Origin of the sequence: Streptomyces sp. NPDC007905, assembly GCF_042959345.1 — a bacterium.
Taxonomy (GTDB): domain Bacteria; phylum Actinomycetota; class Actinomycetes; order Streptomycetales; family Streptomycetaceae; genus Streptomyces.
On record NZ_JBIBKS010000003.1, the window covers coordinates 113,941 to 170,917 of the forward strand.

Consider the following 56,977-nt stretch of genomic DNA (forward strand, 5'->3'; position numbering starts at 1 on the left):
CCTACCGGCGCGGCGGGCTGCGGCTGCCCGTCGGCCCGGGAGCGGTGCGGATCCGGGCGGCGACCGTGCCCCGGGTGGCCGGGGCCGTCGTGGTGGTGCCCGACGCGGCCGAGGCGCTGCTGCCGCCGGACGCGGCCATACGGTACCAACTGGTCCGCCCGCAGCGGCGGTTCCTCGGCCGGGGGCGCGCCCTGCTGCGGGTCAGCCTCGCCGCGCCGGGCACGCTCGGGGAGGTACCGGAGTTCGTGTGCGTGGCACGCGGCGGCACGCTCCGCCCGCGCAGCGCCGCCGACGGCACGACCGTGCTGCGCATACCCGGGCCCGACCTGGCGCGGCACGGGACCGTCGAACAGGAGCTGCCGGCCTCCCCCTGCCCGGCCCCCTACACGCTGCGCGGCTTCCTGCTCGGGGAGCACGCGGCCTCGGTGCGACTGGAAGAACCCTCTCTCGCGAGCCTGGTGGTGCGCTGAGCCATGACGACCGTGATCTGCCCCTACTGCTTCGCCCGCGCGGCGGCGGCCAAGCTGCCGTACCGCTGTCTGATGACCCCGAGCGGGGTGCGCGGCGGCGCGCCCTGTGGTCCCGAACGTGACGACGTGTGGGCCGGGTTCATGGGTCCCGGGGTGCCTGCGGCGGCCCGGATGCGCGGACCCGTGTTCACCGCGGCGCGCCGGCTCGCCGGGTTCGGCGGCGGTGGCAGCAGCGTGCCCTGTCCGCAGTGCGGGGTGCCCACGCCGGTGCGGGTGTGCGGATCCTGCCACAGCGATCTGCCCAGCGACTACTGCGACCAGGACAGTCGGATCATCGCGCTGGTCGGCGCGAAGGCCTCCGGCAAGAGCACCTATGTGTCCGTGCTGGTCAACGAGTTGAACCACCGGGTCGGGCAGGCCTATCACGCCTCGCTCGCGGCGATGGGGCACAGCACCCAGCGGCGGGACAAGGAGATGGCCGAGGACCTGTACGAGCGGCTGCGGCTGCCGGACGCCACCCGGCCGGCCGCCCTCGGCTTCAACGACCCGCTGCTGTACCGGCTGAGCCTGCCCCGCAAGGGTCTGCTGGGCACCTCCGGGACCCGGCACACCACGCTCGTCTTCTTCGACGCGGCCGGTGAGGACCTGGCGGGAGCCGAGGCGATGGACCGCTACACCCGCTACCTGAGTGCCGCCGACGGGATCATCCTGCTGGTCGATCCGTTGCAACTCGGTTCGGTGCGGGACCTGTTGCCGGTGCACGAGGGGCCGCCGCTGCCCGTGGTGGAGACCTCGCCGCAGCAGATCGCGGCCGACCTCGCGGCCCAGCTGCGCGCGCACGGCAAGGGAAAGGTGCGGGGGCGGGTGTCCACGCCGATGGCGGTCGCCGTCACCAAGACGGACATGCTCGGACCCCTGCTGGATCCGCACTCCCCGCTGCTGCGCAACGCCCCCCACCGTGCAGGTACCTACGACGGCGAGGACCGGCTCGCCGTGCACGAGGAACTCCGGTCCCTGCTGACGGACTGGGACTCCGGCGCGCTGCTGCGGCAGCTGGAGCTGGACTTCGCCGAGTTGTCCCTGTTCGGGTTGTCCGCGCTAGGGGCACCGCCGCCCGCGGACGCCCCGGCGGACGTGCCGAAGTCGGGTCCGCAGCCGGTGCGGGTGGAAGATCCGCTGCTGTGGCTGCTGTCCCGGCAGGGACTGCTGCCCGTGCACACCGCGGGGAAGGGACGCGCCCAGTGAGTCTCGCCCAGCTGCACTACACCTCGGCGCCGCCCGGACCGGACGGCTCGGGTTTCCGGTTCACCGCGGTCAGCCCCGGCGTGCCGCCGACGCTGCTGCGCGAGGCGGAGCAGCTCATCGGGTACGAGCCCCCGCGCGACCTGCCCGCCCGGCCGGACACGGAAGAGCTGAAGCGCTTTCCGAAGGCCTTCAGCTTCAGTGAACTGTCCGACGGTGGCACTTTGTTGAGCCGGTCGGTGTACACCGGCGCGGACTACAGCGGGCGTTGGGGCAACTTCCACGCCCATGCCCTCCATCTGCCGCCCGGGGCACGCCTGCCCGACGGGGCGCTGCCCATCACGGCCTGGGAGTCGCCGCGCTGGGCCGACGCCACTCCCCCGGACGGGCGGCCCCGGCCGGTCGACCGGTTCGAGCCGTCGGGGCTGCTGCGCAGGGACGGCCTGGTGGCCTTCGCCCGCTCCCGCGCGGACCGGCTCGCCGCGTTCTTCGCGGACCTGCGCGCCCTGGCCGAGGAGACGGACACCCGGCAGATCGTGGTCGTGGAGCACGACAGCGCCGACGTGGCGCAGTGGATCGCGCTGGCCTGCGCCGTCCTTCCCCGTGAGCGGGCGCACCGGCTGACCTTCACCACCTACACCCGGCGTCCGCGGCAGGCCCGCCAGCAGATCGTCGGGGCCCTGCCGTCCTCCGAGCCGGTCGGCCACGACCACCGGTTCCGGGTGCACGACTGCACCGCACGTGCGGACGCCGAGCCCGTGACGGACGCCTGGGCCGAGGTGTGCGCGCGGGTCTGGACGGCCGGCCGGCCCGAGTTGTTCCATGACAGCTCCGGCGACCTCGGCCCGCTCGCGGTGGCCGCGCTCGTCGACGGCATCGCGCTGCGCGCCGACGGCCGCGCGGCGGCGGCCCGCTGGGCCGCGGACCACGCCCTCGCGCCGGCCGAGGAGACACTGACCCCGCTGATCGCCGCGCTGGCGGGCGGGAGCAGTGGAGACACGGGCCCGGACGACCCGCGGTACAGCCCCACGGGCACCCCCCTGGACGACGAACCTGCCGCGCTGGCCGCCCTGTTGGCGCGGCTGGACGGACAGGTGCCCACCGCCGTCTCCGCGCCGCTCGCCGCCCGCGTCCTGGACTCGGCGGTTCGGGGCCGGGGCCCGTTGCCCCCGCTGGGCGCGGGCTCGCTGACTCCGCCGCTCCGTCTCGAACTGGCCCGGGACCTCGCCCCGGCCCTGCGGCACGGCATCGCCGACCCGACCGAACCGGCCGCCGGCCGGCCCCTCGACCTGCTGCGCGTCGCCGACCTGCTCGACGTGGACTGCACGGACGCGCTCCCGGAATTCGCCGGGCGCATCGCCCGGGACCTGGTGAGCGGGCGGCCGTCGGACCGGGACGCTGCGGTCGGCACCTCGCCATCGGGCCACGGCCCGGAGCACGTACCGCCCGGCCCGGCCGACCCGGGCGGCACCGCACGCCCCGGTCAGCGGCCCGCCCCTGGTGCCGCCGCGTACGTCGTGGGCGCGCCGGCGGTCTGCTCCCCGGCCCTCCTCGACGCCGTCCACGGCCATCCCGCCCTGCGCACCGCCCTGTTCGGCGCGCTGGACGCGCTCGCCGCCGCCAACCCGCCCGGGGTCGCCGGGCGGCTCGCGGGGTCCGGGCTGCCGGTCTCGCTCGCACCCGGCTTTCCGCATCTGCGGATGTGCGTCGCGGCCGGCGGGGCACGGACCGGCGGCGACCGGTACGGGGGGGTCCACGAGGTGCTGCGCACCGCCGGCGTCTCGCCGCACGCCGACCCGGGCGTCCTGCGCACCGCGTTCCACCTGGTGTGGCCGGACGGCCTGCCCACCGGCGAGGAGGCGAGCCTGCTGCTGAGCGAGCTGGGCTCGGACGCGCACCGGCTGGCCGGCACCCGGGACCTGCTGGTCGAGGCCGCACTCGCGGCCGCCGCCGACGACCCGGCGGCCCCGGTCCTCGCCGCCGACCTGCTGCGCTGCTTCACCGCCGAACTGCCCCCCGCGCACCGGGCGCCGCTGCTCCTGCTGGAGTACGCGGGACTGCTGGACACCGACCAGGACGTCGAAGGCTGGGTGCGGCACGTGCTGAGCCTGCGGGACGGCGCGGCCGGGCCCGTGCCCGGGCCGGTGACGCAGCGGGTGTACGACGCCCTCGCGCGGCGGCTGCTGGCCGTTGCGGCGCCGGAGAGCGCGTCCTACGCGCCGCCCCGGCCGCCGGCGCCCGAGAGCGAGCTGTACGCGCTGGCCCGCTCGGGCGATCCGGGGCTGCTGGCGGCCTACGAGCGGGTGGGGCGCGGGGACCGGGTGGGCGAGCGGCTGCGCACCGTGCCGTCGTACGTCGCCGCCTGCTTCTGCGACTGGAGCGCGTACCCGCAGACGCACGCCGCCTGGGAGGCGACCCGCACGACCCTGCTGTCCAAGGTGCTGCGACCCGTCGTACGGACCCTTCCGGCCGAGGACCGGAGCGAGGTCGAGGAGGCGCTGCGCCGCATCGGCCGGGGCCGGCTGGACGCCTATCGCGCCTGGAACCGGCCCGGCGCCCTGGGCCGGCTCGCGGACCGGCTGACCGGACGCGGGCAGCGCGGGGACCGGCAGGCGACCTGGTACGGGGATGTGGAGCCGCCCGGTGAGGGAGGCCGCCGATGAACGCGGGCGCGGGAGGAGGCGGCATCGAGGTGCTGGTGCTGCTGGTCCTGTTCGGCTGGGCCGGGATGGTCGCCGCCGCGGTGTGCGGGTTCCGCACGCTGTGGGAGTTCCTGGGGCGCGGCGTACGGGCCGTCTGGCACGGGCTCGGGCCGTGGCAGCCGGGCCGCACCGACCCGCGCCTGACCGGGGCGGGAAGCGGTGAGCCCGCGCACCTCGCCTACTGGTGGCGGCAGTCGTGGGCGGACGCGCTGTCCGCGGGGCGCGCCGGACTGCGGGCCGTCTGGTCCGCGTTCACCGACCCCTGGCTGCACCGGATCACGCGGAACCTGTTCCACGGACGCCGGGCCTCGGGCCGACGCGCCACCGCGCCGCTGTACCGGATGCTGCTTGCCGCGCTCATCGCACCCGGCACCGCCGCGGGCGCGCTGGTCGGCGCCGTACTGGCCACACTGCTTCTCGGCGCGGTGCTGATGCTGTTCGCGCTGCTGCTGGCCGTGGTGTGGCTGGGCTGGGCCGCCGGGGTGCCGGGCTTGCGCGGGCTGGAGCGGGGCCGGCTGCTGCTGCGGGGCATTCGCGTCAAGTGCCCGCACCCCGGCTGTTACGCGCCCGTCCCGCTGGCCGTGCACCGCTGCCCGAACTGCCGTGCACGGCATGGTGAGTTGCGGCCCGGACGGTACGGCGTGCTGTGGCACGTGTGCCGCTGCGGGCACCGGCTGCCCGCCTCCCGGCTGCTGGGACGCGGGAAGCTCACGGCCCTGTGCCCGCGCTGTGAGCAGTTCCTGCCCGGGGCGGCGGGCACCATGCGGGTCGTGCACACTCCGCTGGTCGGCGGCACCTCGTCGGGCAAGACGATGCTGATGGCGGCCATGGTCGAGGGGCTGCACGCCTGGTCCCGGCAGGGCGAACTGCGGGTCAAGTACGCCACCGTCGACGACCAGCGCACCCAGACCGGGATCAGCCAGGAACTGAACCGGACCGGTTGGGCGCACGCCACGACCGGCGGTCAGCCGCGCGCCCTGATGCTGACCGTGGCCCGGGGCCGCAGGCGGCGGCTGCTGTATCTGTACGACCCGATGGGCGAGTCGGTGAGCGACGCCGAACGGGTGCGTGCGCAGCAGTATCTGGCGCACGCGGACGGGGTGGTCCTGGTCGCCGACGCCCTGGCCGATCCCAAGGTGCGCGGCCGGCTGGGGCCCGCGGACACCGACCGGGCCGACCGGGCCCGTCCGTCGGCGCAGGGGCCGTGGGAGACGTACCAGCGGCTGACCGGGGAACTGTCGGCGCTCACCGGCCGGCGGTCCCGGATGCCCGTGGCCACCGTGGTCACCAAACGGGACGTGCTGGACCAGCTGACCTCGCTGCCGGTGCCGGGCGCGCGCATCGAGGACTGGCTCACCGAGGTGGGCCTCGGCACGCTGGTCCGTGCCCTCGGCCATGACTTCCACGCGGCCCGCTACTGGGCCGTCAGCGCCCACGCGGCCACCGGCACCGGGCCGCTCGAGAGCGAGCAGCGCCGGGCCGCCGAGCCGGTGCTGTGGCTGCTCGCGGCCTCGGGGCTGCGCACCGGCCCGCTCACCGGGTCCGGCGGCAGCACCGGCGGCCGACTCGTCAGGCCCCGGCGGCGGCCCGACGAGGCCGAGGAAGGCCACGCGGGGAGGTACAGCCCGGCATGAGCCAGGTCACCCCTTCCGTCTCCCGGGCCCGGCGGGCACTCGCGGGCCTGTTCGTCACCGCCCTGGTCCTGGCGGTGGCCGCCCTCGGCTGCGCCGCACGGCTGCTGCTGTCCTGAGCCCGGCCCCCATCACCCACCCATGGAAAGGAATCACGGCGTGAGCGACATTCCCGGCGGGCCCATGGCCAACCGGCCGGTCCACTTCATCTGGCTGCTCGACTGCTCGTACTCGATGCAGGGCGAGAAGATCGCGAAGCTCAACTACGCGATCAGGGAGGCCATTCCGGAGATGCGGACGGTGGCCCACGACAACCCCGCGGCCCAACTGCTGCTGCGTACCGTCACCTTCTCCACCACCGCCCGGTGGCACCACCGGACCCCGGTCCCGGTCGACGACTTCACCTGGCAGGACGTGCAGGTCGACGGCATGACCAACCTCGGCGAGGCGCTGCACCTGGTGGCGCGGGAGCTGCAGACGCCGCCCATGCCGCAGCGGGCACTGAAGCCGGTGCTGGCGCTGGTGTCGGACGGGGTGCCCACCGACGACTGGAAGGCGGGCCTGAAGGCCGTCGACGCCACCCCGTGGGGCCGCAAGGCGGTGCGGGTCGCCATCGCGATCGGCACGGACGCGGACCGCGGGGTGCTCCAGGAGTTCCTCGGCAACCCCGAACTGCAGCCGCTGGACGCCAACAGTCCCAAGCAGCTGGCCGCCGCCATCCGGTGGGCGTCCACCGCGGCCGTGAAGGCGGCCTCCCAGCCGGTCGCGGGCGACACCTCCGGTACGGCCGTGACCATGGCGAAGCAGCCGTACGCGCCGCCGGTGCTGGACGACGACGATGACGACGACGTGTGGTGACGCTCGGGGTGAGACGGTGGGAGACGCTGGCCGACAGCGTCCAGGGGGTCAACAAGCGGCGCAACCAGGACTGGTACGAGTGCCGGGGCACCGGAACCGCTGAGGATCCGCTGGTCCTCGCCGTGGCCGATGGGCACGGTTCGGCGGTGCACGCGCGCAGCGAGCTGGGCGCACGGTTCGCCGTGGACCGGTTCGTGGGGCTCGCCGCCCACTTCGGCCGGGCGGCGCACGACTGCCACGAGCCGGGCCGGCTGGCCCGGCTGATGACGTATGCCCGGGACGACTTCCCGCGCGCCCTGGTGCACGAGTGGAGGCAGGCGGCGCTGGGGCACTGGGACCGCAACCGTCCGGTCGTGGAGGAGGCGTCCCGGGAGCCGGGGCCCGAGGAGAAACTCGTGCTGTACGGCACGACGCTGATCGGGGCCGTGCTCACGCCGTGGCTGTTCGTGGCCTGGCAGATCGGCGACGGGGACCTCGCGGTGGTGGAGCACGACGGCACGCTGAGCCGGCCGCTGGCGCCCGCCGAGGAGGATCTGGGCGACGAGACGGAGTCGCTGTGCGGGCGCGAGGCCTGGCGGTCGATGCGGATGCACTGGGCGCCGGTCTTCGAACAGGCGCGCACCCCACGCCTGGTGGTGCTGTCCACGGACGGGCTGTCGAAGAGCTTCGCGTCGGCCGACGGGTACCGGGAGTTCGTCGAAGGGCTGGCCGGGCGGCTGGCCGAGGGGGGTGGCGCGGGCGTCCGGAAGGTGCTGCCGCAGTGGCTGGCCCAGGCCGCCCGCTACTCGGGCGACGACACGACGCTGGCGGCGGCCCTGCGCTCGGTGCAGAGCGCTCCGGAGCCGGCCGGGGCGACCGTGAACGAAGAGTCCTCGGCGGTGACGGCCGGTGCCGCGGAGACGGAAGAACGGAAGACGGAGACGTAGATGAGCGGCATGCTCGATGGCGGGACGCGCCTCGCGGCGGAGAACGGTGACGAGGTCGAGATCGTCGACCTCCTCGGCGCGGGTGGCCAGGGCGAGGTGTACCGGGTCCGCACACCGGACGGGGAGCGGGCGCTGAAGTGGTACTACCCGACCTGTGCGACCGGCGAACAGGAGGCGATCGTCAAAGAGTTGGTCGCCCGCGACTTCGCCGACGACCGGTTCCTGTGGCCCCAGGCGTACGTGCCCGAGCACCGCGGGTCGTTCGGCTATCTGATGGGACTGCGCCCGGAGCGTTACAAGGGGCTGCCGGCGCTGTTCCGCAGGCAGTTGCGCACCAGCCCGCGTGCGCTGCTGACGGCCTGCCTGTACACGGTGGAGGCGTACCAGGCGCTGCACTCGCGGGGCATCGCCTACCGGGACATCTCCTGGGGCAACATCTTCTTCGACCCGGCCACCGGTGACGTGCTGGTCTGCGACAACGACAACGCGGTGGTGGAGGGGGATGTCAGCGGGATCTCGGGGACCATGGAGTTCATGGCGCCGGAGCTGGTGCGCGGCGAGCCGGGCGCGCGACCCGGCACCCAGTCCGACCTGCACTCGCTCGCCGTCCTGCTGTTCATGTTCCTGATGAACCATCACCCACTCAAGGGAAAGCGGGAGTTGGGCATCCACTGCCTGGACGAGGCGGCCGAGCGCAAGCTGTACGGCAGGAGCCCGCTGTTCGTGTTCGACCCGGCCGACGACTCCAACGCGCCGGACCCGATGGAGCACGCGACCGTGCTGGCCACCTGGGACGCGGCGGCCGGGACGCTGCAGGAGCTGTTCCGGCGCTCCTTCACCGTCGGGCTGCACGATCCGGCGGCCCGGGTGCGGGAGACCGAGTGGCGCAACGCGCTGCGGGCGGTGCTGGACTCGGTGGCCGAGTGCGCGTCCTGCGGGCGGCAGAACATGACCGAGCCGGGCGAGAACCCGCCGCCGCGCCCCTGCTGGGGCTGCGGGGCGCTGCTGGTGCTGCCGCCGCGGCTGACGGTGACCACTCCCCCGCCGCGCACCGAGCACCACATCCGGCTGCGCCGGGGTGCCCGGGTGCAGGCCCACCATCTGCTGCCGGAACCGGCACGGCACGACTGTTCGGACGCCGCGCTGGTGGCGGAGCTGGTCGAAAACCCCAAGAAGCCGGGCCGGTTCGGCATCGCCAACCGGTCGCGGCAGACCTGGACGGGCACCCGCTCCGACGGCACCGCGCAGAAGATCGAGCCCGGCCAGACCGTGCCGCTCAGGTCGGGTCTGGAACTGGACCTCGGTGCCGGGGTACGGGCGGTGGTACGGGCCAAGTGAGCCTGTGCTGGGGTCCCGTGGCGGCGGGGCCCCAGCGGCTCACAGACCCAGCACGTGCATCAGCTGCTGGGTGAAGGCGAGGCTGCCGGTGCCTGCCGCGGCGCCGATGCTGATGGTCTCCAGTGCCGAGCGGATCCGGCCACGGTTGGGCGGATCGCCGTCCTCGACGGACTCCAGCAGCGCACCCCGGATGACCTCCCCGTGGCCCACGAGCCCCGGGTACTCGGCGCGCAGCACCTCGATCAGCCCGTCCGAGAGCCGGACGAGGGCCTCGGTGGCCGGCTCGTGGTGGTTGATCTCGATACGGCCGTGGTCGCCCATGTTGGCGGGACCGCTGATGTTCCCGTGGAAGTTGTACGTACTCATTGTCCTGTCCTGACTCCTGGTCCGAGGGGGCCGTCGCGACTGGGGCTAGGGCCCTTCTGGTGGATCTCCGTGGGGGAAGGAGGACGCCGCGACGCCGCGGAGATCCATCAGAAGGGCCCTAAGGCGGGGGCGGGCCGGATCCCGGGCCGCCCTGGGGTCCTGGACCGCCGTGGGGGCCGGGACCCTGCTGACCGCCCATGGCGATCGTGCCGTCGTTGCCGAAGATGCTGGGGCCGCTGACGTTACCGATGTTGTACGTCTGTGTGCTGATGACCTGTACGGCCTTGTCGTACGAGCTGGTGTCGACATGGTGGTCCTCGAGGAACCGTTCCGTGGCGATGAGCACGCCCTGCTGGAGCCGGAACAGGAAGTCCTGCGCGTCGGTCCGCTCGGCGTAGCCCGCCGCGTCCCAGGCGCCCAGGTCCTCGCGCAGGCTGCCCTTGGCGCCGTAGTCGTACAGGACGTGCTGCTTGCCGATCGCCTTGCGTTCCCGAGTCAGCCGGCGGTCGTGGTCGCGCAGCCAGCGGCGCCGGGCGCTCAGCCGGCCGAGGGCGCCGCGCAGGTCCCGACCGGTGTGCGAGGTGGCGTACTTGACGAGATCCCACCAGCGTTCGCGGGGGGCCACCGGGAGCCGGTCCACCCGGTGGAAACGGCCGTCCAGCGGGGGTATCGCGTACGCGGCGACCTCCCAGGTCAGGCTGGGCGGCTGCAGGATCGCCCGCAGGTACATGGAGACGATCATCCGTCCGCCCTCGCCGATGCGCTCCAGACAGAGGTGGGTGCGCATGCCCGCGCCCGGGTTCTGCAGGCCCGCCTGCACCAGCTGCTTGGGTATCCGGGCGTGCGGTCTTCGGGTGCGGTCGGGCACCAGCTCGGGCAGGAAGCAGGCGTTGCTCCCGAGGACGTAGAGCCGGTTCTGCGCCCTGAGGCCCGGCAGTCCCGAGATGCTCTCCAGGTGGCGGGCCACGAACGTGTGCAGGTCGATGGCGTCGAAGGGCAGCAGCGGCAGTTTGCCACCGCCGGGGGCGTCGGCGGGTCTGCTGATGTCGATGGGCTGCCAGACCACCTCCTTGAGCTTGTCGCCGCTGCCGACGAACGGCTTGGTCTGGGCGGCCGCGTCCGCGTAGGGCAGGACGTTGGCGCGTTTCATCTCGTTCAGCCAGACCTCCGCCTCGGGCTCCACGGGCGGTGCCGTCCGTTCGGGCCTCTCGGCGGAGTGGAAGACCTCGCGCGCCGTGTCACGCCCCACGGACTCCTTGTGGTGGACCAGCGTCCAGGCGGCCGCGTACGCGCCGAGAGGGCCGAAAATCGCCACCCATCCGAGGGACCCGTGTCCGTTGATCAGGCCCCCCACTCCCGTCAGTACGGAGAGGGGCACGACCACCGCCAGGTACGCCAGCCGACGGTCGAGGGCCTCGCGGCGGCGGGTGGCCACGCGTGCGTGCCGGGCGAGGGCGACGAAGTTGATGCCCAGGCTGAGGCCCAGGGCGTCCAGCCGGTCCCCGGTGAGCGCCCGGTCCACGTAGAGGGCGAAGGTGTCGTCGAGGTGCGCCGAGGCGCACAGGCGCCGTGTCACCGAGTCCTTGCGGTACTGCGGCAACGTCGGTAATGGTCGCCCCGTCACAGTCATCCGTCCCCCTCGGCCTTTCCACGCGCGCTTCACCCTAGGGACAACGTGAGGGGTTTGTCGCGCGGTTCCGGTGAGCCGGTCCGCACGGGGCCGTCGGCCGCCGCGGTCCGGCGCTCCCCTGTGACGTCGGACCGCGGACGGCTCTTGGTTCTGCGTCTGTTCCCGCGGATGTGTCACCGGCAAGGGGAGTCCGGCACGCCGGAGGGATCGTTATCGGCCAAAGTCGCCTGGTCACCCGGAAGTTGGCTGCAGGGCGGTCCCGCCGACGGTGACCGCGGGACCGGTGCCGGCCAGGGGGCCGGTGATCAGGTGTTCCGTACGGACAGAGATGTGTGGAAGTCGCCGCGCCGTCAGGTCGATTCACCGGATCAGTCGAAGCGAAGCGCTCCCGTGCGGGTGCGCTTGAGCTCGAAGAAGTCGCGATGGCGGGCCAGCACCCTGAAGCTGTCGAAGAGTTCCGCCGCCTCGGCGCCCCGCGGGACCGCTCGCAGGACCGGACCGAACCACACCGTGCCGTCGACGTGGAGCGTGGGGGTACCCACGTAACGTCCCGACTCCGGCTCGGCGCCCGCCTCATGGCCGCGGCGCACCGCGTCGTCGTACGACGGATCGTGGGCGGCGGCGGACAGGGCGGCGGGGAGCCCGAGTTCGGCGAGCGACTCGGCGACCACCACGTCGAAGTCCTTGATCCCCCGTTCGTGGATCCGGGTGCCGAGCGCGGTGTACAGGTCGCGCAGCACCTCTTCGCCGTGCCGTTCGGCCGCGGCCACGGCGACCCGTACCGGGCCGATCGACCGGTCCACCAAGTCCCGGTACCAGTCCGGGAGTTCGTTTCCGATGTTGTGCAGGTACAGGCTCATGACGCGGAAGCGGAGGTCGAGCGGACGCTCGCGCTCGACCTCCAGCAGCCAGCGGGAGGTGATCCAGGCGAAGGGGCAGGCGGGGTCGAAAAGGAAGTCGACCCGGGCCGGGCCGGGCGGGGCGGTTGTGCGACGGTGATCGGCGGGTGTCATGGCGGTGACGCTAGTCCGCCAGTGGTGCAGAATCCCGACCCAATCCCTCCCTGTGTCACTGGCCCATTTCGGGGCTCCGCCGCTCCGGCGAGCCCGATCTCGATCTTCCGCAGGTGTTCCGGCTCCGCGACGGCCTCGATCCGCGCGATCCGGCCGTCGCCGTCGAACGTGAAGGCCACGGCCGTGAGATGCGGCCGGTCTGCCTCGAAGCGTGCCGCGAGCCGTGCGATGTCCCCCGCGATGCCGTCCACGCTGCCCCCGTCTCCTCGTCGACGCGCGGGCGCGAGAGCCGCGCGGCCCTTCTGCACGGCAGAGCCGCGCACACGGGTGGCCGGCCTGCGCCGTCAGCCGAGCGGAGTGGTCAACTCGACCAGTTTGAGGACGGTGTTCCAGTTCCGGCTGGTGGCGATCACGCCCTTGGTGCTCCGCCGGGACAGGACCTCGGCGAGCTTGGAGCGGCCAAGGCCCTGCGGGGCGTACAGGTACAGGCAGCGGTCGCCGAGGCGGAACTCCTCGGGGAGATGCGCGTCGGGGTCGATCCCCGCGAAGCGCTCCGGGGTGACCGGTGCGGAGAAGTAGGTGAGGTGCAGCTGCCTGGCCTCGAGTTCGGCGGCCGGGAACGGGCAGGCCTCGGCCACCGCGCGCAGATAGGCGTGATCACGCACGATCACGTCGACCGGGAAGCCGAACCGTTCCTCGATCGCCCGGGCCAACTCGGCGGCCAGGGACTCCTCGTCACCGTGGTCGGTGGTGAACACGGCCTGCCCGCTCTGCAGATGGGTCCGTACGCCGTCGTGGCCCAGGCCGGTCATGAGCGTGCGCAGATCGGCCATCGGGAGCTTCTTGCTGCCGCCGACGTTGATTCCGCGCAGGAGCGCCGCATAGGTCGTCATCCGGTCACCTTAAAGCGGCCGTCGTGCCCCGTGGGGGTGGGCACGACGGCCGTGCCCGTGCACGTGCCGGGCTGCGCGAAACTCTGGCCGATGGAAAGGGTGCAGATCAACTCCTACACGTAGCTGTGACTTGTTCAACAACCTTTCGTCATCACAAAGTGGATCTCTGTCGACGGATCGGACACCCCGAGGCCCAACCCCGAGATCGGGCAATAGATGTAAGGGGTCTCCGTCCTCCCCAGCGGTGAGCCGGGCCGCTCTCACCTCACCGGGCAGCACGACGAGACGGCCTTGTCCGGCCCATACCGTCGAAGCGGAGCGAACGAAGATGCGACGGCAGGGGGCCGTCACCGCACACGAGGGGGACATCCCGTCATGGGGAACACGGACATGCGCGTGCGGGGCCTGGCCGCCCGCGCCGGCGGCTGGAGCGCCCGGCATCGCTGGGCCGCCGTCGGCATATGGGTGTTGTTCGTCGTCCTGGCCATGGGACTCGGCTCGGCGGCGGGCCGGGTCGACGTCGACGAGAGCGACCAGCTCAAGGGCGAGACACACACCGCCGCACAGATCATCGACGCGGCGGGCATCGAACAGCCGGCCGGGGAGACCGTCCTGGTCCAGTCCAAGGACGGCGGCGTGAAGGCCACGAGCGGCGAGTTCCGGGCCGCCGTCACCGACGTCGTCAAGGCCGTCGGCACCACCGGCAGGGTGACCCACGTGACCTCGCCGTACGACACCCGCACCATCTCCCGGGACGGCCGCAGCGCGCTGGTGCAGTTCGACATGCGCGGCGACGCGGACACCGCCGCCGAGCGGGTCGAGCCGGTGCTGGACGCCGTGGCCCGGGTGCAGAAGGACCACGGCTCGCTGCGGATCGAGGAGATCGGCGGCGCCAGCATGAAGAAGCAGTACGACGACGCCTTCGGGAACGACTTCCAGCAGGCCGAGTACTCCGCGGTGCCGGTGGCCCTCGGCATCCTGCTGATCGCCTTCGGTGCGCTGGTGGCCGCGCTGCTGCCGGTGGCGCTGGCGATCACCGCGATCATGGCGACGATGGGGCTCATGGGCCTCGTCAGCCATCTGCAGCCGATGAGCGACACCGCCAACTCCGTGATGCTGCTGGTCGGCATGGCCGTCGGCGTCGACTACTGCCTGTTCTACCTGCGCCGGGAGCGCGAGGAGCGGGAGGCCGGCCGGGACGCGGGCACCGCGCTCCGGATCGCCGCCGCCACCAGTGGCCGGGCGGTCATCGTCTCCGGTGTCACGGTCTGCGTGGCGATGGCGGGCATGCTGTTCACCGGTCTCGCCACCTTCGAGGCGATGGGCCTGGCCTCGCTGATGGTGGTGGCCGTCGCCATGGTCGGCTCGGTGACGGTGCTGCCCGCGCTGCTGTCGCTGCTGGGCGGACGGGTCGAGAAGGGGCGGATCCCGTTCCTGAGCCGCCGCCGCAAGCACGGGACGAACGGGGACAGCAGGTTCTGGACCGCCGTGCTGCGGGGCGTGCTGGCCAAGCCGCTGGTCTCCGTGCTCGTGGCGGCCGGCGCGCTGCTGGCGGTGGCCGCGCCCGCGCTGGGCATGAAGACCCAGCAGCTCACGCTGGACCAGGAGTTCGGCGACTCGCTGCCGATCGTGCAGACCTACAACCGCATCAACGACGCGTTCCCGGGCGGCTCCGAGCCCGCTCAGGTGGTCGTCAGGGCGAAGGACATCGACGCACCCGAGGTGCGGCAGGCGCTGGCCGAGTTCAAGAAGCAGGCGATCTCCTCGGGTGCCTCGCGCGGCCCGGTCGACATCAAGCTGCACCAGGCACAGCACGTCGCCCTGGTCTCCGTACCGCTGGTCGGCGGATCCGACATGGACCAGGCCGTCAAGAGCCTCGACAAGCTGCGCGACCAGGTCCGGCCCGCCACCCTCGGCAGGGTCCAGGGTGTCCAGGCGCCGGTCACCGGGCAGGTCGCGGGCAACAAGGACTTCAACGACCAGCTGATCGGCTCCGTCGTCCCGGTCTTCGCGTTCGTGGTCGTCTTCGCCTTCCTGCTGATGCTGCTGTCGTTCCGCTCGCTGACCGTCGCGATCACGTCGATCGTGCTCAACCTGCTGTCGGTGGGCGCCGCCTACGGCATCCTGGTCGCCGTCTTCCAGCACGGCTGGGGTGCCTCACTGGTGGGCGCGCAGGGCGTCGGCGCGGTCGTCAGCTGGCTGCCGCTGTTCCTCTTCGTGATCCTGTTCGGGCTCTCCATGGACTACCACGTGTTCGTGGTCTCCCGGATCCGCGAGGCGCGGATGCGTGGCCGTACCACGAAGGAGGCGATCCAGCACGGCGTGGTCACCACGGCCGGGGTCGTCACCAGCGCCGCCGTCATCATGGTCGCGGTGTTCGCGATCTTCGGCACCCTGTCGATGCAGTCCATGAAGCAGATGGGCGTGGGCCTGGCCGCCGCCGTCCTCATCGACGCGACGATCATCCGGGGGGTGCTGCTGCCAGCCGTGATGGCGCTGCTCGGCGAGCGCAACTGGTATCTGCCCAAGTGGCTGCACCGGCTGCCGGACCTCACCCACGACGAGTCGCCGGAGCCGGTCGCGGTGGCCCCGGTGCGCGGTGAGGATGAGCGGCTGAGTGTCTGACTCCGCCCGCTGACGCAAGGGCCCGTCGGTTCCCGGGGGAGCCGACGGGCCGCTGTCGTCCCTCTGGTCGACCGGGCCCTCGGGGAAGACCCGTCCCCTCCGAGGAGGGGCGGTCGTCCACGCGGCGCGCCTTGCCACCGCCGCCCACGTCGAACGACGGCACCCTCGGTCAGCGCTGGTAGCGGGCGAGCACCGGATTGCCGTCCTTCTCCAGGCGTCCGCGCAGGTCGTCCAGGCCGATCGAGCCGCTGTAGTACTCCTGGAAGGCCGGGGTGGCCACCTTGTCCTTCCACTCCGGGTAGCCGCGCACGGACTGGGCGGGCGCCGGCCGGAGGTGGGCCGCCAGGGCGGTGCCGGTGGCCCAGCCGTTCTTCGCGGTGTGCAGGGCCGGGTCCTTCAGGGCCCGGGTGCCGGTGGGCAGCATCCAGTCGCCGAGGGCGAGGCGGACCATGTTCTTCGGCCGCAGCAGGAAGTCGATGAACGCGGCGGCCTCCTTCTTGTGCGGGCAACCGGCGGCGATGGACAGGGTCTGCGGACTGACGCCCTGGGCGAGCCCGCCCGCGCCCGCGGGAGCGGGCAGCACCTCCCAGTGGAAGCCCTTCGGGGCCTGCTGGACGATCTGCTGACGGTAGGAGAAGCCCAGCGGGACCATCGCGTACCGGCCGCCGAAGAAACCGGGCAGGGTGTCGGATCCGCCGCTGCCGAGCGTCGAGGCGGGCGCGCTGTGGTCGGTGGTGACCTGGTCGTGGACGGTCCGGGGCACGACGGCGTCACCGGGCCCGAACCGGACGGTCACCTTGCCGTCGGCGCCCCGGTGGAAGAGCCGGCCGCCCGCCGAGAGGGAGAGGTTGAGCGTGGCGCTGACAGGCTCCTTCAGCGGCCAGGCGACGCCGTACTTTCCGTCGCCGCTGAGCCGCTTGGTGACCTGCCGGAACTCGCCCCAGCTCCATGGATGTCCAGGGGTGGGAACACGTACCCCCGCCGTGCGCAGCCAGGTGGAGTTGGCGATCAGCACCCGGGGTTCCTGGAGGAACGGCACGCCGTAGACCCCCTCACCGAAGGTCGCGGTCTCCCAACTGCGCCGCGGTATGTCGGCCTCCAGCCCGGCGGGCAGCAGATCGGTGAGGTCGGCGAGGTAGCCGCCATGGGCGAAGTCGGCGAGGTCGTCGGAGGCGTCGTGGATGACGTCCGGGGCCTCGCCGCCCTCGAAGGAGGTGAGCAGCTGGTCATGGACCGTGTCCCAACTTCCCTGGACGTACTTGACCTTGACCTCCCGGTGGGTGGCGTTCCACTCCTGGACCAGTTCCTTGTTGGCGGCGACGGACTCCTGCTGCCAGGCCAGGGACTGGAAGCGCAGGGTGATCGGGCCGCCGTCGCCATGGCCTCGCGAGGAGCAGCCCGCGAGGAGCAGCAGGAGTACGACGAGCGCCGTCGCGCTTGTGGTCCGCATCAGCTCTTCACCGCCCCCGCGAGCAGGCCGCCCGTGATCCGGCGCTGGATGAGGGCGAAGACGGCCGGCGAGGGCAGCGTGGCGAGGAACGCCGCCGCGGCGAGCGGGCCGAGGTCCGCGACCCCCTCTGCGCCGATGAAGTGCGTGAGGACCACCGGGAGGGTCTGCTTCCCGGGGCTCTTCAGCAGCACCAGCGCGAAGAAGAACTCGTTCCACGCCGTGACGAACGCGAACAGCGCCGTCGCCGCGAGCCCGGGCGCGAGCAGCGGCGCCGTCACCGAGACCAGAGTTCTGAGCCGCCCGGCCCCGTCGACGGCCGCGGCCTCCTCCAGCTCGGCAGGCACGGCTCTGACGTAGCCGACGAGCATCCACAGCGCGAACGGCAGCGCCCACACCACGTACACGAGCGCCAGCCCGGGCAGCGAGTCGATCAGCCGCAGGCGCTTCAGCACCAGGAACAGCGGGATGATCACCAGCACGAACGGGAACGCCTGGCTGACCACCACCCATCCGGTCGCCGCGCGGGACAGCGGGGACCGGTGCCGCGCCATGACGTACGCCATCGGCGTCGCGATCAGTACGGCGACGGCGGCGGCACTCGCCGCCACGAACAGCGAGTTGACGGCGGCGTGCAGCAGGGGCTGCTCGTCGAAGGCCCGCCGGAAGTTGTCCAGGGTGGGGTGGCGCGGGATCCAGGTGGGGTGCAGGCTGCCCAGTTCGCGGGGTGACTTGAAGGCGGTGGACAGCAGCCACAGGAGGGGAAGGGCCAGGAAGACGAGGTAGGCGAGCAGGGCGGCGTACTGACCGGCGCGGGCCGCGGGGCGGGTCCTCATGCGTCCTCACCGCCCCGCAGCCGGCCGGCCAGGAACACCGCGAGCAGGATCGAGATCACCGCGACCATCACGCATCCCATCGCCGCCGCGTAGCCGAACTGGCCGTAGCGGAAGGCCTCTTCGTAGGCGAACAGCATGGGCAGCCGGGTCTTTCCGCCGGGGCCGCCGTTCGTGAGCACGTACACCAGGGCGAAGGAGTTGAAGTTCCAGATCAGGTTGAGCGCGCTGATCGCCAGGGCCACCGGTCGCAGCGCGGGCCAGGTCACCGTGCGGAAGCGGCGCCAGGGGCCGGCGCCGTCCACGGCCGCCGCCTCGTGCAGTTCGCGCGGGGTGTTCTGCAGCCCGGCGAGCAGGGCGACCGTGGTCTGCGGCATGCCCGCCCAGACGCCGACGACGATGACGGCGGGCAGCGCGGTGGCGAGGCCGCTCAGCCAGTCCCTGCCGTCACCGAGACCCAGGTCGCGCAGGGTCTCGTTGAGGACGCCCGCGTCCGGGTTGTAGACGAGCCGCCACATGATGCCGACGACGACCTCGGGCATGGCCCACGGGACGATCGCGAGGGCGCGGGCGAGCCAGCGCAGGCGTAACTCCTGGTGGAGTAACAGGGCCAGACCGAGGGCCAGCAGGAACTGGGGCACGGTCACGCCGACCGCCCACACCAGCCCGATCCGGAAGGAGTCCCAGAACAGGGTGTCGTGCAGCAGGTCCCGGAAGTTGAGGCCGCCGATCCACCGGGTGGCCGCGGTCCGGCCGGACTGGGCGTCGGTGAACGCCAGCAGGATGCCGTACAGCAGTGGGCCCACGCTCAGGACGAGGATCGGGATCAGGGCCGGCAGGACCAGGAACCAGGCGCCGTGACCCGTGGCCCGTCCGGGCGGCCGTCTCGCCCCGGCCGCTGATGACGCCACGGATGTCGCCGCCGATGTCGCCGCTGACGTCACGGAATCAGCCCCTTTGCCTGCTCCGGTTGGCGTGTTCATGGTCGTGAAGGCGTGGAACCTCGTCAAGGGACCGCGCACATGGTCCGACCTGTGCGAATGCGAGACTGGCGGCAGACCGGACAGGCACGGCACGGGAAGACGGCACGGAGGCGGACGATGGACGAGGCACGGGCGCGGGACCTACTGGCCGCCGCGAAGGTGTTGCCGGGCCCGGTTCGGCACGCGCGGCTCCTCGCCCTCGGCGAGAACGCGGTGTTCGCCGCCGGCGACCTGGTGGTGAAGGTGGGCCGCGACGCCGAGCTGCTCGACCGGGCCCGCCGCGAGCTGGACACCGCCGGCTGGCTGGCCGAGGCGGACGTCCCCGCGGTGCGGGCGGCCGAGCCCGAGCCGCTGCTGGTGGAAGGGCACCCGGTGACGGTGTGGCACCGGCTGCCCGACCCGGTCCGACCGGCCGAACCCCGCGATCTGGCCCGGCTGCTGCGGATCGTGCACGCACTCCCCTCACCTCCCTTCGCCCTGCCGTCCCGCGATCTGCTGGACGGCGTGGAACGCTGGCTGCGGCTCGCGGGGGCGGCGATCGCCCCCGAGGACGCGGCCTACCTGCGTGAGCGCCGGGACGCATTCGCCGCGGCGGCGGCCGCGCTGACGCCCCGTCTGACGCCGGGGCCGATCCACGGCGACGCGCTGCCCCGCAACGTCCACGTCGGCCCCGACGGCCCTGTTCTCGTCGACCTGGAGACCTTCTCCGCCGACCTGCGCGAGCACGACCTGGTGGTCATGGCCCTCTCCCGGGACCGCTACGGCCTGCCCGCCGAGGCGTACGACTCCTTCACCGGTGCCTACGGCTGGGACGTGCGGGAGTGGGAGGGCTGCTCGGTGCTGCGCGGCGCACGCGAGACGGCCAGCTGTGCGTGGGTGGCCCAGCATGCGCCGGGCAGTCCCAAGGCGTTGGCCGAGTTCGGGCGCCGGGTGGCGTCACTGCGGGACGGGGACGAGACGGTGCGGTGGTATCCGTTCTGAACCGGTGATGCCGAGGTCGGCCGGCCTCAGACCCTCTCGTCGGCCAACTCCCGCAGCGGCCAGGTGCCGTCGACCACCGCGCCCGCATCGCCCTTGCGGCGCAGGAATGCCTGAAAGTCCGCCGCCCACTCGGCGTACCACTCGATCTGGCGGTGGTGCAGTTCCGCCGGGCCCAGGGAAGCGATCTTCGGGTGACGGGTGGCTATCGCGGAGGCGAGGCGGGCCGCGGCGAGGGCGTCGGCCGAGGCGTTGTGGGCCGCGTCGAGGACTATGCCGTACTCGGCGCAGACCGCCTCCAGGTTCCGTTTGCCACGGCGGTAGCGGTCGGCCCAGCGGTCGATGGTGTAGGGATCGACGACCGGTGCCGGGGCGAGGCCGCCGAGCCGGTCGGAGAGCGACGGCAGGCCGTGCCGGCGCAGTTCGGCGGAGAGCAGGGTGAGGTCGAAGGCCGCGTTGTAGGCGACGACCGGCACACCCGTCTTCCAGTACGCGACGAGTACCTCCGCGATGGCGTCGGCGACCTGGTCGGCCGGCCGGCCCTCGGCGGCCGCGCGTTCGTTGCTGATGCCGTGCACGGCCACCGCCTCGGCCGGGATCTCCAGGCCCGGATCCGCCAGCCATTCCCGGCGCCCCATGGGCTCACCGGCCCTGACCTCGATCACCGCGCCGGTGACGATGCGCGCCTCGCGCGGATCGGTCCCGGTCGTCTCCAGGTCGAAGCCGATCAGCAGCTCCCGGTGCCAGCCCATGGGCGGCCCCCCTTCGTGTGGTGCTTTCCCCCAGTGGCCTCCACCCTCGCACGCGGCACTGACAATCCGAGGACCGCGTTCCGCTTGCCCTGGTGGACAGTTCAGGACACCGGGCGCGAATCCGCCCAGGCCAGCTCGAATTCCTCACGGTATGTCGGGAGGATCCCGGCTTCGCCCACGTCGTCCGACTTGACCAGCCGGCTGCCGTTGCGCAGCACCAGCACCGGCGATTCCATACCGCGCGCCCCGCGCAGATAGGACTGCACCACCGCTATGCCGTCGGCGCCGTCCCCGTCCACCAGGTATGCGGTGAAGCGGGGCGTCTCGTCGTAGACCTGGATCTCGAAGGCGCCGGGGTCACGCAGCCGGGACCGCACCCGCCGCATGTGCAGGATGTTCATCTCCACGGACCGGCCCAGTTCGCCCCGCTTCATCCCGAGTTCCCGCTCACGGCGCTTCACCGCGCTGGAGGCCGGGTTGAGGAAGAGCAGCCGCACCCGGCAGCCGGACTCGGCGAGCCGGACCAGCCGGCGTCCGGAGAAGTTCTGCACGAGCAGGTTGAGGCCGATGCCGATCGCGTCGAGCCGGCGGGCGCCCCCGAAGAGGTCCTCGGCCGGGAACTGGCGCATCAGCCGCACCCGGTCCGCATGGACGGCCACGACATCCGCGTACCGGTCGCCGACCAGGTCCTCGACCGCGTCGACGGGCAGCCGGCGTGCGGAGGGCACGTCGCCACCGGAGCCGAGCGTCTCCAGCAGCCGGGCCGAGGCCCGCTCGGCCTGGTGCAGGACCGCCTCGGACAGGGCCCGGTTGCGGGAGACGACGTTGCGGGTCACCTCCAGCTCGTCCAGGGCGAGTTCGAGGTCACGGCGCTCGTCGAAGTAGGGCTCGAAGCACGGCCAGTGCTGCACCACCAGCTCGCGCAGCTGCGGCAGCGTGAGGAAGCTGAGCACGTTGTCGTCGGCCGGATCGAGCAGGTAGCCCTTGCGGCGGCTGACCTCGCGGACGGCGACCGCCCGCTGCACCCACTCCTGTCCGGCGGGCCCGGCCGCGGCCACCACCCAGTCGTCCCCGTGCACGGGCTCGTAGATGGGGCGCAGCACCGCGGCCACCACCGCGCGCAGCCGCTGTTCGACGAGGTTCAGCCAGATGTAGGCCCGGCCCGCCCGCTGGGCGCGGGTGCGCACCTCGAGCCAGGCGTCGGCGTCCCAGTCCAGTTCCGGCCCGATGGACCCCGTGGCGTCCATCGGGCGGACCAGGGACACCGCGCCGGGCGGGACGTCTGTGGAGTTCCCCTCGTGACCCTCGTCACCAGGGGGCAGCTCCAGCCCTCCCGAGCCCACCCGTGCACCGCCTTCCGCCACCCCGGACCTTCCCCGTCCCAACGATCAAGGAAGGGTACTCCGGGAGCGGTCGGCGGTGCAGCCGGATGGACAGGTCGGTTTCTCAACTACGCGGGCGCCAGTGGCCGTTCTGCCACGCCAGTGCGTCGGGAGTGAGCGGATTCATAGCCGTCACGTCCCTCGGGGCGATGGCGAATCCCTGCCAGTGGATCGGCATGGGCTGCTGGTCCTCGTCCCGGGCGATGTGGTGGAAGCCCACGTTCATCCAGACCACCGGGTGAGTGAGGGTCTGGCCGTTGACCCACTTGTCCACCGACTTGCCCGCCGAGGCCGGGCAGGCACCGGGGTTGTTGCTGGCGAACTGCTCGCACTTGTTGTACTCGGTGAAGTACACGTCGTGCCGGGTGAAGCTGCGGCCCGGGTACTTCGTGGTGGGGCCGGGGACGATCTCGTACGAACGGGCGTGCCCGTCCTTGTTCTTGCCGGTCTCGCTGACCGCCCGCCACCAGCGGTAGGTCTTGTAGTCGCCCGCGAGTTCCTTGGTGACCTTGGTGCGGGTGGTCTTGTTGGTGGGCGCCTGCCGGCCGTGGGCGGGTGCGGTGACGGCCGAGTCGTACTGCTCGATCTTCGTCTTGGAGGAGCCGTCGAGGCCGAAGTCCAGCCGCCAGAAGACGTTGTGGCTGTGGCTGGTGGCGTAGGCCTTGGCGCCCTTGCCGATGGGCCATCCGCGACCGTCGCCCGCGTCGTAGTCGTCGTAGGAGAGGCTGCCGGTGGCGCCGACGTTCATGTTGACGGTGCCGTCGTCCTGGAAGCGCCACTCGGTCATGTACTCGTACCAGCCGACCTGGTTGACCGTGTAGACGAGCAGGTCCTTGCCCTGTGCCTGGAAGACCTTGTTCGCGCTGTCGCCCTGCATGCGGTAGGCGTGGCCGCGCGAACGGGTGGTCGTGCACAGGCCCTTGACGTCGGCGTGCGCCGGGTCCCAGGCCTCCGGGACGTGGATCGTCTTGATGGTGCCGCCGGGACACTCGCCGGGCGCCAGGTTCACCAGGCCCTGGGCGAAGCCGAAGCCGGTCAGGTCGTCGTACTCGACGCTGCCGTCGTCGTAGGGGACGTCGATCTGGGCGAGACGGGCGCTGTTGAGCACCTTGATCGGCTTCGGCTCGCCCTTGGGCTGGTAGGAGACCTTCTCCAGGACGAGTCCGGCCTTGCTGTCGTAACGCCAGCACATCCGCCAGGTGGTGCCACTGGCGAGCTTCTGCTCGATCGTGTAGGCGGTGCTGCAGTCGGCGGCCGCGGCGGGGGCGGCCTTGGGCTGGGCGACGGCCGGTCCGGCGCCTGCCGTGGCGCCGGCGGCCAGTGCGGCCACGGTGAGGCCGACGGCCGCCCGTATCCGGGCGCGGCTGATTCTGTTCGCGGGCATGACGAAGTGGCTCCCTTGGAGGAAAGCGAGTGGGAAGGAGGAACGGACGAGGCCGCTCACTGCCGGGCGAGTCGGGCGACCTTGTGGGCACTCAGATCGACGACCAGCCACCGGGCGTCGATCCACGGGCCGTTCTTGACCTTCGGGAACAGCCTCACGCAGCGGTGTTCGCCGCACTTGTCGAGCACGGCGGGCTGGCCGCCCGGAGTGGCACGGTAGACGGCACCGTTGAGCAGCAGCTGGTCCGGCGAGGTCAGCTCCCGGCCGGTGGCGTCCTTGTAGTCCGCCTTGAGGCCCGCGCCCAGTGGATCGGCGATCAGCAGCCTGGCCGCCTCGGCGTTCTCGGCACGGCTCAGCGGCGGCTGGACGCCGTGCTGGGTGCCGGTCTGCTCGACCTTGCCGGTCTCCAGGTTGACCGTCTTGGTGACGAGCGTGTCGGTCTTGTAGTCGTAGAAGGTCACATCCGCCCGGCGCGGCGCGTTCGGGTCGTCCAGCTCGTTCGCCTCCGGGTCGGCGAGGTCGACGCTCAGGCGCTGCGGGCCGTGGGCACCGTCGACGTTCTCACCCGTGGTGAGCATCTGCTGGTTCACCGCGATCTTCGCGACCCGCTGGATCTCGTCGTCGGTCAGCGGGTCCCGGCCCGTGCCCTTCCCGCCCTGGGCCGGCGCCTGCTCCACGACGCCCGGGCGGACCGCGCCCGGGCCCTGCCCCGCCTGCTGTGCGGCCAGGGTGCCGCCGCCCGGCCCTCCCGTGTCGTCCGCCCCTGCCGTGCCCGGCAGGGTGATCCCTGTCATCACGGCGGTCCCGGCCACCGCCAGGGCCGCACCCGCCACCACCTTGCCCAGATGGCGGTGCACTATCTCGCGCACATCTTCCCCCTACTCCCCCAACAAGCCCGGGAGTACGTGTTGCCCCACTGGTTCGGCACACGGCGGGTACACGAGTCGCCGTATGCACTGGTCGGCCGGTAAGAGGGGCGTAAGTCACAGGAGGTTCCCTCACTTTCGGGGAGACTCGAAGCCAACGCGGCCCCATGGGGCAGTACACCTGAAAGAGTCGTGTCCATGCAGGTCTGGCCTGGAGAGGCGTATCCGCTCGGCGCCACGTACGACGGCGCCGGGACCAACTTCGCGGTCTTCACGGAGGCCGCGAACCGAGTAGAGCTGTGTCTGCTGCACGACGACGGCTCGGAGACGGCGGTGGAACTGCGCGAGAGCGACGCGTTCGTGCGGCACGCGTACATGCCGGGCGTCATGCCGGGACAGCGGTACGGGTTCCGCGTGCACGGCCCGTACGATCCCGGGCGCGGACTGCGCTGCAACTCGGCGAAACTGCTGCTCGACCCGTACGCGAAGGCGATCAGCGGGTCCGTCCGGTGGGGCGAGGAGGTGTACGGCTACCACTTCGACGCCCCGGAGCGGCGCAACGACCTGGACTCGGCGCCGCACACCATGACCTCGGTGGTGATCAACCCGTACTTCGACTGGGGCGACGACCGGCCCCCGCACACCGAGTACCACCACACGGTGATCTACGAGGCCCATGTGAAGGGCCTGACCATGCGCCACCCGGGGCTGCCGGAGGAACTGCGCGGCACGTACGCGGCGCTCGCGCACCCCGCGATCATCGAACACCTGACCAAGCTGGGTGTGACGGCACTGGAGCTGATGCCCGTACACCAGTTCGTGAACGACCACCGGCTGGTCGACATGGGCCTGAACAACTACTGGGGCTACAACACCATCGGCTTCTTCGCCCCGCACAACGCGTACGCCTCCTGGGGCGACCGCGGTCAGCAGGTCCTGGAGTTCAAGTCGGCGGTCCGGGCGCTGCACGAGGCCGGGATCGAGGTCATCCTGGACGTCGTCTACAACCACACCGCCGAGGGGAACCATCTGGGCCCGACGCTGTCCTTCAAGGGCATCGACAACCCCTCGTACTACCGTCTGACGGACGACCCGCGCTACTACATGGACACCACGGGCACCGGGAACTCCCTGCTCATGCGGTCCCCGCACGTGCTCCAGCTGATCATGGACTCGCTGCGCTACTGGGTCACCGAGATGCACGTCGACGGCTTCCGCTTCGACCTCGCGGCGACCCTGGCCCGCCAGTTCCACGAGGTGGACCGGCTGTCGTCGTTCTTCGACCTTGTGCAGCAGGACCCGGTGGTCTCCCAGGTGAAGCTGATCGCCGAACCGTGGGACGTGGGCGAGGGCGGCTACCAGGTGGGCAACTTCCCGCCGCTGTGGACCGAGTGGAACGGCAAGTACCGCGACACTGTCCGGGACCTGTGGCGGGGCGAGCCGCGGGCGCTCGCGGAGTTCGCCTCGCGGCTGACCGGCTCCTCGGACCTCTACCAGGACGACGGCCGCCGCCCGCTCGCCTCCATCAACTTCGTGACCTGCCACGACGGCTTCACGCTGCACGACCTCGTTGCGTACGACCACAAGCACAACCAGGCCAACGGCGAGGACAACCGGGACGGCGAGAGCCACAACCGGTCCTGGAACTGCGGGGTGGAGGGCGAGACCGACGACCCGGACGTGCTCGGGCTGCGCGCCCGCCAGATGCGGAACTTCTTCGCCACGCTGATGCTGTCCCAGGGCGTGCCGATGATCAGTCACGGCGACGAGTTCGCCCGCACCCAGCGCGGCAACAACAACGCCTACTGCCAGGACAACGAGCTGTCCTGGGTGAACTGGCCCGAGGACGGCAGCGACCTGCTGGAGTTCGTCCGCGCGATGGTCTGGCTGCGCCGGGACCATCCGGTCTTCCGCCGCCGTCGCTTCTTCCACGGGCGGCCGGTGGAGGGCACCCACGACGAGCTGTCCGACATCGCCTGGTTCACCCCCGAGGGCGGTGAGATGACCCAGCGGGACTGGGACTCGGCGCGGGCGTCCGCGCTGACGGTGTTCCTGAACGGCAACGCCATCTCCGAGCCCGGTCCGCGCGGGGAGCGGATCGCCGACGACTCCTTCCTGCTGATGTTCAACGCCTCGCCCGGCCCGCTGGACTTCGTGGTACCGGTCGACCACGGCCGGCAGTGGCAGGTGGTCGTCGACACGGGACGCCCGGACGGGGTCCCACCGGGCACGGGCGCGAAGGTGGCCGCCGGTGACCGCATCACCCTGCCGGACCGCAGCCTGACGGTGCTGCAGCGGCCGGCCTGAGGGAGGCGGTGGGGGCCGCCGCAGGGGTTCCTGAGGGAGGGCGGGCCGGACGAGCGGAACGGGTGAGCGACGGACCGCCGTGGGCCCGTCCGCGGCGGCAACCGTCCGGACGAGGTCTTCCCCGCGCGTGGGCGGAGCGGCGACCCGACGGGCGTCGGCAGGGTGCCGCTGGACGCGGACCTCGCCGGGTGCGTGTCCGTCCGGCGGGACAACGGCGGCCGGCTCGACGCCGCGCGGCTCCGGATCCCGCTCGAGCGCGCCGGGGACGTGGACCGGGTGCTGCCGTGCTTCCCCCGGGCGAGGAGGAGCGGCGGTACCCGCCGCGGCCGATCCGGCCGACGGACCCGGGCGCGTCCGCGAGCCGTCCCACCCCTGGGCGTAGGCCATCCGGCCGAGGGCGAGCACGCCACCGGTCGGTCCGGCGGCGGCCCGGGAACCGCTCGTCAGGGCGAGGAGCAGCACACCGCCGAACGGGAGGGTGGCCGCGGGGCAGCCGCCCCGGGAACGACAGGCACGTGAGCGGCGGCCCGGTCGGGCCGATCACCTCGCGATGCGTGTCCGGCGTGCCGTGCCGTCCGTGCCGTGTCCGGCGGCTTTCCCCTGTTCCCCTCGCTCGAAACCAGGCACGCGTGCGTGGGTCCGCGCAGAGGTCGATGACACGAAAGACGGCGGGCTGGGTACGTAGCTTTCCATGACTTCTGCGCGACCCGGACCGGCGGTGCCCACGGCCACCTACCGGCTGCAACTCCAGCCCGCGTTCCCGTTCGCCGCCGCCGCCGCGGCCGTACCGTACCTGGCGTCGCTCGGCGTCTCGCACCTGCACCTGTCCCCCGTCCTGGAGGCCGTCCCCGGCTCCCTGCACGGCTACGACGTCGTGGACCACACGCGCGTGCGCGAGGAGCTGGGCGGGGAGGACGGTCTGCGCGCGCTGGCGCGCACCGCGCGGGAGCACGGCCTGGGTCTGGTGGTGGACATCGTGCCGAACCACATGGCCATGGCGCCCCGGCACAACCGCGCCCTGTGGGAGGTGCTGCGCGAGGGCCCCGAGTCACCGTACGCGCGCTGGTTCGACATCGACTGGGAGGCGCAGGGCGGCCGCGTGCTGCTGCCGGTGCTCGGCGGTCCGGTCGGCACGGAACTCGACCACCTCATGGTCGCCGGGGACGTCCTGCGCTATCACGACCACGCCTTCCCGCTCCGCGCGGGCACCGAGCACCTGCCGCTGCCCCGGCTGCTGGACGCCCAGTGGTACCGCCCGGTGTGGTGGCGGCTGGCCCGCACCGAGCTGAACTACCGGCGCTTCTTCAGCATCTCCGAGCTGATCGGGCTGCGCGTGGAGGACCCGGAGGTGTTCGACGCCACCCACGCCAAGATCCTGCAGCTGCTGGAGGACGGCGTGGTCGACGGGCTGCGGATCGACCACCCCGACGGGCTCGCGGACCCCGACGGCTATCTGGAGCGGCTGCACGAGGCCACCGGCGGGCGCTGGACCGTCGTGGAGAAGATCCTCGCCGACGGCGAGCACCTGCCCGCCTCCTGGCCGGTCGCGGGCACCACGGGCTACGACGCCCTGCGTCAGGTCGACGGCGTGTTCACGGACCGGACCGGGGCGTACGAACTGCTGGGGAGGTACCGGGCGTTCGCGGCGCCGCAGACGGACCGGGGCGGCAACTGGGACGCCACCGCGCGGCGGGCCGCCTACAAGGTGCTCACGCACGAGCTGGCCACCGAGACCGACCGGCTCACCCGGGTGGCCGCCCGGCTGTGCGCCGCCTCCCCGGACCTCTCGCTGCGCGACCGGGCACCCTGGGCGCTGCGCACCGCCCTGGAGGAGCTGCTGGTCCGCCTGCCGGTGTACCGGCCGTACGCCTCCGGCGACGCGTCCGCCGTCGTCACCGAGGCGGCCGCCGAGGAGGCCCGGCTGGCCTTCGTGGTGCGGGAGGAGGCCGACGCCGTCGGCATCGTGCGCCGGTTGCTGGTCGAGGCGCCGGGCGACGCGTCGGCACCGGACCACGCCGACCGGGTGGAGTTCCGTACCCGGTTCGCGCAGACCGCGTCGGCGCTGCGCGCCAAGGCCGTGGAGGACACGGCGTTCTACCGCTATGTGCCGCTGCTGTCGGCGGCCGAGGTGGGCGGCGATCCCGGAGCGCCCGGCGTCTCGCCGGAGGACTTCCACGCGTACTGCGCGCGCGTGCAGCGCGACTGGCCGCTCACCGGCACGGTCGTCTCCACCCATGACACCAAGCGCAGCGCCGATGTGCGCGCGGCGCTGGCCGTGCTCACCGAATGCCCGGACCGCTGGTCGGAGTTGCTCGCCGAAGTGAGTCTGGCCCGGGAGGGCGTGCCGGACGGGCAGCTGGCCTGGGCCGCCTGGCAGACGGTGTTCGGGCTGGGTCCCGCGGAGGAGGAGCGGATCCAGGGGGCGCTGCTGAAGCATGTGCGCGAGGCGGGCATGTACACGAGCTGGACGGAGCAGGAGCCGCCGTACGAGGAGGCGGTGGCGGCCTTCGTCGCGGCGGGACCCTGCGGTCCGCCCGGGGAGCGTGTCGCCGCCTTCCGCAAGGCGCTGGAGCCGCACATCCGGGCGAACGTCCTGGGCACCGCGCTGGTCCATCTGACGATGCCGGGGGTGCCGGACGTGTACCAGGGCACGGAGAGCGAGTACTGGGCGCTGGTGGACCCGGACAACCGGCGGCCGGTGTCGTTCCCCGCGGCGGCGCCCGGCGAGAAGGACGCCGTGACGGCGGCGGCACTGCGGCTGCGCGCACGGCGGCCCGATGCCTTCGGTGCGTCGGCGACGTACGCCCCAATCGCCGCGGACGGGCCGGCGGCGGAGCACTGTGTGGCGTTCGCGCGCTCCGGTGAGGTGGTCACGGCCGTGACCCGGCTGTCGCTGCGGCTGGCGGAGTCCGGCGGCTGGCGGGAGACGCGGTTGCAGCTGCCGCCGGGGCGGTGGGCGGACGCGCTGGCCCCCGACCGGGAGTTCACGGGACACGCGCGCGTGGCGGATCTTTTCGAGCGGCTGCCGGTGGCGCTGCTGGAGCGGATCGAGGGCGAGGGGTGACGGTTGGGAGGTCGGCGGTACCGCGCTCGACCGCCTCCCCACCCATGGCCTCCGTGGGGGCGTACCCGCAGGCGCCGCCGGGGCCTGGGGGGCCTCGGGGCGGGCCTGGGGCGCGCCGCGGACGGCGAGTCCGGCGTGCGGCCGGAAGGCGCGGCCATCGGGGGTGAGCCGCACGTCGGCGGCCTGCGCTCCGGCAGGGCACAGGCCGCCGACCGGAGATGATCGCGGAGAGCCGGCTGGTCGTCGGCCGGAACGCCCGGTCCTCGGACGTGGCCCGGCACGTGCACGCGCACCGGACGCTGCCGGGGACGGTGGGCGAGGTGTTTCTGGCGCTCGCGTGGACGTGGCCTGCATCAGCAGTGAGCCCACGGAACGCAGCGGCCGCGACGGACACCGGCTCGTGCGCCCGGGCGCCCCTGAAGCCTCTCCCCCCGAATGCTTGACAGTTCACCCAAGCCGTGCGGCACTGGGAGGGCGAGGCACGGGCGGACAAATCGGGGGTGAGTCTCCTGCCGGAGCTGCGCTACCCCAGCGTTCCCGAACTGGTCGCCACCGCACGAGCGTTGGCCGCTCAGGAGCCCGGGCTGTGTTCACTCAGGCAGGTGGGTGTCTCACGGGCCGGCCGGCCGCTGCACCTGCTGTCGGTGGGGCACGCCGGCCGGGCGGTGCTGGTGGTGGCGGGCGCCCACGCCAACGAACCGACGGGCGGCTCCACTCTCCGGGTGCTGGCCGAACGGGTACTGGCCGAGCGGGATTTCCGGACCGACACCTCCTGGCACTTCCTGCTGTGCGCGGACCCGGACGGCGCGAGCCTGCATGTGACCCCGGCGCCGCGCAGTCTGCTCGACTACCACCGCGGTTTCTACCGGCCGACGGGCGCGGAGCAGCCGGAGTGGTCACCTGCGGTGCTGCCGCCGAACCGGCTGCCGCCCGAGACCCGGGCCCTCATCGGGGTGATCGACGAACTGCGCCCGTACCTGCAGGTGACGCTGCACGGCACCGATCTGGGCGGCAGCTGGGTGCAGTTGACGAAGGACGTGCCGGGCCTCGCCGAGCCGTTCGCCAAGTCAGCGGCGGAGCTGCACATTCCGGTGGAGACGGGCGCCGCGGACGCCGCGGGCTGGCCGGCCTCGGGGCCGGGGGTGCATGTGATGCCGGGCCCGGAGACGGGCGTCGCCTACCCGAGCATGCCGGACGACGCACGGCACAGCACCTGGTACCACGCGCACCGCTACGGCGGTCTGACGGCGGTGGTCGAGGTGCCGATGTGGGCCAGCGACCTGGTGGACGACCCGGCGCCGCACCCGGCACCGGCGGCGGCGATGCGGCGCCTGGCCCAGCGGCTGCTGCGGGACTCGCTGGAGGTGGAGCGGGTGCTCGCCGAGGCGCTGCCCCGGCTGGAGGGCGCGGACGGGCCCCTGCTGCGGGCCGCGCAGTGGGCGCTGGAGCTGATACCGGGCCTGGCGCAGGACTGGATCCACACGCCGCCGGCCGGCACGACGATGGCGTACGTCGGCAGCGTGGACGCCTTCGGACGGCGGCTGCCGCTGCGCGCGGCGGCGATGCTGCTGCGGGTGCTGCGGGAGACGGGCGACCGGGCGGCACCCCGGCTCGAACAGCTGGTCGCCTCCTGGTGCGAGGCGTTCGCGGAGCGGTTCCGGGCCCGCTGGGTGCCGTTGGAGAACCAGGTGGAGCACCAGTCCCGGACGGTCCTGGTGGCGGCCCAGCAGGCGCGGGAGCAGGCGGTGTGACGCCTCCCCGCTCCGCGCCTGCCATGAGCCGGGCTCAGCCGTCCAGGGCGAAGACCGACCCCGTGCGCGTCCTCATGACGCACTTGCTGGAGTACGTCTGCCGGTACACGACCAGCCGTCCGTTCCAGCGCCCGCGCGCGTGGACGGTCACGGGGGCGTAGATCATCGGACAGAAGACGTGCGTGTCGTGCGGGATGCGCGCGATGTCGCCGCCGGCGGCCGCGAGTTGCGCACACGCCTCGGCCGCGTGCGGGTGGCCCAGCGGCGGGTCGCACAGCAGCAGCGTGCCGCGCGTGACGCCGGAGCCGCTGTCGCCGCGGGTGACGGTCAGGTGGAGCCAGTTGCCGGGAAACGTGTCGCGGGGCGCCGCGTGGGCCGGGCCCGCGGCGAGGAGTCCGGCGGAGGCCAGCAGGGCGCCGACGGCCGCTGCCGCTCGGGGGAAGTACGTCATTCCCGGTGCATCGGCACGGTGCCCCGGGTTCCCCACCCCACTCACCCGAACGGGACACCGCACGGAGCTCGCAGCGATACGCCAGTTCGAATCACTGGTCCCGGTGCGCCGCCAGCCGGAAGGCGATCCGCCCGAAGCCGACCTGGTCGCCCTCGCGGACCACGACGGCGCCGACCACCCGTCGGCCGTTGACCGTGGTGCCGTTGGTGGAGCCGAGGTCCCGGAGGATCCACAGGCCGCCCTGGCGGCGGAGTTCGGCATGCACGCGGGAGACGGTCTCGTGGTTCAGGCGCAGCCCGTTCGCGGGGTCACGGCCTATGCGCAGCGGATGGCCGCCCGCCGCATGCGGCAGCAGCAGCTTGGGCAGCCGCTCGGCCTGCCACGCCCGGCGCAGCCGCACGGTGAAGCCGGAGACGGCCTCGACGGTGCCGAGGACCGCCCGGGACAAACGGTTCTCGCGGGGCAGGTCAGCGGTGAGGGCGGCGAGTTCGTCGGCGCGACGCGCGGCGAGGGCCAGTTCCATGCGGCGCACGAAAGTGTCGTGCGACAGGCGGCCCATGGCGACACCGTCTCGCAGAACCTGCAGCGCCTTGTCACGGTCCGCGTCGGACAGCCGCGCGGGGTACGTGGGGAACTCGAAGGACGACGTCACGCTCGTGATTGTCAGGTCTGCGAAGTCCCGGTGTCCAGAAACGGGGAAAAGGGTGCCCACGCGCACGTCCTTCCACGCCACCCGCCGGGAAAGGGCGGATTCGAAAGCGGACTGATCGCTTTCGCGGCACGATGGACGGACTACATCACGGTGAGCAGACGAAGGGGAACCGTCCGTGCAGTTCGAGGTGTGGGCACCGCAGGCAGGCCGAGTGACGCTCCATTGCGACGGCGCCACGCGCGCGTTGGACCGCGATCCGGAACGCGCAGGGTGGTGGAGGGGGGAGGACGCGGCGCAGGACGGCTCGCGGTACGGGTTCGCGCTGGACGACGGTCCGGTGCTGCCGGACCCCCGCTCGCGCCGCCAGCCGGACGGCCCGGACGGCTTGAGCGCGGTCGTCGACCACGGGCGCTACGCATGGCGTACCGCGTGGGCCGGGCGGGAGCTGCCGGGGGCGGTGCTCTACGAGCTGCACGTGGGCACGTTCACTGGGGAGGGCACCCTGGACGCGGCCGCCGGGCGTCTTGAACACCTGGTGGAACTGGGCGTCACGCACGTGGAGTTGATGCCGTTGTGTCCCTTCCCGGGGCGCCATGGGTGGGGCTACGACGGGGTGTCGCTGTGGGCCGTGCACGAGCCGTACGGCGGCCCCGAGGCACTGAAGCGGTTCGTCGACCGGGCCCACGAACTCGGCCTGGGTGTCGTGCTGGACGTCGTGCACAACCACCTGGGCCCGTCGGGCAACCATCTGCCGGTGTTCGGTCCGTACTTCACGGACACGCACCACACGCCGTGGGGCTCCGCGGTGAACCTGGACGCGCCCGGTTCGGACGAGGTGCGGGCCTATCTCCTGGGCAGCGCGCTGGCGTGGCTGCGGGACTACCGGCTCGACGGGCTGCGCCTGGACGCGGTGCACGCGCTGCACGACACGCGCGCGTGCCACTTCCTGGAGGAGCTGTCGGCGGCCGTCGACGGGCTGGCGGGCGAACTCGACCGGCCGCTGTTCCTGGTCGCCGAGTCGGACCTGAACGATCCGCGGATCATCACCCCGCGCGCGGAGAACGGCCTCGGGGTGCACGCGCAGTGGAACGACGACTTCCATCATTCCGTGCACAGCGCGCTGACCGGCGAGTCCCAGGGCTACTACGCCGACTTCGCGCGCGCCCCCCTCGCCGCGCTCGCCAAGACGCTGACCGGCGGCTACTTCCACGACGGCACGTACTCCAGCTTCCGGGGCCGCGGTCACGGCCGGCCGCTGGACCGGGCGCGGGTGGGGGGACACCGGCTGCTGGGCTACAGCCAGACGCACGACCAGGTCGGCAACCGTGCGCAGGGGGAGCGTCTTTCGGCCCTCCTCTCCCCCGGTCTGCTGGCCTGCGCGGCCACGCTCACGCTGACCGCGCCGTTCACGCCGATGCTGTTCATGGGCGAGGAGTGGGCGGCGGGGACGCCCTGGCAGTTCTTCACCGACCACACGGACCCGGAGCTGGCCGAGGCGGTACGGCGCGGCAGGCGGCGGGAGTTCGCGCAGCACGGCTGGGCCGAGGAGGACGTACCCGACCCGCAGGACCCGGCGACAAGGGAGCGGTCCTGCCTGGACTGGACGGAGCCGGAACGCGAGCTCCACGCGCGCGTGCTGGCCTGGTACCGGCGGCTGATCGCACTGCGCCGGGAGCAGCCGGACCTCACCGATCCCGACCTGGCGGACACGAAGGTGGCGTACGACGAGGAGGCCCGCTGGCTGGCGTTCCGGCGCGGGGACGTCCGGGTGGCGGTGAACCTGGGCAAGGAGCGTGCCGCGATCCCCCTGGGCACCCGCCCGGCGCAGGTGCTCGCCGCCTGGGACCCGGTGGAGGCCCCCGGCCCGGACGGGCTGCTGCAGGTGCCCGGGGAGTCCTGCGTGGTGCTGGTCCAGCCCTGAGCGGCATCCGGTTGTGGACCTGGGATCGCGTGCCGGTCACGCGGGGCAGGCGGGACCTTCGCGACAGGGCCCCTAGGGTTCCGTCTCTTCGTCCTTGAACTCCGTCACGCGCTCCAGCAGGATCGGCTCCCAGGCGCGCCGCAGCTGCGTGCGCAGCAGCGGCAGGGAGCCGGTGGCGCGGCCTTCGAGGTGGTCGGCGAGGTGGATGACGGTGTCGCAGCGGGCGAGCCACAGACCGCGCAGGCAGGGGCGGGCGCCGTAGCCGGCGAGGGTGGCCGCGCGGACGGCCGCAGGGGAGCCGACGGCGACGGCGAGCCCGGCGATGTCCTCGGCGGGGTCGCCGAGGGCCGCCTCGGTCCAGTCCAGAATGCCCCGGACCCGCCCGTCGGCGCTGACCACCACGTGCTCGCCGGTGAGGCCGTGGTGGGTGAGGACGGCGGTGCCGGGCTGCGCGGCGAGCTGCGCGGCGCCGGGCGGGGTGAGCTGGTGCAGCCGGGCGGCGTCGAACTCGTCGGCGGCGGCGAGCCGTTCGGCCGCGTGCACGGCCATGCGGCGCAGCGCCTCCAGGGAGCGCGGGGCGGTGCGCGGCACGCCGAGCGTCTCGGCCTGCCGTACGGGCACCGCGCGCAGCCCGCCGAGCAGCCCCGCGAGGTCGGCCTCGCCGACGGCGGAGACGTCGTGCTCGTCGGCGGTGCCGCCGGGCACCAAGGCGTCGAGGGTGTAGGCGAGGCCGGGCGCCCAGTCGCCGTGGGCGACGCTGGTGGGGACGGCGACGGGCACGTGCGGGCGGACCAGGTCGCGCAGGCGCAGTTCCCGGCGGCGCCGGACGGAGGCGTCGCGGTCGGGGGCGAGGCGCAGCACATGGCGGGTGCCGACCCACCAGGTGTGCTCGCGGCCCTCGACGGCGGGCCGGACGTCGGGTCCCTCGGTGCCGCTCGCGCTCCCCTTGCTCTCCTTGAGCAGCGAGCGGACCAGTCTGCGGACGGTGTCCGCGGTGGGTGTCGGAGCCTGGGTCATGGGTCGCGCCGTAGCCGTTCCGGGAGGTCGTCGAGGGTGTGTCTCCTGGTCTCTCAGTCCACTATGACCATCTCACGGGTGGTGTCGTTGAGGCGTCGGCCGCCGTCCGCGGTCACCGTGACGATGTCCTCGATGCGCACCCCGAAGCGGCCGGGCAGGTAGATGCCGGGCTCCACGGAGAAGCACATGCCGGGCACCAGGGGCTGTTCCTCGCCCTCGATCATGTACGGCGGCTCGTGCGTGGTGACGCCGATCCCGTGCCCGGTGCGGTGGATGAAGTACTCGCCGTATCCGGCGTCGTTGATCACCGCGCGGGCGGCACGGTCGACCTCCTGACAGGCGACGCCCGGCCGCACGGCCCGAAAGCCCGCCTCCTGGGCGGCGCGCACGATGTCGTGGACCGTGCGCTCCTCCTCGGTCGGCTCGCCCACGTGGACCGTGCGGGTGGTGTCGGAGCCGTACCCGTCCTTGAGGCCGCCGAAGTCGAGGACGACCATGTCGCCCCGCTGGATGACGCGGTCGCCGACCTCGTGGTGCGGGTTGGCCCCGTTGGGGCCCGAGCCGACGATGGTGAAGTCGACCTGGGAGTGCCCGAAGCGGCGCAGCAGGTCGGCGAGGTCGTGGCCGACATCGGACTCGCGGCGCCCGGCGAAGGGAACCTTGCGGATCTCCTCGAACGTCGCGTCGGCGGCCGCTCCGGCGGCTGCCAGGAGTTCCAGTTCGGCCGCGTCCTTGACGGCGCGCAGCATGGGCAGGGCGTCGGTGAGGGAGGCGTAGGAGCTGTCGGGCAGGGTGCGCTGGAGGCCCAGCAGGTGCATCGCCCAGGTGTTGTCGCTGATGCCGAAGCGCCCGCGGTCGTCGAGGAGCGCGGCGGTGACGGCGTAGGGGTCCTTGCCGTCGGTCCAGTCGCGCAGGGTGAGCACGGACGCGCCGACCGAGCGTTCGGCGTCCGGGGCCTCCAGGGTGGGCACGACGAGCACGGGGTCGCGGTCGGGGGTGAGGACCAGCACGGTGAGCCGTTCGGTGACCGCGGTGGGCGTGTAGCCGGCCAGCCACACCATGTCCGGTCCCGGTGCCACGAGGAGTCCGGCGAGGCCGGCGTCGGCGGCGGAGCGCGCGGCGCGCTCCATGCGGGCCCTGTAGTCGTCGGCGGTGAAGGGCGCGGGCGTACTACCGGTCATCCGGGCCTCCGAGCGCGGTCGAGGTGACGGGGCGTAGCGGTCTCGGGCAGCATCCTGCCCGGCCGGACAGGGCGGCGCGAGCCGGTCGCGGAGTCCCGCGGGCGCGGTGTCGAAAGATGCGGCTCGGCACGGGGCCATCATGGCGTGCGGGGCGAGGGACGACCAGCGGGTTTCCTCCGGTGTCCGGTCAGGTCACCACCCCCGGAACGACCGTCAGCTGCTGGTAGCCGCCGCCGCGGTGGCGCACGGTGAGGGTCACCTCCGTTCCGGGGCGGGCGTGGGCGACGGCCCCGGCCAGGTCGGCGGCCGTGTCGACGCGGGCGCTGCCGAACTGCAGCAGGACGTCGCCGCGGACCAGGCCCGCCGTGTAGCCGGGGCCGGGCACGTGGACGCCCACCACCAGGGCGCCCGGCTTCCCGGCGTCCACGGCCTCCACGCCCAGGGTCGCGCCGGTTCGGGCCTCGGCGGGGCTCGAGGACGCGGAGGGGACCGGCTCGGCCGGGGGGCTGGGGGGCGGGGCCTGGTGCCGGAGCTCGGCCGGCCTGCTCATGCCGATCACCGTGGCACCGACCGTGCCGAGTCCGACCCCGGAGAGCACCAGGACGGTGCCGGTGATCAGCCCGAAGAGCAGGATCCTGATCCGCCGGGCGCGCCGGCGCGCGGCGCGCGGGTGCCGGGCGGTGTCGGACGTGCCACTTACCCGCCGCTCCTGACCGGGCATCGGCTTGGGACGCAACGCAGTCTGTTCCATGGTTCGCTCGCCTCCGGCAGGTGCTCTACCCGGCGCACCGGTCCACGACGAGACACGAACGAGTGAGACTGGCCGGAGGGTGGCGGAGGGTAGTCATGGCCGTCGAGGCGGCGTCCTGACGGCCCGCCGTCCGCGGCCGCCCCGACCAGCCCTCACCCGCCGTCCGTCAGTCGCCCGGCCGGCTCGGCTGTCGCTCCCCTCGGCGCACCGCCGCACACCAGTTCGGTGCGGTGGACGACGCGCGGGGCGCCGAGCGGTACGGCGACCGTGCCCGGCACGCCCGTCGCCGTGGAGCAGGGCAGCGGGGTGAGCCCGTGGCCCGCGGCGGCGAGGGCGGTGAGGGTGCGTACGTCTGTTCCCTCGTAGCGCAGGGAGGGGCGGAAGGCGCCGCCGCCGTTGGCGGTGCGCAGGTGGGTCAGCGGCAGGGGCGCGTCGAGCCAGCGGACGTCGGCGAGGTCGGCGAGGCGCAGGCCGGTGCGACCGGCCAGCGGATGGCCGGTGGGCAGCAGGACGCTGACGGGTTCCTCGGCGACGCCGCGCGTGGTCAGCGGTGCCACGTCGGGCAGCCGCAGCGATCGCTGGGGGCGGCGAGGCCGTCGAGCAGGCCGAGGTCGGCGGTGCCGGTGGCGACGGCGGCCGGGATCTCTCGTCCCGGGCGAGGACGCGCAGGGTCACGCCCGCCGCCGGGAGCGCGCGGAGGGCACCGGCGCCGAGGGCGGTCGGTGCGGCGGCGAGGGTCAGGCCGTGCGCCGGCACGGCGGCCATGCGGACGATGTCGGCGCGGGCCGCGTCCAGGCGCAGCAGCAGCGGGCCCGCGTGCCGGCTCGGCGCGCACGGTCGAACGGTACTTCCGCGCGTACGGACCCTCCCGCCGCCTCGACACGCTCCGCGCCCACGGCCTGCGCTTGTCCGGGCACGACGAGGACGGACAGGTCCGGGTGGCCGAACTGCCCGGCCATCCCTTCTTCCCGGCCACCCTGTTCCAGCCGGAGCTGTCCGGTGACGGCTCGCGCCCGCACCCGGTGGTACGGGCGCCGGCGCGAGCCGCGGTCGCGCCCGCGACGCGGGGGGCCGCTCAGCCCGTGTGACCCCCGCCGGGGCCGCCGTGCGCCCCGCCGTGGTCGGACTTCAGGGCCTCGGGCGGCAGGACGACGAAGGGCCGCATCACGCCCATGTCCTCGTGCTCCAGCAGGTGGCAGTGGCAGATGAACCGGCCGTACGCCCAGTCCGTCAGCCCAGGGACAGCGCCGGCGGGGCGGGCGCCCGGTCGGGCAGGAAGCGGTGGGAACGGCGGGCGAGGTGGGCGGCCTTGTAGCGGTCGACCTGCCGGTGCCAGTTCAGGATGCCCGCCAGCCAGTTCTGCAGGTCGAGGACATAGCCGTCCATGGCCGCGCGTGCCTCCTCGGACAGCCGGAAGTCCTCGTACAGAACCGGCAGTTCGTGCGCGATCACGTGCTCGAACTGCCGCATGCGCTGGGTCATCAGGTCGTGGACGACGCCGAGCGCGGTCGGATAGTCGATGCCGAAGAAGTTCTGCACGACGAGGAGGGCGTTGTGGATCTCGCCCTCGTACTCGATCTCCTTCTGGTACGAGAAGACGTCATTGACCAGCCAGGCGTAGTCGATGGCCGCGTTCTCCAGTGAGCGCACCGACCCGCTGCGGTAGACCTCGGGCGGGACAGCGGGTCCGTGGCCCATGCGGCACAGGCCCAGGGTGAGGTCGGAGCCGAAGGTCGAGCGCCGCATCTCCAGGTAGTCCACCGGGTCGGGGACGCGGTTCTGCAACTGGTTGGACAGCTCCCACACCCAGCTCTCGGTCATCTTGTCCACGGCCGCCTTCAGGGTGCCCCGCTGCGCGACGGTCATCTCCGCCGTCGTACGCGCCCACAGGTCGATCAGCGCACGCTCCATGGCGTTGGCGGGGACCACGGCCGGCGCGCCCTCCAGGGCCATGCACTCGGAGAGCCGGGCCGTGGTCAGGCGGGCGGCGGCCAGGTCCCGGCGGTGGCCGTAGACCAGGGGGTAGTAATCGTCGCCGTACGTGCCCCAGGCAAGCCACTGCGCGCTGAGGTCGAGGGCTTCGGGGGTGGCGTCCGGGTCCAGGCCTGCGGAGCACAGGGCGAGGTCGCAGGCGGCGAGCTTGTCCTCGTCCCAGACGCCCTCCTGAAGGAGGCCCAGGCCGTGCGACCACGTGACGAGGTTGCGGCGGGCGGTGTCAAGGTGTGGGCTCAGGGCGAGGGCGAAGGGCATGGGGAAGTCGGGCAGCAGGGACGGGCCGACCTTCTGGAACGGCAGGTGGGAGTAGGCGCGCAGGCGTTCGGCGGCGGCCGAGGCGAGCAGGGCGCCGACATCGGCGGCAAAGCTGCCGGGCCCGCTCGGGATCTGCCAGGGCGAGCTGGAACGCGCGCCCTTGTTCATGTAGCGGCTGGAGCGCAGGTGCCACTCGTGACCACCGGACTGCCAGTCCTGGAGCCCCTTGGTGTAGGCGGCCACCGCGGCCACCTCGTCGGGCCTCAGCCCCTTCTCCATGGCGACGGCGGGCACTTCCGTGAGCGCGGTGTGTTCGAACTGGTGCAGGCGCGAGGTGAGGATGTCGTTGACGGTCTCGGCGGCCTCCTGGGTGGTGCAGCCGAAGAAGGTCTCCAGTACGAGCACGCCGTTGCTGTTCTCGCCCTCGTCCTCGACCTCCCGCTGGTAGGAGAAGAGGTCGTTGCGCAGGTGGACCCCGTCGGCGAACGTCTCCATGAGCACCCTGAGCGGCCGGGTCCCGGCGACGGCCGCGGGCACCTCCGCGGTCGCGTACTCCACGAGCCCCGCCGACCAGGGGGCGCCGCCCACCTTGCGGCGCATCTCGATGTATTCGACCGGGTTGGCGATACGCCCCTCGTTGATGTTGGACAGCTCCCACATGGACTCGTTGAGCAGGTGCTCGGTGGCGACGGAGAAGCGCCGGCGCCAGTCGACGGACATCGACGGCACCGTGCGCGCCCACAGGTCGGCGAGACCCGCCTCGACCGGGTTCCCCGGCTCCGGCACGGGGGTTGCGAGGTCCAGCGGCATGAACAGCGGCAGTCGGTCCAGGTGGGCCTTTCCTGCGGCGCGGTCCTGGGTGCGCTTGTACCTGTCGAGGAAGTGGTCGTCGAAGAAGAACACCCAGACGTACCAGTCGGTGATCAGCGAGAGGGCCGATCCGTCGCAGTCGGGGTGGGTGTAGGCGCAGAGGAGCCCGTAGTCGTGTGCCTCCAGGTCGGCCTGCTCCCAGATCCCGGAGCCCTCCAGCATGCCCATCCCGCGCGCCCACGCCGTCGAGTGGGCACGCGCCTCGTCGACATGGGGGTTGAGCCACGCGGGATACGGCATGTAGAAGTGCGGGAGTTCGAACGGCTGCGTCATGGCGGGGCCCTACCCGGGGCCGGAAAGGGGCATCCGCCGCGCACGGCTTGATCACACCATCGCGTGAACCGCCCTGGGAGCGGGGAACTTCGATGGAGTGCTGTGGCGTTGGCACTGTGGCATTGGCCGACGCGACCGGCGGCACCGGCTGCGGCCCCGGTCAGTGGACGAAGGCGACGGCATGCGCCTCGCAGTGGCACCGGCGCAACCCCGTGGCGCCCCCCGGTATGCCCCGTCCGCACCCTTGCCGAGCCCCCGCGCGGGGGCCACGGTAGGCGCATGACCTCCTTCGTGCTGCCCCATGAGGTGCACGGCGACGGCGCCCACAAGGTGTTCGCCGTGCACGGCTGGTTCGCCGACCGGTCCGCGTACGCTGCCGTCCTGCCGGATCTCGACCGCACCTCCTTCACCTACGCGCTGGTCGACCTGCGCGGCTACGGCGAGGCACGGGACGCCGTGGGCTCGTACACGACGACCGAGGCGGCCGTGGACCTGGTGGAACTGGCCGACCGGCTGGGCTGGGAGCGGTTCTCGGTGATCGGGCACTCCATGGGCGGCGCGGTGGCGCAACGGCTGCTGTCGGTCGCACCGCACCGGCTGCGCCGGATCGTCGGCGTCTCCCCCGTGCCCGCCTCGGGGCTGGAGCTGCCCGGCGAGCAGGGCGTGCTGTTCGCGGACGCGGCGCACCGGCCGGAGAACCGGCGCGCGATCATCGACTTCACCACCGGCAGCCGCCGCCCCTCGGCGTGGCTCGACCGGATGGTGGACCGCTCGCTGGAGCGCAGCGCCCCGAAGGCGTTCCGGGCCTGGCTCGACTCCTGGGCGGGTGACGACTTCCGCGCCGACGTCGAGGGCTCGGAGGTGCCCGCGCTGGCCGTGGCGGGGGAACTCGATCCGGCGTTGTCACTGGCGCTGCTGCGCGACACATGGATGTCCTGGTATCCGCGCGCCCGGCTCGCCGCCCTGCCGTGCGCCGGGCACTACGCCATGGACGAGACTCCGTTGGAGCTGATCCGCACGGTGGAGGACTTCCTGCGGGCTGAGACCACCGACGAGGGCGAGCCGGCGTGAGCCTGCGCGAGGCCCCGCCGGTGCCGGACGTCTTCGACCCGCGCCGGTACGCGTCCGGGGTGCCGTACGCCGACTACCGCGTACTGCGCGACCACCACCCGGTGGCCTGGCAGGACGAGCCGGAGGTGCTGGGCTGGCCGGCCGGGCCGGGGTTCTGGGCGGTGACCCGGCACGCCGACGTGGTCCGCGTGCTCAAGGACTCGGCGACGTACTCCTCGTACGCCGGCGCGACTCAGATCCGCGACCCCGACCCCGACGACCTGCCGTTCATCCGGCGGATGATGCTCAATCAGGATCCGCCCCGGCACGGCCGCCTGCGCCGGCTGGTGAGCCGTGCCTTCACTCCCGGGCGCGTCGACCGGTTCGCGGCCATCGCCCGCGAGCGGGCCCGCACCCTGCTCGTCCGGGCGCTGGACGAGGCCCGGTCGGGCGACGGCACGGTCGACCTGGTGGACATGGTCACCGACGAGTACGCCCTGCTCAATCTGGCCGATCTGCTGGGGGTGCCGCAGAGCGACCGGCGGCTGCTGCTGCACTGGACGCAGCGGGTCATCGGCTACCAGGATCCCGACGAGGCCGGTACTCCGGTGCTGGACGAGGCGGGCAAGCCGGTCAATCCGCGTTCGCCCGCGATGTTGCGGGACATGTTCGCCTACGCCCGGCAGCTGACCGCACACAAGCGACGGTGTCCCGCCGACGACATTCTGACGACGCTCGCCCACGACGCGGAACTCGCCGATGCCGAGCTGGAGATGTTCTTCTTCCTGCTCACCGTCGCCGGCAACGACACCGTGCGCAGCGCGGCCCCCGGAGGCCTGCTGGCCCTGGCCGAGCATCCGGAGGCGTACGAGCTGCTGCGCGCCGGAAAGGCCGGAGTATCCCGCGCGGTGGACGAGTTGCTGCGCTGGCATCCGCCGGTGCTCACCTTCCGCCGGACGGCCGTGGAGGACACCGAGCTGGCGGGCCGCCGGATCCGGGCGGGCGACAAGGTCGTGGTGTTCTACGCCTCGGCCAACCGTGACGAACGGGTCTTCGCCGAGCCCGACCGGCTCGACCTCGACCGTGCGCCCAACCCGCACGTGTCCTTCGGGGACGGTCCCCACGTGTGCCTGGGCGCCCACTTCGCCCGCTTGCAACTGCGGCTGTTCCACGAGGAGGTGCTGCGCGTACTGCCCGGCCCGCGAGTCGCGGGGGCCGCCGGGCGCCTCGTGTCCAACTTCATCAACGGCCTCACCTCACTTCCGCTGTGCGTGACGTGAGGCGTTGACCTGGATCAGGGCGTGTGTGCCGCCGGTGCGCCAGCGCCGGCCCTCCGCGGCGACCAGGGCGGCCTCGGTGGCCGGCGTCAGGCCGGTGATCACGTCGGACTTCAGGGTGCGCAGGGCGGCGACCGGCCCCGGGAAGTAGGCGGTGACCTGGTCGAAGGGCGTGGTGGGCGGCCACAGCCGGTCGCCCACCAGGCGGCGGTAGTTGAGGTCGCCCTTGACGATGGTCAGCGTGGCCGCGGCGAAATCGGTGCGCAGGTCGTCCGGCAGGTCGGCGTACGGCAGGGGGGCGCACGAGAACGGGTGGGCACGTACCGTCAGGCGGCCGTCGGCCATGGCCGTCCAGAGCAGGCGCCCGTACCCGGCGGCCGCGCCCGGTGCCGCGACGAGGCGCCGCAGGGCGTCGACCACGTCGGCGGTGGTGGCGTCGGAGACGTAGTACGGGTACGGCTTGACGTGCAGAACCGCCCGGCCGATCCGCCCCTCGGCGAGGAGATGGGCGATCAGAAGCAGGTCGGGGACGAGTTCGCGGCCCGCGTTGTCCGCGACCAGGACGAGCGCGCCCATGCCGGAGGGCGGCAGCAGTGACCACAGGGCCTCGCTGTCGTCGGCGACCAGAGCGGGGGCCGGTTCGGCGGCCTCGGTGCCCGTGGCGGACAGGCGGAAGCCGAGGTCGGCGCGGTTGCCCCAGAGCGAGCCGTGCAGCAGGGCGCGGGCCCGCTCCCGCTCCGGCCGGTCCTGGAGGGCGTCGAGCGCGGCCAGTTCGCCATCGGTCTCCGGGGCGTCCAGTTCCGCACGCTTGAACGGGCGGAAGGGGTCGATGCCCTGCCAGGCGCCCGGACCGAAGTGGCCTACGGCGTCGAGCAGCCGGCGGTAGAAGTAGCTTTCGGACCACAGCCACGGCACGTCGAACCAGGAGCGTCCGACATGGTCGTCCAGCCCCCAGGCGTGCCACCGCTCCCGGTCGACCGCGTCCCCGGGCAGCGGTTCGATCACACCTTCGGTGCAGCTCTTCAGCAGCTCGTCCAGCGCTCGGTGCTGCCCGGGGCCGTACGGGAAGGCCTCGCGCACCTGCCGGATGATCGCGGGGTGTCGCTCGGCCAGCACGCTGTGCGGGAACGAGCCGGGTTCGTCCCCGAGAATCACGGGCGCGGAGGGGGTGTCGGGCATGTCCGTCACCGTATCGCGCGGGTCAGCAGGTTCTGATCTCCCGCTCCAGTTGCGTGGCGAGGGCCAGATAGCGGGGACGGCGGTGCACCGGCACCAGTCCCCGGATCATGAGGTGCCACATCTCGGCGACCCTGCGGGGCAGCCGGCCGACCGGCTCGATGGAGCGGCCGGCGACCCGGGTGCCGACGAAGAAGCAGACGAGGGAATGGGCGACGACATCGGGGTCGGTCTCGGGGTGCACATCGGCCTCCTTGACGGCTCCGCCGAACTTTCGGGTGGCGAATTCCAGCCACTCGGTGAACGGGTGCCTCAACGGCGGTCGTACGACGACGTCCGCGGTGGCGAGGCGGAGCCCGGCGCGCGGCACCGGGTCCTCCACGGCCAGCCGGGCGACGGCGAACGTGCTGCGCATCAGTGCCTCGAGCGAGGAGTATCCCCGGCCCTCGACATCGGCCACCACCTGCTGTGACGCCCTGGCCTGGAGTTCCAGGATGGCGTGGGCCAGGTCCTCCTTGGCGGCGAAGTGGAAGTACAGCGCCCCTTTGGTGACCTGCGCGTGGCCCACGATGTCGCTCAGGCTGGTGGACTCGTAGCCCTGCCGGTCGAAGAGATCGGCAGCGGCCGTGATGATCGTCGTCCGGGTCTGCTCAGCGCGTAACTGCCTCGCCATCGACTGATCCCTCCTCGCGGCTCTTACGAACGGGACACGCGGTTTGTTTTGACTCCACGCATACGATAACTCACCAAGTGGCAAAGAGAGTCGGGGGGTCGGGCTCGGAAATCCGAAGCCCACCACTCGCCCGCACGAGAGAAGTGCCGGCTCTGCCCTTTCGCAAACAGATGACCGCAGAAGACGTTGCCTCCACCGCCCGTTGCCGTTTCCGGAAGCCAAGAGGCGGCAGCCGTCCGGCCCTTGGCCGCCTCGGAGCCAGGCACCGGGCACGCCTCTCGCGCAAGCCTTGAGGAAGCCGCCAAAACCGCCTGACCGGTTGGTGCCGCGCGTCGGGCGATCCCGGAGCTGCCGGGCGACTGAACGCCGGGGACGTGTGGCCCGTACTGGACGCAGCAGACCCGTTCCCGCGCCCGCCCGAGGAGACGCCCCGGATGACTCGGATGACCGCCCGCCTGAGCGCCACGGCGTCCGCCGCGGCAGCCTCGCTCCTGCTCCTGACATGGGCGGCGGGACCTGCCCAGGCGCACGGCGCCCCCACGGACCCGGTGAGCCGGGTGTACGCCTGCTCGCCCGAGGGCGGCACCGCGAACCGCTCGGCCGCCTGCCGAGCGGCGATCGCCGCGAACGGCGCCCCCTTCACCGCATGGGACAACCTGCGCGTGTCGGGGGTGGCCGGCCGGGACCGGCAGGTGATTCCGGACGGCAGGCTGTGCAGCGGAAACCTGCCCGCCTACCGGGGACTCGATCTGGCCCGGCGGGACTGGCCGGCGACCCGGCTGACCCCGGGCGGCCGGCTGACGATGACGTACGCCTCGACGATCGCGCACACCGGCACGTTCCGGCTGTACCTCACCAAGCCCGGCTACGACCCGGCGAAGCCGCTGAAGTGGTCCGACCTGCCCACGCGCCCCTTCGCCGAGGTCACGGACCCACCGCTGACGAACGGGGCCTACCACATCGGGGCGGCCCTGCCGAAGGACCGGACGGGTCGTCAGGTGCTGTACACGATCTGGCAGAACAGCAGCACGCCGGACACGTACTACTCGTGTTCCGACGTGGAGTTCCCGCGGACGGGTGCGGCCAGGCCCGCCAGGACGGCAGCCGCCTCGCACGCACCGGCGAGTCCGCGGCCCGCACGGACGGCCACCGCGCGGCCCTCGACGGGGAGCCCGACCGCCGCCGAGAAGAAGAGCGGCTCGGCGGCGACGGCCACCGGGGACAGCACGCCGGTGGCCGAGGCCACCCGTGCGGACACGGGCCCCTCGGCACCCCTGCTGGCGGGCGGCGCCGCCGCGGTGCTGGTGCTCACCGGGGGCGCCACCCTGGTTTTGCGCCTGAGGCGGCGCTGAATTCACCTTTAGCGCAGGTCAGTTCACGTAGACCTGGGCGCCCGCGTCGGTCACGGGGGCGTACTTGGCGGTGAAGTATCCGCTGGCGAAGCACAGCGACGAACCGGAGGTCTTGGTGAACTGCTGGTTGGTGAAGGTGATGCTGCTGTCGCTGTTGTCGGCCTTGCCGGTCAGGCTCGGCGCCTGGTAGACGCAGGTGATGGTGCCCAGCAGGGTACGCAGCTTGACCGTGGTCTGGATCGTGGAGCCGTCGGCCGGCGAAACGGTGAGGGTGCCGTCGGAGGCGACCGTCGCGGTGTAGGGCAGGTGGTCGACGGTGATGCCGCTGACGCCGAGCACACCGGCCACGTTGCTGGCGCAGCTGCCGCTGTCGAAGGTGTGCCCGGTGACCGACTCTGTGGCCGTGCCGGGAGCGGTCGGGTTGCCCGTGACCGCGGCGGCGAACTGCGACGACGTGCAGGTGACCCCGCTGGTGCCGGTCGCGCTGGAGTAGAGCGTGGCGGAGGTGCCACTGGCCAGCGGCGCGCTCAGGGTGTCGCCGACCGCGGCGGCGGTGCCACCGGTGCTGCCCGTCGTCAGGACGGCGGTTCCGTCCGCGGAGGCGGGGACGGCCGCGGCGACGGTCAGCACGGTGACGGTTCCGGCGAGGGCGAGCATGGATCGGGTACGCATGCGGGTGCCTCTTTCCTGAGGTGGGGGGACAACACGGGGTGAGGTGGGGGGAATTGGTCGGATAGGGGGCGGCCATGCGGGGGTTGGCGATGTGGGGGGTGGCCGGGGTTGGGGGGTGGCCAGGGTGGGGGGTGGCGATGTGGGGCGGCGCTGCGGGGGAAGCGGGGGTGACGCGGTAGCGGTGCCGGAGGCGCCGCCGGCGCCGGTCCGTGACGCCTTCTCCGTACGCGGCGGACCGGCGACGGCGGCCGGCCGGGCGCCGGTCGAAGGCCTCGGGGGAAGGCCTCCGACCGGGTCGGCCAGGGGGCGGCCGGGCACGGACCGAGAGGGGAAGCGACCGTGCCGGTGCCGCACTGGTGGCGGAGCGGTTACCTGAGAAAGGCCGGGAAAGCGGCCATGCCGCTCGGCGGATCCGGCGCCACGGATCCGGGGGAACCAGGGAGAGTTGTAGACCTGATCAACCATCAACGTCAAGGCGTAGTAAGGGAGTTGCTGTTCAGGGCCCGTCCGGATACCGCTTGCCGGCCGCACTCGCGGGCGTCCGCGCACATCCGACACCCTTTTTTCACAACTCCCTTGACCCTTCAAAATAACCGGCGGTAACTTCCTCGAAGGCTACTGCCGCGTAACGAGAAAGCCCTTGCATCCACCGGGAGTGCGAGGAGACGTGCGCGGCAGCCGCCGTCCGCGCCAGGACACTGCGCCACTGAAGCCCACCCCGCATTGATCTATGCCCATGGGAGCAGACATGGCCTCGTCCCCGGACCTCTCGTCCGCCGACAACACCCCCGAGAACCCGGAAAGCGGTTCCCCCTCCGAAGCTCCAACCACGTCCGGGGCCGCCGCCGGCGAGAGACGGGGCCGGGTGCGACTGCGCAGGGCCGCGGTCATGGCGGTGCCCGCCACCCTGGTCGCCGCGGGCCTCGCGATCCTCACCGCGCAGGGGGCGCTGGGTGCGCAGTTCGCGATCTCGGGCATGCCGTTCACGGTCACGGCCACGGAACTCAACGGCACCGGGTTCGAGCAGTTCGGCGGGCTCGACACCATGGCGGACGGCAGCCCGAACGCCGGGGACACCGGCGGTCAGGTGCTCGTCGTCACCTCCGCCATCAAGAACGCCACGCTCACCAGGCTGTGCCAGAGCGTCGACCTCGGCGGTACCAATCTGCTCATCACCGCGGGCGGTGGCGAGCAGAAGGTGCGGGCGAGCGATCTCACCACCGACTCGACCGAGCTGTCGGGTGACGCGGCGTTCGGCAACATCGAGATCGGCAACGACGCCAGCACGCTCACCAAGGCCAACGCGAAGGGCCCGATCGGCGTCTTCAGCCAGCAGGCCGACACCGTCCACATCGACAACCTGCGGCAGACCAACTACGCGACCACGGCTGGCGTGTTCAAGCTGCCCGGACTCAAGCTCCGCTTCAGCGAATCGGGTTGCTGATCCGATGCGGGAGCGTCCACGTCGGGGACGGAGGCCTGCCTTCCGCGGATGGCGGGCCCGCCGACCGTTCTGGGGCGGGCTGCTGTTGGCTCTCGGCGGCGGCGAGATCCTGCTCACCGAGAAGGCCTCGCTGAAGGTCGTGATGCACATCGGCATGCAGGGCCTGGCCGGCTATCTGCTGCCGACCCTCATGGTGCTGCTGGGTCTGCTGATCCTCTTCAACCCCGGCCAGCGCCTCTTCTACTCCTTCACCGGCATCCTGATCTCCCTCGGGACCTGGCTCACCTCGAACCTGGGCGGCTTCCTCATCGGCCTCCTCCTCGGCGCCACCGGCAGCTGCCTCACCTTCGGCTGGCTCCCCGACCAGGAGCCCCGGGTGAGCCGCCGCAGACGCCGCAAGCAGGAACGGACCGCGGCGGCAACGGCTATCGAGAGGGAGGCGGTGCCGTAGGGCCGCCGCCTTCCCGAAGTGCCTTCCAGATGGTCGCAAGAGCCACGATCTGCGCCAGGAAGAACGCCACCGAGGCAATACGCATCTGATAGATGTACATGATCAGGCTGGCGCTGGTGGGCCAGTACCGCCGGTCGCTCTGGAACGTCTGTACATCCATGATCATGCCGCTGAACGTCAGCACCGACGTGAAGGTGGCCATAGTGGCGATCACCCCCTGAACGTTCTGACCGCCGAGCTCGCCAAGGACCCAGTGAACGCAGATGGGAATCGCGAAGAGGACGGCCACATAAAATGCCTTCGTCGGCCCGTGACGACCGGGAAGGGCGCGCCACAGTGCTCCCAGGAAAAATCCACCGATCACCCAGGTCGCCGCCGACCACGGGACGAGACTCAGACTGGCGGACAGCACGCCGGTGTGCGCGCCAAGTTGGAGCTGGAGCACGACCACCGTCGTCATGCCGCTCGTCACCGCGAAGAACGCGGTCGAGGCGACGAGCGCGGCGGGGAATCCCCGGTGCGTGAACAGGCTCGGCTCGAGCAACGGGCTCGCCGACCGGCGCTGGTGCCGGGCGAAGGCGGCGAGGACGAGGAGTCCGCAGGCGATCGACGTCCATTGCCGCGCATGGAGTGCGGTGATGTCCGCGCCGATCAGGGGCTGGACGAGGAGCCCGGTGCCGGCTGCCGCGAGCGCCGTACCGGTCCGGTCGAGGGTCGGGCGGTGCGGGGCCCGGTTCTCGAGCAGCTTCGGGGAGAGGGCCAGGACGACCGCGGACAGGGGCACGTTCAGCAGGAACGCGGCTCGCCAGGACGAGCCGAGGATGTCGGCGTGGGTCAGCACACCGCCGAGCACGGGCCCGCAGACGGCGGCGAGGCCCATCACGGGACCGATACCGCCCAACGCCTTCGCCGTCTCCTCTGCCGGAAACATCGCCTTGATCAGCCCGATGGTCTGCGGAATGATCATCGCCGCGGCCGGGCCCTGCACCGCGCGGAAGGCGATCAGCAGGCCCGCCGTCGGCGCCAGGGCACAGGCCACGGACGCCGCCGTGAAGACCGCGACACCGAGGACGAACAGGCGGCGCCGGCCCACCGTGTCGCCGAGCCGCCCGCCGGTGATCAGCAGCACCGCGAACGGCAGGGTGTACGCGGTGCTGAACCACTGCACGTCGGACACCGGCCCGCCGAGATCGGCATGGACGGTGGGCGCGGCCACCTGTACGACGGTCGCGTCCAGCAGGTTCATCGCCTCGCCCAGCAAGAGGGCGGCCAGGGCCGGCCGGCGCCATCGATAGGCCTCGGCGGGCAGCACGCGTTCGGTGGTCATGGGAGTCCTCTCGCACTCGGCAACACCGGCCCGGGACCGGGGCGGTCACGGGTCAGCGTGGGAGCGCGGGTGAGGTGAGCTCCAACCAGGCGGGAAAGGATGCGGATTTCTTCCGTCACACCCGTCGGCCGTGCGGAATACTCACGCGCCGCCGAAGGCGGGTCTGCGGCGGCCGCGAGAGTGAGGGCGGCTCGGTCCGTGCAGCACGACGCGGGTGTCCCCGGCCTCCGGGGGCACCCGCGTCGTCGTGTTCGCGGTCGCGTCCGCGCCGCGGTCGGTCAGCCGAGACCTGCGGACTTCAGCCAGGCCTTGGCGACGTCCAGCGGGTCCTTGTTCTGCGACTGCACCTGGGTGTCCAGGTCCAGCAGCGTGGTCGTGTCCAGCTTGGCGGAGACGGCGTTGAGCGCGTCGACGCCCTTCTGCGACAGGGCGCTCTTGTGGACGAGCGGCTGGACGTTCTCGAAGCCGAAGAGGTTCTTCGGGTCCTGCAGGACGACGAACTTCTCCTTGGATATGGCCGGGGCCGTGGTGAAGATGTCCGCGGCCTGCACGGCGTTCTTCTTCAGCGCCGCCTGGGTGAGCGGACCGCCCGCGTCCAGCGCCTTGAAGGACTTGAACTCCAGGCCGTACACGGACTTCAGGCCGACCAGGCCCTGCTGTCGGGTCTGGAACTCCGGCGAGGCGCCGATGACCAGGTCCTTGGCGACGTCCTTCAGGTCGGCGATGGAGGACTTCTCGGTGAGCTTGTACTTCTTCGCGGTGGCCGCGTTGACCGTGACGGAGTCCTTGTTCTGCGCGGGCGAGGGCTTCAGCAGGGTCAGCTTCGAGGCCAGCTTGGCCTCGATGGCGGAGGTGGTGGTCTCGACGGTCTTCGGCGCGGCCTTCGGGTCGAGGTAGGCCAGCAGCGCGCCGCTGTACTCGGGCAGGACCGAGATGGACCCGTTCTTGAGCAGACCGTAGGTGGTCTCGCGGCTGCCGATGTTCGGCTTGTAAGTGACCTTGATTCCCTTGGCCTTGAGGGCCTCGCCGTAGATGTCCGCGAGCAGGATGCTCTCGGCGAAGTTGTTGGAGCCGACGACGACGCTGTCGCCGCTCGCCTTGCTGTCCGAAAGGGGGTTGCCGCCCTTGTCGTCGGAGGAGTTACAGCCCGCCAGCAGGGCCGTCGCCGCCGCGAGGGCGACCGCCGCCGCGCCTCGGTTCCTCCGGATGGGCCTGCTGATGCGGTTGTTGGAAGTCACCCACTGATCCAATCCAGCCGCTTCTTCGCCAGTCAAGTGCCTCCAGGTCACGATTGTTGTCGAACCGCGCTCAGTTGGAAGCGTCTCGTAACGGATTCTTGACAAAGAGCGAACTGATCGGTGATTCAAGGAGACGATAGTCTCACGGCAGTTGATATCGGTCACAGCGGTGCACGGGGCCCGCTTCCGCCGTAAAGCACCCCACGAAGGAGGCCCGGTGTCCACGAACCAGGTGGACGCGCCCGCCCGGCAGGCCCCGGTACGCGGCGGTGCACGGGGCTTCGCCGACCGCTGGCCCTTCCGGCGCAAGCTCAACCTGCTCGTCGGCATCCCGCTCGCCGTCATCGCCGTCCTGCTGGGGTACCTCGTCACCGACCTGGCCGAGCAGTCGGACAGCGCCGAGTCGGCGGCCCGGATGGTGCGGGACAGCGCGCAGGTGGCCCGGCTGGTGGACCGTGTGGAGGCCGAGCACCAGCAGGCGGTCCTGCTGTCCGCACGCTTCGAGTCCGGCGACTCCAGGCCCTCGCTCGCCGCCTACCGCGCGGCGCAGGACGCGGTGGACGCCCAGGCCAGGCAGGTGCGCGACACCTTCGGCGACCGGCTGCCGGATGCGGGGGCAGGGGCCCTCAAGGACATCGCCGGCCTGTCCAGCCTGCGCCAGCGCGTCGAGCGCGGCTATCTGCCGGCCGACGACATCGACCCCGCCTACACGAATGCGGCGGGCGGCCTCATCGACGGTCTCGGGCTCGACCGCAACACCACCCTCGCGTCGACCTTCACCGGCAACCTGCTGGACTCCCTGCTGCGCGCGGACGCCGCCCACGGCGCCTTCGAGACCAACGTGTTCTCGGCGACCACCGGGGACACCAACGCGCTGATCGAGTTCACCAACGCGGTCGGCTCCCACGACCTGTACCGCCACCAGAGCGACCGCTTCTCCCGGTTCGCCACCGAGCGCCAGGCGCGGCAGCTGGCCGGCATCGACCGCTCTCCCGCCCAGCAGAAGATCGCGGAGTCGTTCGCCGAGCTGCAGATCGATCCCACGCGACTGCAGGCCGGGTCGCGCGACCAGATCCGCCGGGCGGTCCAGGACGCGCTGGCCGACTACCCGGACTACCCCGACCAGGCCGCCGCCCGGCTGAGCATCACCACCTCGCTGATCGGCCAGATCGCCGACCGCGCCGACCACGCCGCCGCCTCCGCCCAGTGGCGCGCCGACCTGCTGCTGTACGGCGCGTTGACCGGCTTCGCGCTGTGGATCGCCTTCGCGGTGCTGGTGCGCCGCTCGGTGGTCCGGCCCGTGCAGGCGCTCACCGCGGCCGCCCGGGAGGTCGAAGAGGTGGCCGGGCGCGAGCTGGCCCGGGTGGCCGACGACGACGCCGAGGACGACGGTCCGCCCCGGCTGCGGGACATGCCGGTCACCGCACGCGACGAGATCGGCGACCTGGCCGAGGCCTTCAACCGGGTGCAGACCACCGCCGCGGCGTTGCTCGCCCGCCAGGTGCTCAGCCGCCGCAACACCGCCGAGATGTTCGGCAACGTCGGCCGCCGGGTCAGCAACCTGACCACACGCCAACTCGCGCTGATCGACGCCGTGGAGCGCGGCGAGACCGACCCGGCGCTGCTCGAGCGGCTCTACTCCATCGACCACATCGCCGTACGCCTGCGCCGCAACGCCGACAGCCTGATGCTGCTGGCGGGCATCCGGGAGACGGCGCTGGACGGCGGGCCCACGCCGCTCAGCAACGTCGTACGGGCCGCGCTCGGGCAGATCGAGGGCTACCAGCGGGTCCGGCTGTACGCCGCCTCGGACACCATGGTCGAGCCGGACATCATCGGCGACCTCACGCTGATGACGGCCGAACTCCTGGAGAACGCGGTGTCGTTCTCGCCCGAGGGCAGCCCGGTGGAGGTGACCGTCCGCTCCGGCGCCGAGGGGGCCCACGTCGTGGTCACCGACCACGGTCTCGGCATGAGCGCCGAGCGGCTCGCCGAGGAGAACGCCCGACTGATCCGCCGCGAACGACTGGACCTGGTGCCGACGAAGGTGCTGGGCCTGTTCGTGGTGGGCGCGCTGGCCCGCCGCTGGGAGATCGGGGTCGAGCTGACCCGGACACCGGGCGGCGGTGTGACGGCGGAGGTGACCCTCCCGGCCTCGCTGCTGCTGACGTCGAGCCCGGTGACCGAGCCGCCCGCGAGCCCGCTCGCCGTGGCACCGGCGAACGCCGAGGCCCCCACCGGACCGGTACCGTCCGACTCCGCCGTCGAGAAGGCCGAACCCACCGGTGAGCTGCCCCGCCGCCTGCCCCGCCGGGAACCCGGGGCCACCGACGCCGCGCAGTCGCAGCTCGTCTCCCCCGGCACCGGTCGCCCCCTGCGCCGCAGGGTCCGCGGGGCCACCCTCCGTACGACCGCCGGAGCCGCACAGGCCGTGCCGCAGACGGCCCGCACCCGGGACGCGGAGGCGGAGCGCAGCGCGCTGGACGAGTTCGAGGCGGCGGTGGCACGCGCCCACCGGGACAGCGAGACCGGACACGCGCGACCGCGCCTCGAGAGCACGACGACGACCCCACCGCACGACCAGAACCACCTTCCGGAAGGAGCCGAGCAGTGAGCACGTCGACAGGTGACACCCCGACGGACGGCACCGCGCCGACCGACCTGCAGGCAGCTGCGGCCGACTTCACCTGGCTGCTGAACCGATTCGCGACCGAGACCGCGGGCGTCGTCGACGCGATCGCCGTCTCCTCCGACGGGCTGCTGATCGCCGTGTCGGAGCTGCGCGAGCACGCCCACTCCGAGCGGCTCGCCGCGATCGTCTCGGGCATCACCAGCCTGGCCGCCGGTGCCTCCGGCAACTACGGCCTGGGCGGCCTCAACAAGGTCATCATCGATCTGGAAGGCGGCCATGTCATCGTCTCCGCGATCGGCAGCGGCGCCGTCCTCGGCGTGGTCGCCGACAAGGACGCCAAGCTCGGCAACATCGCCTACGAGATGACGCTGTTCGCCAACCGCGCCGGTGCCGCGCTCAGCCCGCAGCTCGTGCTGGAGCTGAAGAACAGCGTCGGCGCCGCGTCCGCACACTGAGGAGGAGTAGGTCACCATGGCGGACGGCACCCCGCCCCCGGGGCCCGACCCGGTCGGCCCCGCCCCCGCCGTACGGCCGTTCCTGGTCACCGCCGGCCGGGTGGCGGACGCCGCCCCCGGCCGGTCGCTGCCCCTGGAGACCCAGGTGGTGGCCACCGCCACCGGTCTCGACGCGCTGGGCCGGCTCTCCTTCGAGCGGTACGACATCGTCGCCGCCTGCCGGCTGCCGCAGTCGATCGCGGAACTCGCGGCCCGGCTGCGGCTGCACCTCAACGTGGTCCGCGTCCTGGCCGAAGACCTGCGCGAGGCGGGGCAGCTGGCGGTGTACCTGCCCGACACCGAAGCCACCCACGACGCCTCCGTCCTGCGCAGGGTTATCGACGGCCTGCGGGCCGTCCCCGACTCCCGAGGGGTACCGAGTGACACCGACTGAACCGCTCACCCGGGGCGCGGCCGCACCCACCCCCGTGCGGCCGCCGCTGCCGGTGAAGATGGTGATAGCGGGCGGCTTCGGCGTGGGCAAGACCACCGCCGTCGGCTCGATCTCGGAGATCGAGCCGCTGACCACCGAGGCGTCGATCACCGAGGTCGCGGCGGGCGTGGACGACCTCACGCACACCCCGCGCAAGACCACCACCACGGTGGCGATGGACTTCGGCTGCCTCACCATCGACCCGACGCTGAAGCTGTACCTGTTCGGCACGCCCGGGCAGGAGCGGTTCGGGTTCATGTGGGACGACATCGTGGAGGGCGCGGTCGGCGGTCTCGTCGTCGTCGACACCCGCCGCCTGGACGACTGCTACACGGCCGTCGACTACTTCGAGCACAAGGGCATCCCGTTCGCGGTGGCGGTCAACGCCTTCGACGGCACGGTGGAGCACTCCCTGGAGGAGGTCCGCTGGGCCCTGGACGTCTCCGAGGGCGTCCCGGTCGTGGTGTTCGACGCCCGCGAGCGCGGCTCGGTGCGGGACGCGCTGCTCGTCGTACTCGAGCTGGCGCTGGCCCGCACCGGGAGCCAGGCGGTGTCCTGACCATCCCGGGCCCTCAGTTGCCGCGGCGCACCCCCGGCGAGACCGCGATCCGGGACACCACCCAGAACACCGCGAGGGTCGCGAGCGCCGTCCCGGCGACCAGGGTGGCACCGCCGACGACCTTCTCGTAGTTCTTCTGGTACAGGCCGTCGATGATGAACCGGCCGAGGCCGCCGAGGCTCACATAGGCGGCGATGGTGGCGGTGGAGACGATCTGGACGGCGGCCGTGAGCAGGCCGCCCAGGATCAGCGGCAGCGCGACCGGCACCTCCACCTGGAACAGGACCCTCGGCTCGGACATCCCCATGCCCCGCGCCGCGTCCACCGGGGACGGGTCCACCGAGCGGATGGCCTCGTAGGTGGTGACCAGGATCGGCGGTACGGCGAGCACGACCAGCGGGATCATCACCGGCAGCAGGCCGAACCCGATCCAGATGAACATCAGGACCAGCAGACCGAAGCTGGGCAGCGCCCGGCCCGCCGTGGCGATGAGTGCCAGGACGTTGCCGCCACGGCCGGTGTGGCCGGTGACCAGGCCGACGGGCAGTCCGATGAGGGCGGCGATCGCGAGTGCCTCGAGGGTGTAGCCGAGGTGCTCGGTGACGCGGGTGGGAATGCCGTCGTAGCCGTGCCAGTGGGCGCTGTCGCCGAAGAAGGCCTGGACGAAGTTGAGTACGTTCACCGGGTGGCACCCTTCCTCGGCATCCAGGGGGTGAGCAGGACGCGGACGAGGATCAGCACGGCGTCGGCGAGGATCGCCAGGACGGCAGTGGTCACCACGGAGTTCACGGCCAGTTCGGGCCGGTGGTAGATGTTCGCGTCGTTGAGCAGATTGCCGAGGGCACCCTGGTTGCCGATGAGCATGCCGACGCTGACGAGCGAGATGCTGGACACGGTGGCCACCCTGAGGCCCGCGATGATCGCGGGCACGGCGATGGGCAACTGGACCTGCAGGTAACGCCGTACCGGTCCGAGGCCCATGGCGGTGGCCGCGGCCAGGGTCTCCTGCGGCACCGAGCGGACGCCGTCCACGATCGCCGGTACCAGCACCACCAGGCTGTACACGGCGAGCGGGATCATCACCGTGGTCTCGGTCTGGCCGGTGTAGTCGATGAGCACGACGAAGAAGGCCAGCGACGGGACGGCGTACAGCACGGTCGTCACACCGAGCACGGGCGGGTAGAGCCAGCGGAACCGCACGCACAGCTGGGCCAGGGGCAGCGAGACCAGCAGTCCGGCCAGCACCGGCAGCAGGGCCTCCCGCAGGTGCATGCCGATCAGGCCGAGGTAGCTGTGCTGCAGGTCGCTCGGGATGTCGAAGAAGCCGCTCATCGTGCGGCCTTGACGTCGGCGCGGTCGGCCACGCGGCTGTGGGCCGCACGGATCGCCTCG

Annotated in this window: 48 protein-coding genes and 3 pseudogenes (2 of these 51 running past the window's edge); 23 read left to right on the forward strand and 28 right to left on the reverse strand. The window is 72.4% G+C overall.

The features are described 5' to 3' along the window. From ACFZDC_RS06935 to ACFZDC_RS06965, 7 genes are all read left to right on the forward strand, one after another. Positions 1-470, forward strand: partial view of a hypothetical protein gene (locus ACFZDC_RS06935; RefSeq protein ID WP_391320918.1) — the end only. Its footprint begins 1,738 nt before the window's first position; 470 of the gene's 2,208 nt are visible here — the last part of the coding sequence; its start codon lies beyond the left edge, outside the window; it ends in the stop codon at positions 468-470. 3 nt (positions 471-473) lie between these two features. After that, positions 474-1,715, forward strand: coding sequence for a hypothetical protein (locus ACFZDC_RS06940; RefSeq protein WP_391320920.1), 1,242 nt, complete (start codon positions 474-476; stop codon positions 1,713-1,715). Further along, a complete protein-coding gene (locus ACFZDC_RS06945) occupies positions 1,712-4,375 on the forward strand; it encodes a GTPase-associated protein 1-related protein (RefSeq protein WP_391320924.1) in 2,664 nt (887 codons plus the stop codon). Before ACFZDC_RS06940 ends, ACFZDC_RS06945 begins: the two co-directional genes overlap by 4 nt. Next, positions 4,372-6,048, forward strand: a complete 1,677-nt coding sequence (locus tag ACFZDC_RS06950) for a hypothetical protein (protein ID WP_391320926.1) — start codon at positions 4,372-4,374, stop codon at positions 6,046-6,048. Before ACFZDC_RS06945 ends, ACFZDC_RS06950 begins: the two co-directional genes overlap by 4 nt. Before the next feature lie 180 nt (positions 6,049-6,228). Further along, entirely contained in the window at positions 6,229-6,903 is a 675-nt protein-coding gene (locus ACFZDC_RS06955; RefSeq protein WP_391321552.1) for a tellurium resistance protein, read from the forward strand. Beyond that, positions 6,897-7,829: a protein phosphatase 2C domain-containing protein gene (locus ACFZDC_RS06960; RefSeq protein WP_391320928.1), complete on the forward strand. Its 933-nt coding sequence runs from the start codon at positions 6,897-6,899 to the stop codon at positions 7,827-7,829. Before ACFZDC_RS06955 ends, ACFZDC_RS06960 begins: the two co-directional genes overlap by 7 nt. After that, a complete protein-coding gene (locus ACFZDC_RS06965; protein WP_391320930.1) occupies positions 7,830-9,167 on the forward strand; it encodes a protein kinase in 1,338 nt (445 codons plus the stop codon). A 39-nt stretch (positions 9,168-9,206) separates the two neighbouring features. Here the strand turns inward: ACFZDC_RS06965 and ACFZDC_RS06970 are convergent, their stop codons facing one another. The 5 genes from ACFZDC_RS06970 to ACFZDC_RS06990 form a co-directional block, all read right to left on the reverse strand. Then, complete coding sequence (locus ACFZDC_RS06970) at positions 9,207-9,533, reverse strand: hypothetical protein (protein ID WP_391320932.1); 327 nt, start codon at positions 9,531-9,533, stop codon at positions 9,207-9,209. A gap of 118 nt (positions 9,534-9,651) precedes the next feature. Next, positions 9,652-11,133 carry a hypothetical protein gene (locus ACFZDC_RS06975; RefSeq protein WP_391320934.1) on the reverse strand — a complete coding sequence of 494 codons (1,482 nt, stop codon included), beginning with the start codon at positions 11,131-11,133 and terminating at the stop codon, positions 9,652-9,654. A gap of 398 nt (positions 11,134-11,531) precedes the next feature. After that, positions 11,532-12,176: a DsbA family protein gene (locus ACFZDC_RS06980; protein ID WP_391320936.1), complete on the reverse strand. Its 645-nt coding sequence runs from the start codon at positions 12,174-12,176 to the stop codon at positions 11,532-11,534. After that, positions 12,173-12,427 (reverse strand): hypothetical protein, encoded by a 255-nt coding sequence (locus tag ACFZDC_RS06985; RefSeq protein WP_391320938.1) that lies wholly within the window; start codon positions 12,425-12,427, stop codon positions 12,173-12,175. Before ACFZDC_RS06985 ends, ACFZDC_RS06980 begins: the two co-directional genes overlap by 4 nt. 93 nt (positions 12,428-12,520) lie before the next feature. Then, positions 12,521-13,069 (reverse strand): DUF1697 domain-containing protein, encoded by a 549-nt coding sequence (locus tag ACFZDC_RS06990; RefSeq protein ID WP_391320940.1) that lies wholly within the window; start codon positions 13,067-13,069, stop codon positions 12,521-12,523. A 375-nt stretch (positions 13,070-13,444) separates the two neighbouring features. Here ACFZDC_RS06990 and ACFZDC_RS06995 point away from each other — a divergent pair, with 375 nt between their 5' ends. Further along, a complete protein-coding gene (locus tag ACFZDC_RS06995) occupies positions 13,445-15,694 on the forward strand; it encodes an MMPL family transporter (RefSeq protein ID WP_391320942.1) in 2,250 nt (749 codons plus the stop codon). A gap of 169 nt (positions 15,695-15,863) precedes the next feature. Here ACFZDC_RS06995 and ACFZDC_RS07000 read toward each other — a convergent pair whose 3' ends face one another. Genes ACFZDC_RS07000 through ACFZDC_RS07010 form a run of 3 tightly spaced genes read right to left on the reverse strand, consistent with a single transcriptional unit; the run spans position 15,864 to position 18,885 of the window. Next, positions 15,864-17,144, reverse strand: coding sequence for an extracellular solute-binding protein (locus ACFZDC_RS07000; protein ID WP_391320944.1), 1,281 nt, complete (start codon positions 17,142-17,144; stop codon positions 15,864-15,866). Further along, the gene (locus ACFZDC_RS07005) at positions 17,144-17,977 is read right to left on the reverse strand and encodes an ABC transporter permease subunit (RefSeq protein ID WP_391320947.1); all 834 of its coding nucleotides are present in this window, start codon (positions 17,975-17,977) and stop codon (positions 17,144-17,146) included. Before ACFZDC_RS07005 ends, ACFZDC_RS07000 begins: the two co-directional genes overlap by 1 nt. Further along, positions 17,974-18,885 carry an ABC transporter permease subunit gene (locus ACFZDC_RS07010; protein WP_391321554.1) on the reverse strand — a complete coding sequence of 304 codons (912 nt, stop codon included), beginning with the start codon at positions 18,883-18,885 and terminating at the stop codon, positions 17,974-17,976. The genes ACFZDC_RS07005 and ACFZDC_RS07010 overlap by 4 nt, the downstream gene beginning before the upstream one ends. A 189-nt stretch (positions 18,886-19,074) precedes the next feature. On the opposite strand from ACFZDC_RS07010, the gene ACFZDC_RS07015 reads away from it, so the two are divergent. After that, positions 19,075-19,938 (forward strand): phosphotransferase, encoded by an 864-nt coding sequence (locus ACFZDC_RS07015; protein WP_391320949.1) that lies wholly within the window; start codon positions 19,075-19,077, stop codon positions 19,936-19,938. A gap of 26 nt (positions 19,939-19,964) precedes the next feature. Here the strand turns inward: ACFZDC_RS07015 and ACFZDC_RS07020 are convergent, their stop codons facing one another. The 4 genes from ACFZDC_RS07020 to ACFZDC_RS07035 form a co-directional block, all read right to left on the reverse strand. After that, positions 19,965-20,687: an exonuclease domain-containing protein gene (locus ACFZDC_RS07020; protein WP_391320950.1), complete on the reverse strand. Its 723-nt coding sequence runs from the start codon at positions 20,685-20,687 to the stop codon at positions 19,965-19,967. Positions 20,688-20,788: 101 nt separating this feature from the next. Then, positions 20,789-22,030 (reverse strand): SAV2148 family HEPN domain-containing protein, encoded by a 1,242-nt coding sequence (locus ACFZDC_RS07025; RefSeq protein ID WP_391320953.1) that lies wholly within the window; start codon positions 22,028-22,030, stop codon positions 20,789-20,791. A 103-nt stretch (positions 22,031-22,133) separates the two neighbouring features. Then, positions 22,134-23,453 carry a copper amine oxidase gene (locus tag ACFZDC_RS07030; RefSeq protein ID WP_391320955.1) on the reverse strand — a complete coding sequence of 440 codons (1,320 nt, stop codon included), beginning with the start codon at positions 23,451-23,453 and terminating at the stop codon, positions 22,134-22,136. A gap of 56 nt (positions 23,454-23,509) precedes the next feature. Further along, entirely contained in the window at positions 23,510-24,322 is an 813-nt protein-coding gene (locus ACFZDC_RS07035) for a Tat pathway signal sequence domain protein (protein WP_391320957.1), read from the reverse strand. A 195-nt stretch (positions 24,323-24,517) separates the two neighbouring features. Here ACFZDC_RS07035 and glgX point away from each other — a divergent pair, with 195 nt between their 5' ends. The 3 genes from glgX to ACFZDC_RS07050 all read left to right on the forward strand — a co-directional run bounded on the left by glgX (position 24,518) and on the right by ACFZDC_RS07050 (position 31,441). Then, entirely contained in the window at positions 24,518-26,626 is a 2,109-nt protein-coding gene (glgX, locus tag ACFZDC_RS07040) for a glycogen debranching protein GlgX (protein ID WP_391320959.1), read from the forward strand. Between the two features lie 691 nt (positions 26,627-27,317). Then, positions 27,318-29,690 carry a malto-oligosyltrehalose synthase gene (treY, locus tag ACFZDC_RS07045; RefSeq protein ID WP_391320961.1) on the forward strand — a complete coding sequence of 791 codons (2,373 nt, stop codon included), beginning with the start codon at positions 27,318-27,320 and terminating at the stop codon, positions 29,688-29,690. A 500-nt stretch (positions 29,691-30,190) separates the two neighbouring features. After that, positions 30,191-31,441: a M14 family zinc carboxypeptidase gene (locus tag ACFZDC_RS07050; protein WP_391320963.1), complete on the forward strand. Its 1,251-nt coding sequence runs from the start codon at positions 30,191-30,193 to the stop codon at positions 31,439-31,441. A gap of 34 nt (positions 31,442-31,475) precedes the next feature. Here ACFZDC_RS07050 and ACFZDC_RS07055 read toward each other — a convergent pair whose 3' ends face one another. Both ACFZDC_RS07055 and ACFZDC_RS07060 read right to left on the reverse strand, forming a co-directional pair. Next, on the reverse strand, positions 31,476-31,892 hold the full coding sequence (locus ACFZDC_RS07055) for an SSI family serine proteinase inhibitor (RefSeq protein ID WP_391320965.1): 417 nt from the start codon (positions 31,890-31,892) through the stop codon (positions 31,476-31,478). A gap of 91 nt (positions 31,893-31,983) precedes the next feature. Continuing rightward, complete coding sequence (locus ACFZDC_RS07060; RefSeq protein WP_391320967.1) at positions 31,984-32,544, reverse strand: FHA domain-containing protein; 561 nt, start codon at positions 32,542-32,544, stop codon at positions 31,984-31,986. A 175-nt stretch (positions 32,545-32,719) separates the two neighbouring features. Here ACFZDC_RS07060 and treZ point away from each other — a divergent pair, with 175 nt between their 5' ends. Then, complete coding sequence (gene treZ, locus ACFZDC_RS07065; protein WP_391320969.1) at positions 32,720-34,465, forward strand: malto-oligosyltrehalose trehalohydrolase; 1,746 nt, start codon at positions 32,720-32,722, stop codon at positions 34,463-34,465. A gap of 72 nt (positions 34,466-34,537) precedes the next feature. Here the strand turns inward: treZ and ACFZDC_RS07070 are convergent, their stop codons facing one another. The 4 genes and pseudogenes from ACFZDC_RS07070 to ACFZDC_RS07085 all read right to left on the reverse strand — a co-directional run. Then, entirely contained in the window at positions 34,538-35,482 is a 945-nt protein-coding gene (locus ACFZDC_RS07070; protein WP_391320971.1) for a phosphotransferase, read from the reverse strand. A 53-nt stretch (positions 35,483-35,535) separates the two neighbouring features. Beyond that, positions 35,536-36,663, reverse strand: a complete 1,128-nt coding sequence (locus ACFZDC_RS07075) for a M24 family metallopeptidase (protein ID WP_391320973.1) — start codon at positions 36,661-36,663, stop codon at positions 35,536-35,538. 187 nt (positions 36,664-36,850) lie between these two features. Beyond that, positions 36,851-37,414, reverse strand: coding sequence for a PDZ domain-containing protein (locus tag ACFZDC_RS07080; protein WP_391320975.1), 564 nt, complete (start codon positions 37,412-37,414; stop codon positions 36,851-36,853). Positions 37,415-37,566: 152 nt separating this feature from the next. Beyond that, positions 37,567-38,260, reverse strand: a pseudogene (locus ACFZDC_RS07085) (LysR substrate-binding domain-containing protein); the annotation flags it as partial. On the opposite strand from ACFZDC_RS07085, the pseudogene ACFZDC_RS07090 reads away from it, so the two are divergent. Continuing rightward, a pseudogene (locus ACFZDC_RS07090) lies at positions 38,236-38,502 on the forward strand (hypothetical protein); the annotation flags it as partial. The pseudogenes ACFZDC_RS07085 and ACFZDC_RS07090 overlap by 25 nt on opposite strands. Here ACFZDC_RS07090 and ACFZDC_RS07095 read toward each other — a convergent pair. Together ACFZDC_RS07095 and cyc2 are read right to left on the reverse strand one after the other, a co-directional pair. Further along, a pseudogene (locus ACFZDC_RS07095) lies at positions 38,490-38,657 on the reverse strand (multicopper oxidase domain-containing protein); the annotation flags it as partial. The pseudogenes ACFZDC_RS07090 and ACFZDC_RS07095 sit on opposite strands and share 13 nt — an antisense overlap. Further along, a complete protein-coding gene (gene cyc2, locus ACFZDC_RS07100; RefSeq protein WP_391320977.1) occupies positions 38,645-40,807 on the reverse strand; it encodes a germacradienol/geosmin synthase Cyc2 in 2,163 nt (720 codons plus the stop codon). The gene cyc2 and the pseudogene ACFZDC_RS07095, both read right to left, overlap by 13 nt. A 279-nt stretch (positions 40,808-41,086) precedes the next feature. On the opposite strand from cyc2, the gene ACFZDC_RS07105 reads away from it, so the two are divergent. Then, complete coding sequence (locus ACFZDC_RS07105; protein WP_391320979.1) at positions 41,087-41,878, forward strand: alpha/beta fold hydrolase; 792 nt, start codon at positions 41,087-41,089, stop codon at positions 41,876-41,878. After that, a complete protein-coding gene (locus tag ACFZDC_RS07110; RefSeq protein WP_391320981.1) occupies positions 41,875-43,137 on the forward strand; it encodes a cytochrome P450 in 1,263 nt (420 codons plus the stop codon). The genes ACFZDC_RS07105 and ACFZDC_RS07110 overlap by 4 nt, the downstream gene beginning before the upstream one ends. On the opposite strand, the gene ACFZDC_RS07115 is transcribed toward ACFZDC_RS07110, so the two are convergent. Then, entirely contained in the window at positions 43,114-44,313 is a 1,200-nt protein-coding gene (locus ACFZDC_RS07115) for an ARMT1-like domain-containing protein (RefSeq protein WP_391320983.1), read from the reverse strand. The genes ACFZDC_RS07110 and ACFZDC_RS07115 overlap by 24 nt on opposite strands. 22 nt (positions 44,314-44,335) lie before the next feature. Further along, a complete protein-coding gene (locus tag ACFZDC_RS07120) occupies positions 44,336-44,983 on the reverse strand; it encodes a ScbR family autoregulator-binding transcription factor (protein WP_391320985.1) in 648 nt (215 codons plus the stop codon). Between the two features lie 434 nt (positions 44,984-45,417). Here ACFZDC_RS07120 and ACFZDC_RS07125 point away from each other — a divergent pair, with 434 nt between their 5' ends. After that, entirely contained in the window at positions 45,418-46,335 is a 918-nt protein-coding gene (locus ACFZDC_RS07125) for a lytic polysaccharide monooxygenase (protein WP_391320987.1), read from the forward strand. 18 nt (positions 46,336-46,353) lie between these two features. On the opposite strand, the gene ACFZDC_RS07130 is transcribed toward ACFZDC_RS07125, so the two are convergent. Next, positions 46,354-47,007, reverse strand: a complete 654-nt coding sequence (locus tag ACFZDC_RS07130; RefSeq protein WP_391320989.1) for a Tat pathway signal sequence domain protein — start codon at positions 47,005-47,007, stop codon at positions 46,354-46,356. 748 nt (positions 47,008-47,755) lie between these two features. Here ACFZDC_RS07130 and ACFZDC_RS07135 point away from each other — a divergent pair. Both ACFZDC_RS07135 and ACFZDC_RS07140 read left to right on the forward strand, forming a co-directional pair. Further along, complete coding sequence (locus tag ACFZDC_RS07135) at positions 47,756-48,451, forward strand: DUF6230 family protein (protein ID WP_391321556.1); 696 nt, start codon at positions 47,756-47,758, stop codon at positions 48,449-48,451. A gap of 4 nt (positions 48,452-48,455) precedes the next feature. Then, the gene (locus ACFZDC_RS07140) at positions 48,456-48,902 is read left to right on the forward strand and encodes a DUF6114 domain-containing protein (RefSeq protein ID WP_391320991.1); all 447 of its coding nucleotides are present in this window, start codon (positions 48,456-48,458) and stop codon (positions 48,900-48,902) included. Here the strand turns inward: ACFZDC_RS07140 and ACFZDC_RS07145 are convergent. Both ACFZDC_RS07145 and ACFZDC_RS07150 read right to left on the reverse strand, forming a co-directional pair. Beyond that, on the reverse strand, positions 48,877-50,229 hold the full coding sequence (locus ACFZDC_RS07145; RefSeq protein WP_391320993.1) for a DUF6185 family protein: 1,353 nt from the start codon (positions 50,227-50,229) through the stop codon (positions 48,877-48,879). The two genes, ACFZDC_RS07140 and ACFZDC_RS07145, sit on opposite strands and share 26 nt — an antisense overlap. A gap of 278 nt (positions 50,230-50,507) precedes the next feature. After that, complete coding sequence (locus tag ACFZDC_RS07150) at positions 50,508-51,467, reverse strand: glycine betaine ABC transporter substrate-binding protein (RefSeq protein ID WP_391320995.1); 960 nt, start codon at positions 51,465-51,467, stop codon at positions 50,508-50,510. 217 nt (positions 51,468-51,684) lie between these two features. On the opposite strand from ACFZDC_RS07150, the gene ACFZDC_RS07155 reads away from it, so the two are divergent. From ACFZDC_RS07155 to ACFZDC_RS07170, 4 genes are read left to right on the forward strand one after another with little or no spacing between them, the layout of a single operon-like run. Continuing rightward, entirely contained in the window at positions 51,685-54,081 is a 2,397-nt protein-coding gene (locus tag ACFZDC_RS07155) for an ATP-binding protein (RefSeq protein WP_391320997.1), read from the forward strand. After that, complete coding sequence (locus ACFZDC_RS07160; RefSeq protein WP_391320999.1) at positions 54,078-54,554, forward strand: roadblock/LC7 domain-containing protein; 477 nt, start codon at positions 54,078-54,080, stop codon at positions 54,552-54,554. Before ACFZDC_RS07155 ends, ACFZDC_RS07160 begins: the two co-directional genes overlap by 4 nt. A gap of 16 nt (positions 54,555-54,570) precedes the next feature. After that, positions 54,571-54,987 carry a DUF742 domain-containing protein gene (locus ACFZDC_RS07165; RefSeq protein ID WP_391321001.1) on the forward strand — a complete coding sequence of 139 codons (417 nt, stop codon included), beginning with the start codon at positions 54,571-54,573 and terminating at the stop codon, positions 54,985-54,987. Continuing rightward, positions 54,974-55,585: an ATP/GTP-binding protein gene (locus ACFZDC_RS07170; RefSeq protein ID WP_391321003.1), complete on the forward strand. Its 612-nt coding sequence runs from the start codon at positions 54,974-54,976 to the stop codon at positions 55,583-55,585. The genes ACFZDC_RS07165 and ACFZDC_RS07170 overlap by 14 nt, the downstream gene beginning before the upstream one ends. Positions 55,586-55,598: 13 nt before the next feature. On the opposite strand, the gene ACFZDC_RS07175 is transcribed toward ACFZDC_RS07170, so the two are convergent. The 3 genes in view from ACFZDC_RS07175 to ACFZDC_RS07185 are tightly spaced (each overlapping or abutting the next) and all read right to left on the reverse strand, a layout consistent with a single transcriptional unit that may run on beyond the window. Further along, positions 55,599-56,267 carry an ABC transporter permease subunit gene (locus ACFZDC_RS07175; RefSeq protein WP_391321005.1) on the reverse strand — a complete coding sequence of 223 codons (669 nt, stop codon included), beginning with the start codon at positions 56,265-56,267 and terminating at the stop codon, positions 55,599-55,601. Beyond that, positions 56,264-56,917, reverse strand: coding sequence for an ABC transporter permease subunit (locus tag ACFZDC_RS07180; RefSeq protein ID WP_391321007.1), 654 nt, complete (start codon positions 56,915-56,917; stop codon positions 56,264-56,266). Before ACFZDC_RS07180 ends, ACFZDC_RS07175 begins: the two co-directional genes overlap by 4 nt. Further along, positions 56,914-56,977, reverse strand: partial view of an ATP-binding cassette domain-containing protein gene (locus tag ACFZDC_RS07185; protein WP_391321009.1) — the 3' end only. It continues 1,067 nt past the right edge of the window; only the last 64 of its 1,131 coding nucleotides appear in the window; its start codon lies off the right edge, out of view; its stop codon occupies positions 56,914-56,916. Before ACFZDC_RS07185 ends, ACFZDC_RS07180 begins: the two co-directional genes overlap by 4 nt.

Coding starts and splice junctions, on each gene's coding strand:
- ACFZDC_RS07140 (WP_391320991.1), top strand. CDS start 48,456: ATGCGGGAGCGTCCACGTCGGGGACGGAGGCCTGCCTTCCGCGGATGG.
- ACFZDC_RS07030 (WP_391320955.1), bottom strand. CDS start 23,453: ATGCCCGCGAACAGAATCAGCCGCGCCCGGATACGGGCGGCCGTCGGC.
- ACFZDC_RS07020 (WP_391320950.1), bottom strand. CDS start 20,687: ATGGGCTGGCACCGGGAGCTGCTGATCGGCTTCGACCTGGAGACGACC.
- ACFZDC_RS07165 (WP_391321001.1), top strand. CDS start 54,571: ATGGCGGACGGCACCCCGCCCCCGGGGCCCGACCCGGTCGGCCCCGCC.
- ACFZDC_RS07080 (WP_391320975.1), bottom strand. CDS start 37,414: ATGGAACAGACTGCGTTGCGTCCCAAGCCGATGCCCGGTCAGGAGCGG.
- ACFZDC_RS07000 (WP_391320944.1), bottom strand. CDS start 17,144: ATGCGGACCACAAGCGCGACGGCGCTCGTCGTACTCCTGCTGCTCCTC.
- ACFZDC_RS06970 (WP_391320932.1), bottom strand. CDS start 9,533: ATGAGTACGTACAACTTCCACGGGAACATCAGCGGTCCCGCCAACATG.
- treY (WP_391320961.1), top strand. CDS start 27,318: ATGACTTCTGCGCGACCCGGACCGGCGGTGCCCACGGCCACCTACCGG.
- ACFZDC_RS07075 (WP_391320973.1), bottom strand. CDS start 36,663: ATGACCGGTAGTACGCCCGCGCCCTTCACCGCCGACGACTACAGGGCC.
- glgX (WP_391320959.1), top strand. CDS start 24,518: ATGCAGGTCTGGCCTGGAGAGGCGTATCCGCTCGGCGCCACGTACGAC.
- ACFZDC_RS06995 (WP_391320942.1), top strand. CDS start 13,445: ATGGGGAACACGGACATGCGCGTGCGGGGCCTGGCCGCCCGCGCCGGC.
- ACFZDC_RS06940 (WP_391320920.1), top strand. CDS start 474: ATGACGACCGTGATCTGCCCCTACTGCTTCGCCCGCGCGGCGGCGGCC.
- ACFZDC_RS07180 (WP_391321007.1), bottom strand. CDS start 56,917: ATGAGCGGCTTCTTCGACATCCCGAGCGACCTGCAGCACAGCTACCTC.
- ACFZDC_RS07135 (WP_391321556.1), top strand. CDS start 47,756: ATGGCCTCGTCCCCGGACCTCTCGTCCGCCGACAACACCCCCGAGAAC.
- ACFZDC_RS07115 (WP_391320983.1), bottom strand. CDS start 44,313: ATGCCCGACACCCCCTCCGCGCCCGTGATTCTCGGGGACGAACCCGGC.
- ACFZDC_RS07015 (WP_391320949.1), top strand. CDS start 19,075: ATGGACGAGGCACGGGCGCGGGACCTACTGGCCGCCGCGAAGGTGTTG.
- ACFZDC_RS06965 (WP_391320930.1), top strand. CDS start 7,830: ATGAGCGGCATGCTCGATGGCGGGACGCGCCTCGCGGCGGAGAACGGT.
- ACFZDC_RS07055 (WP_391320965.1), bottom strand. CDS start 31,892: ATGACGTACTTCCCCCGAGCGGCAGCGGCCGTCGGCGCCCTGCTGGCC.
- ACFZDC_RS06990 (WP_391320940.1), bottom strand. CDS start 13,069: ATGACGACCTATGCGGCGCTCCTGCGCGGAATCAACGTCGGCGGCAGC.
- ACFZDC_RS07130 (WP_391320989.1), bottom strand. CDS start 47,007: ATGCGTACCCGATCCATGCTCGCCCTCGCCGGAACCGTCACCGTGCTG.
- ACFZDC_RS06955 (WP_391321552.1), top strand. CDS start 6,229: ATGGCCAACCGGCCGGTCCACTTCATCTGGCTGCTCGACTGCTCGTAC.
- ACFZDC_RS07070 (WP_391320971.1), bottom strand. CDS start 35,482: ATGACCCAGGCTCCGACACCCACCGCGGACACCGTCCGCAGACTGGTC.
- ACFZDC_RS07005 (WP_391320947.1), bottom strand. CDS start 17,977: ATGAGGACCCGCCCCGCGGCCCGCGCCGGTCAGTACGCCGCCCTGCTC.
- ACFZDC_RS07105 (WP_391320979.1), top strand. CDS start 41,087: ATGACCTCCTTCGTGCTGCCCCATGAGGTGCACGGCGACGGCGCCCAC.
- ACFZDC_RS07120 (WP_391320985.1), bottom strand. CDS start 44,983: ATGGCGAGGCAGTTACGCGCTGAGCAGACCCGGACGACGATCATCACG.
- ACFZDC_RS06950 (WP_391320926.1), top strand. CDS start 4,372: ATGAACGCGGGCGCGGGAGGAGGCGGCATCGAGGTGCTGGTGCTGCTG.
- ACFZDC_RS06980 (WP_391320936.1), bottom strand. CDS start 12,176: ATGACACCCGCCGATCACCGTCGCACAACCGCCCCGCCCGGCCCGGCC.
- ACFZDC_RS07125 (WP_391320987.1), top strand. CDS start 45,418: ATGACTCGGATGACCGCCCGCCTGAGCGCCACGGCGTCCGCCGCGGCA.
- ACFZDC_RS07145 (WP_391320993.1), bottom strand. CDS start 50,229: ATGACCACCGAACGCGTGCTGCCCGCCGAGGCCTATCGATGGCGCCGG.
- cyc2 (WP_391320977.1), bottom strand. CDS start 40,807: ATGACGCAGCCGTTCGAACTCCCGCACTTCTACATGCCGTATCCCGCG.